The sequence below is a fragment of the Mucilaginibacter sp. L3T2-6 genome, assembly GCF_030519355.1.
Classification (GTDB): Bacteria; Bacteroidota; Bacteroidia; order Sphingobacteriales; family Sphingobacteriaceae; genus Mucilaginibacter.
Genome location: NZ_JAUMKC010000033.1, coordinates 1 through 46903 on the forward strand (window position 1 = coordinate 1; position 46903 = coordinate 46903).

A 46903-nucleotide genomic window follows, 5' to 3' on the forward strand; every position below is an offset into this window, starting at 1 on the left:
ACGGAGGATTGGGTAAAAGACTGCTGGCTGTGGATGTACAGAGGCGCCTGGCTGGAGTTTGAGACCTGGGAGATCGAAATGGCGGTGCCGTTATCGCCGCAGGAAGTGATCCGCAAGCGCAATGCGATCTTTAAGCACCAAAGCCAAAAAGACCGCCCGGTGTTCCCGGGGGATGATGCCAGGGAGTTCTGGGTGAGGGCCGAAGACCGCACCCGGGAAACCGCCCATGCTTATGATAAGCTGGGTATGGCAGAATATGAGGCCATGGAGGCGTTCGTACGATACCACTATTAAACATAATAAACTTTGTCATTGCAAGGAACGAAGCAATCTCGTCACCATACATCAGCCACGTGCATAGTTCGCCACGTATAACGACGAGGTTGCTTCGTCGTTCCTCCTCGCAATGACAAAACTTTTCTATAATCTTTATTAATTGATGTAATCGTTCCAGAAATAAACCATGGAACCACAAAACAATCAGTGAAATCAAATCTTAAAAAATGTTAAATCCCATAATCTTAGTTGTAAGTGAGATATCCGTTTTGCATCTTAGCGGATTATTCCTGATTAATTGAGATGAGATTAAACTATAAAATTACGGCAGCTGCTTTGGCGCTGCTGATGGTTTCGGGCGGAGCGTTCGCACAAGTAAAGAGAAAGCCGGTTGTATCGCCAAAAAATAAACCGGCAGGCGTTGAGCGAAAACATATATCTCCTGCAGCTGCGAACAATCTTCCTGTCGACCCGGATGTTATTATCGGCAAGCTTCCGAATGGCTTAACTTATTACGTTAGAAAAAATACACAGCCGCAAAAGCGTGCTGAACTATTCCTGGTGAATAAAGTCGGCTCTGTTTTGGAGACCGACGACCAGCAAGGTCTCGCGCATTTTACTGAACACATGGCCTTTAATGGTACACGCGACTTTCCGAAAAATGATTTAGTAAACTTTCTTCAAAAATCAGGCGTGCGGTTTGGAGCCGATTTGAATGCTTATACGTCTTTCGATGAAACAGTTTACCAGTTGCCGTTGCCAACTGACAGTGTAGCGGTATTCGAAAAAGGTTTCAACATACTGGCCAACTGGGCAGCTTACGTTACCTTCGACCCGAAAGAGATTGACGACGAGCGCGGCGTTGTACTTGGCGAAAAGCTGGCCAACGGCAAAAATGCCCAGGAGCGTTTGAGTAACCAAACTTATCCTGTGTTGCTTAATAATTCGCGTTATGCGCAGCGCATCCCGATAGGAAAGGAAGATATATTAAAGAGCTTTAAGCCTGAAACCATTAAAAGCTTTTACCACGATTGGTACCGGCCAGACCTGCAGGCCGTGATTGCCGTCGGTGATTTTGATCCGGGCCGTGTTGTAGAGCTTATCAAAAGAAATTTTTCGTCCTTACAAAATCCTGCTAATGAAAAACCGCGTACGGTTTACTCAGTGCCGCCAACGCCTGGAACCGTTGTTAAAATAGCTACCGATAAAGAGTTTCCGTATACACTTGCGGAAATTATTGTAAAACACCCGGAGACTACCGTAAGAACCTCAAGTGATTTACTGCAGAGCATCCGCGTGCAGCTGTTCAATCAAATGCTGAATGACCGCATGAGTGAACTGACGCAAAAGCCAACCCCGCCGTTCATTTTTGGTCAAAGCACTTACGCGCCCTTCATCGGCCGGCAGGACGCGTTTACAACCATTGCTGTGGCTAAAACGGGAGGCCTGGAAACAGCCATAAAGGCTGCCGTGGCCGAAACTGAACGTGTACGAAAGTTCGGCTTTACACTTACCGAATTGGAACGGGCTAAGCAAACCGCCCTGGCCGGCATCGACAATGCTTTTCGCGAGCGCGATAAAACCCCCTCATCAAATTTTGTTGGCCAATACCAGCAAAACTTTATCAATGGCGAAGCCGTCCCTGCAATATCCTTTGAATATAATTTCTATCTGAACAATATCAATAAAATTACCCTGGCCGAGCTAAATGCTATGGCCGGCAAGTTTGTAAGCGATCAGAACCGGGTAGTTATTGTTGAAGGCCCTGAAAGCGAAAAGGACAAGCTGCCAAATGAAAAGACGATACTGGACTGGATAAGCAATGCCGGCAAGGATGTAACCGCCTATGTTGACAATACAACCGATAAACCGCTACTGGCAGAATTGCCGAAAGCTGGAAAGATTACCGATGTTAAAGCTGACAGCCTGATAGGTACCACAACATTCACATTGAGCAATGGTATAAAGGTTATCCTGAAGCCTACTAAATTTAAGAATGACCAGGTGCTGATAAACGGTTATAGCTTTGGCGGTACATCGCTGGCCAGCGATGAGGACTATACATCGGCAGAAATGGCGGGCGGAATTATCGGCAGCAGCGGTATAGCTGATTTTACCCAGATACAACTGAACAAAATACTAAGCGCTAAAAATCTGAGCGTGTCGCCGTATATAAGTGATGTTGCGCAGGGCATAACAGCCAGCACAACACCAAAGGATTTTGAAACTGCCATGCAGCTGATCTATCTTTATTTTACCAATCCGCGCAAGGATGCCGATGTATGGGAAGCAAATATAAACCAGACAAGCGCCCTGATCGCCAACCGGGGACTCAATCCCGGCAGCGTGTTCCAGGACACGATTTCGGCAACCCTGAACAACCATAACTTCAGGGAAATGGTAGTTACGCCCGAAAGACTGAAGAAAGCAACACTGGACAAAGCCTATTCATTTTATAAAGACCGGTTTGCCGATGCCAGCGGCTTTACTTTTACATTTATAGGCAACTTTGATGTTGAGGTGCTAAAACCTTATATTGAAGCTTATTTAGCCAGCCTGCCATCAACCAATAAAAAAGAAACCTATAAAAACTTAAACATAGTTCCGCCTGCAGGGCAGATTACCAAAACGGTAAATAAGGGTATTGGCGACAAGGCCACCGTTCAGATGGTACTGAGCGGCCCATATGAATACAATGACGCCAATAATATGCAGATTGATGCCCTTGAAGAGATATTACAGATACGGTTGCTGGAGCGCCTGCGCGAAAAAGATGGGGGCACCTACGCGCCCGGCGTAAGGGCAAGCTATAAAAAGATACCAAACAGCCGTTACAGCTTTAACATATCATTTACCTGTGCGCCTGCTGATGTGGACAGACTTATAGCAGATGCGCTTGATGGAATAAACAAGCTGAAGCAAAACGGCGCAGCACAGGCCGATATAGATAAGTTTGTAGCTGAAGATGCGCGTTCGACCCAGGTTCAGATGAAAGAAAATATATTCTGGGCGGGTTACCTGGGTGCTGCTGCACAAAACCAGGAAAACCCGGATAATATACTCAAACACGTAAGCAACCTGGGTAATGTAACACCGCAAAGCACCAAAGAAGCAGCTAACAAATATTTAAGCGGTAACAATTTGATTAAGTTCATCCTGCTGCCTGAAAAGGCTGCGGAGCCGGAGAAGAAATAAGAAGTGCACTTTTGACACAGGACAGGCTTACGAAGTTCCACAAACTTCGTAAGCCTTGCTTAGATCTCATTCTTAAGCCTTCCGGCAAATTCCCTTACGTCCTCAAACGTATTATTAAACGAGAACATTAACCTGGTCTCGCTTTTTTCGTCATTCCAAAAATAAAAGTTGGCATACTGCTGCATTTTGTCGTATAGCTCTCGCGGCATATTTAAAAAAACTGCATTGGTTTCAACAGGGTAGGCTATCGTAACAGATGGAATTGTCGCAACCAGTTTTTCAAATTCCTTAGCCAGGCTGTTTGTGTGCGCCGCTATTTCGTGCCACAAATTGTCCTGCAGCAGCCGTTTAAACTGCGCTGCAATAAACCTGTTTTTTGAGGCCAGCTGCATGCTTCTTTTTAAATTGAATTTGTAAGGATTATTGACGGCCGGATTAAAAAACACTACCGCCTCGCCAAACATCAGGCCGGTTTTGGTGCCGCCTAATGTAAGTACGTCAAGGCCGACCTCGCGACTTAACCCTGGCAGGGAAATATCCAGGCTTACCGCAGCATTAAAAAAGCGGGCCCCGTCTACGTGCAGCACCATGTTATGTTCCGAACAAAGCTGTTTAATTGCTTTTAGTTCACCAACCGTGTAAACCGTGCCATATTCTGTAGGCTGGGTAATTGACACCACTTTTGGCTGCGGATGATGCACATCGCCTATCCGTTTGATGGCTTTTTTTAGTTCAGCCACGATAATTTTTCCATCGGCCGATTTTACCGGGTACAACCTGCATCCGAGCATTGTTTCCGGCGCATTTCCTTCGTCAACATACAGGTGAGCGACATCTGAGCATAAAACAGAATGATGCCTTTCGACCATACAACTCAATCCGAAATTGTTGGCGCCGGTTCCGTTAAAAACAAAGAAAACTTCAAGGTCGTTACCAAAAATCCTTTTAAATAGCTGAGAGGCTTCAAGGGTAATTTCATCATTTCCATAGGACGGCTGGTTGCCGGTATTTACATCAGTAAGCGCTTCCATTATCCGGGGATGTACCGGGGCATAATTCTCGCTCGCGAAGTTGATTTTATCTGGCATCTGTTAACGGATTTTAATCTTCAAAAATAAGATAGCTTTATTTAAAATCACATCCCCGCCTGGCCCCGGCTTTTGGTTGGTTACGTCAACCCCGATAGCAGGTTTAAAAAATTCACGCGGCTGGCCATTGATATGATATAACTTTTCAGCGGTGATATTAAAGCCAATTTTTGTATTTGGCATTTCAAAGCTGTAAACGGCGCCATTTAACCGGGCCATTTCTGTGCCGATTACCGTAGCGCGCTTCATGCCATCGAATGCAATGGTAATACCTTCTGCAATGCTGCCTGTCCAATGGTCGGCAAGAATAACAAGCGGGCGCGTATAAGCAACGCCGCGTGGCGAAACAATTTCTATCCAGCTTCTTTTAATACCGGTTTCCAGTTCTTCGCCCGGCAATTCGTGTTTTTGGTAGATGTGTTCTTTGGTGATGAACCTGCCCAGGATAGCCCTTGCTACGGAGGTATTGCCGCCGCTGGGCGTTTCCCGTAAATCGATGATCATCGCCCTGGTTTTCAATAAGGTATTCAGTACGCTGTCGAATTTTGCGATAAGGCTGTTATCGAACAGGAAGTTATTGATCTTTATATAGCCAATACCGCCAATCTGCTGCGACTCGATCATGGCGTTGTAATGCACATCTTCCAGCGCCAGCCCATCTTCATCGGGGAAATAATCTTTTATAGCATTACCGGCTTTAAGCGTTATTTTTCTTTTGGTGAAGTGGTCGCCGGCCAGCACCAGCCGCAAAGCAAAGCTTTTTGCTTCGTTGCTGGTGTTGTGACCCATAAAGGGCTTAACAGCCTCTTCAACAGGTACATCATTTACTGCAATTACCTGCATTCCCGCTTTAACGCCAGCCTTTTCTGCACCAAACCCTTTTCGCACTTCCCTGATCACAGGCTTACCATTTAAATAATCCGCCCACATATCGGCTGATGTCGGTACCAACCGCCTTGAAAATTTGGTATTTGTGCGCAGCGAGCAATGGTGGTCGTACAATTCGTATATGGCATCCTCGAGCAAGGTAACGAATGAATTACGGGAGGTGACGGTATCTGCCCGCTGACGGTAAGAGTTTTTAAGGTACTTCCAGTTGATTTGCTTTTTAGCGAAGTAGGCGTAATTACTGTCGATGGTATTCCAGAAATAATTAAAGTCTTGTTTGAACTGTTTGGAAGTGTAAGACTGGGCAATGGCATTCGCCGAAGTGAGCGCCAGGATGAGGGTGATGAGCTTTTTCATTTTACCAATATTTTGATAAGCTACCTTATGGTAACCAGGACAAAATTACCCGGGAGGCTTAGGCTTCTATTGTAAAATATTGCAGGATTTATTGGCCTGTTTTATAAGCAACCGGCGATATGCCTGTGAATTTTTTAAATTGATTACAGAAATGCGCCACGTCGTAAAAGCCCAGGTCGATAGCTACGGCAAGCAGATCGTGGCCAGTGGCCAGCATTTGTTTACTTTTTTCGATGCGTTTCAGGTTGAAATAATTGTTGGGCGACATACCGGTTTGAGATTTGAATATCCGCAGGAATTTAAATTTATCGATACCAAATTTTTTGGCCGCTTCGGTAAGTGAGAATTTCAGGTGATCTTCAGCCAGGTATTCTTCGAATAGCTGATAATCGGCATCATCTTCGCCGGGCTTGTCAGCGCCATAACTGGCCGACAACAGGTGCAGCGTTTCACCAAACTTTTGTTCACAATTTGCTGCATCGGCGCCGGATTTAATCTGCTGTGCAAGGATGTTTAATTGATTAAATAATCTGTTATCGTCAATTACATTATCATTAAATACAACTCCTTTCCTGCCATCACCATGACTTAAAAAATCAGGCGAGAGGTAAAAGGTAAAAAAGGATACGCTGTTGCCGCTTTCAAACGGATTGGCATGTATCTCCAGCGGGTTGGTTATCAATATGCTGCCCGGAGCAGCGCTTATATCTTTGTCCTTCAGCCTGCTTTGAAAAACACCGTCGTACACCAGGGTAATGTTAAATGTAGGATGAAAATGCGCCGGGAACGACACCTTGTGATTGGTGGCATCCAGGGCTTCCAGGCCATCAAATAAAGGTGTTTTGTAGAATTTAGAGCCGGTGGGTTTCATGCGGATACATGGGGAATAAGGTAATGCAAATCTTCATATTGTTTGATGAGCAACAATGCAGTTTGCAATTGTTTTCCCTCTTCGCTGTCAGGTTCTAAATTTAGATCGAATTGGTTGTCTATCCAATTTAGCATTTGCTCGTATTCGCTTTCCGTATTCATGATTTGTAAATCCATGCTTTTTTGCCGTCGTTTGCTTTACGAATATAAGCATAGATTTTCTTTGCCGGCAATGCCCCCATTAGGGGGCAAATATTGGTAGAAAAAAGCAAAATAGGATTAATCGCTCCGTAGGTGCGTAACCTGCATGCCGTGTTACGCACCTACGGAGCGCATGTATTGTTGGTTATCATTTCTACCAATATTTTGCTCCTAACGGAGCAACGGGAAAATTGCGGCGGGCGGATACCATTGACTAAATATTACTGGAAATTTATGTATTATATATTCACCGCCATCAAAATTAAGTGCATCACCATGTGGGTTAAAACGGCCGCCTCGAAACCTTTCTTAACGAATAGATAGCCTGTTACCACGGCCGCGCCAAAATTTAAAGCGCCTAAATAAATCTCCATTGCAGGGCTAAACGCTGAATTAAAATGAAATAATACCACAAAGAAAAGCCCGCTGATGATGATGGATAACCAGTTGTTTTTTATCAGCAGGAACAGCCCTGAAAGGAGGAATAAATGCGATATCGTCTCGGTAACCAGCGGTGCCCACACAGAGGTATCCACCCGGACAAGAATAGAGCCTTTGTTGATTGGCGGGTGCATAAAATAATTGCCAAGCAAGGTTGCCCCGGCAACCACCACGCCAATAAAAACCGAAGTACCCACGATGCCTTTTACTTTATTATTGCTGATGTTTTCGCCAAGTTCCCAGTTTCTTAATATGGGCATGGGTATATCAAGCTTGTCGCTAAAAACCAGGCCCGCCCAGCCGGTTAAGGCCACAACAACCATCGATCCCAGTGTGAAAATAACCGTAGTGCGTAAAATCAGGCCGCTCCTGATCGTTTCATCGCCGGCAACTATGAAGGGAATAAATAAAAAGGAGCCAATAAGTGTAAGCAGCAGTAGCAGTAAAAGCCTTTTTTTAATTTTCATGGTGGGGCGAGCCTTTTTTCTCTATAAATTTAAGTTGTTCCGGCGTTAGTTGCAGTTTCTCAGACTTCCCGACTAATTTACAACTTAAACCGTGCCGCCAGCATTTCTTTAATTTTTTCCCGGTTCAGCTTTGATATCGGGATTTTAATTCCATCATTCAGCAATAAGCTGCCGCCGTCTTCACGAAGCCAGCTTTTTATGTACGCCGTGTTAACCAGATGCGACTGGTGCGTGCGCAAAAAGTTATTTTGAAGAGATCCGGATTTGTAATTATTTTATAATTTAAAAGCCCCGAAAGGGCGCCCCACCATCAGCGATGGGCATCGCCCATCGACACATAAACAATCAAGCAACCAAATCACAATATGGGACAATCTCTCGTAAAAAATTATATGCACATTATATTTAGCACAAAAAATCGTGAACCATTGATTTCGGAATCTTTTGAAACTGAACTGCATAATGTTTTAGGAAATATTTGTAAAAAACAGGATTGCCAGCCGGTTAAAATAGGCGGTTATACCGATCATGTGCATATCCTATGCATGATGTCGAAGAAAATTACGCTAATTACGCTGCTTGAAAAAGTAAAAGGACAATCATCAAAATGGATGAAAACCCAGGATGAATCATTGGCCAATTTTTATTGGCAAGATGGGTATGGGGCATTTTCAGTTTCCCCGCGAGACGTTGAAAAAGTTAAGGCATATATTGCGAATCAGCATGAACATCATAGTAAGCAATCTTTCCAGGATGAATATCGCAGGATACTTAAACGGTATGATGCGGAATATGATGAACGATATATTTGGGACTGATGTATTAGAATGTCGTCGTTAAGCGATGGGCGATGCCCATCGCTGATGGTGCGGCACCCTTTCAGGGCTTTTGAATCGCAAAAGCATTATCCCGTTACCTTCGCTTGCCAATGCAGCGCATCGCCCTGCGCCATCAGGACAGGTTTTGAATGTAATATTTATCATCAAAACCCCTCTGTAACGGTTTTGCTATCCTTTCCGCTTTTACCTTTTAGCTTTCGCCTCAAACCCATACCTTTGCAGCTGCAAAAATACAAATACCATGAGTTTCAGAATTGAACACGATACCATGGGCGAGGTACAGGTACCTGCCGACAAATACTGGGGCGCGCAAACCGAGCGTTCGCGTAATAACTTTAAAATTGGCCCGGAAGCATCAATGCCGAAGGAAATCATCGCCGCCTTTGCTTATCTGAAAAAGGCAGCTGCCTATACCAACACCGACTGCGGCGTATTACCAGCGGAAAAACGCGACCTGATTGCACAGGTATGCGACGAGATACTGTCAGGTTCGCTGGCCGGAGAATTTCCATTGGTGATCTGGCAAACAGGATCGGGGACACAATCGAATATGAATGTGAACGAAGTTGTAGCCAATCGGGCGCATGTTTTGGCAGGTAATAAACTGGGTGAAGGAAAAACCTTTATTCATCCGAACGATGATGTGAACAAATCGCAGTCATCAAATGATACTTATCCAACCGCTATGCACATCGCTGCCTATAAAATGGTAATAGATGTTACCATACCCGGCATCGAAAAGCTGCGCGACACGCTGAAAGCAAAATCTGAGGCATTTAAAAGCGTGGTGAAAATTGGCCGTACACACCTGATGGACGCCACCCCGCTCACCCTGGGCCAGGAATTTTCGGGCTATGTATCGCAGTTGGAGCATGGTTTGAAAGCATTGCGCAATACGCTCGACCATCTTTCTGAACTGGCCCTTGGCGGTACTGCCGTAGGTACCGGCATCAATACGCCAAAAGGATATGATGTTAAGGTTGCTGAATATATCGCCAAGTTTACTGGCTTGCCCTTCCGCACTGCCGAGAATAAATTTGAGGCGCTGGCTGCGCATGACGCTATTGTGGAAAGCCATGGCGCATTGAAGCAGATCGCCGTATCTTTAATGAAAATTGCTAACGATATCCGCATGCTGGCTTCGGGCCCGCGCTCGGGTATCGGCGAAATACATATCCCGGATAACGAACCGGGTTCATCCATTATGCCGGGCAAGGTTAACCCAACCCAAAATGAGGCGGTTACCATGGTGGCTGCCCAGGTTATGGGTAACGACGTTGCTATATCTGTAGGCGGTGCTAACGGTCACTATGAGCTGAATGTATTCAAGCCGGTAATGGCGGCTAACTTTTTGCAGTCGGCAAGGTTAATTGGCGATGCCTGCGTGTCGTTTAACGACCATTGCGCGGTTGGCATAGAACCGAATTACGATGGTATCAAAAAGCATCTGGAAAACTCACTGATGCTGGTTACCGCGCTTAATCCGCATATCGGCTATGAAAATGCCGCTAAAATCGCCAAAAAAGCATTAAAGGAAAACCTGTCGCTGCGTGAGTCGGCTTTGGCGTTAAACCTGCTGACCAACGAACAATTTGACCAATGGGTACGCCCTGAAGATATGATTGGCAGCTTGAAATAATTTAAACGAGAGCCGGGAAATTTCGCATGCCGCAGGTACGCCACATAACTGTTATGCATAATTGCGATGTTCCGTACCTGCGGCCAATGTCATCAAGTTTAGGGAAATAATATCGAATAATGAATTTCGAATATCCAAACGACGAAGTATTGTTCCTTCATTATTCGATATTCAAAATTCGATGTCCGATATTTTTATTCCTTAAAAGCCTAACTTAATGACATTGACTATTGCACGGCAGAGGTTTTGATTCTTTTTTACCAATATTCGACCCTTGCGGGTTCATGATATAGTTAATTATTAGCGCTCTAAAGGAAGTAATTCATACTCATGCAAAGCACCTTTCGCCTTTCGGCTTTTACCTTTTGCCTCCTTACGTCAGGCTTGTTGCTTTCTGCTTTCTTTTCCTCCTGCGGCTTTAATCCAGATAAACAAACAACCGGACAAAGCTGGCTGCAAGGTGAGTGGCGGCAGGACTCGGTCCCCGCACAAAAGCAGTTGCTTACTTATTCATTGTATGACCTTAAGTTTAGCTGCGACTCGTTTTTTGTAAAAATACATACCTATAGCAAGGTAAATACGAGCGGCGACAGCTGCATGGCATCTGGCAAATGGACGGAGTACTGGAAAGGCACCTACCAGCAGCGTCATGATACCCTGCGCATGAAAGGCGAATTTTGTAATGCTGATAAGAGCATTAAGGATGAGCACTCCTGTTTGCGCTTCGGTACTTATGAAGAGTATTTCAAAATCACCCAAAAAAGCGATTCGCTGCTGCAATTAGCAAGTATATCAAACGTAATACCGATTAAAGCGCATTTGATCAAAAGGACATCATGCGTTCCAAAACCGTTGTAATATGAAAGCAAGATTTTTTAAAATTATCGCATTGGGACTAGCCCTTTTTTACGTGCCGCTGCAATCAATGGCATGGGGCACACAAGGCCACCGCATTTGCGGACAAATTGCCAGCAGCTACTTAACCCCGCAGGCCCGAAAAGCTATTAAGGAAATTTTAGGCAATGAGTCTATCGCCATGGCCAGCAACTGGGCCGATTTCATCAAGTCGGATGATAATTACAGGTATCTGTCGTCATGGCATTATATCGACTTTGATAAGTCTTATTCACTGGCCGAAATGCAGGCGTTTCTGGCGCACGACGACAAGGTTGATGCCTATACCAAAATGAATTTCCTGATAAGCGAACTGAAGAAGAAGGATTTAAGCAAGGAAAATAAACTGCTTTACCTGCGTATGCTGATCCATATTGTTGAAGACGTGCACCAGCCTATGCATACAGCCCACACTGAAGACAAAGGAGGCAATGATGTTAAGGTAAAATGGTTTAATAATGATACCAACCTGCATTCCATCTGGGATTCGCAGCTGATAGATTTTCAGCAATTAAGCTATACAGAATACGCAACCGCTATCAATCATACTTCTGCCGCTCAGCGCGCCGAATGGCAGAAAGCGCCGGTATCGCAATGGCTGTACGAATCGAACCAGTTAGCCGAAAAAATCTACGCAGATCCGCTGCTTAAGGCTCCTCTGGGCTATAAATATAATTTTGCTTACCTCGAAACCCTTAACAACCAACTGCTGAAAGGCGGTGTGCGATTGGCCGGCGTTTTGAATGATATTTTTCGTTAATTTTTAAGGCGAAAGGTTAAAGGTAAAAGCCGGAAGGTTATATGTCGTCTTAATTGCCTTTAACCTTTTACCTTTCAGCTTTAACATACTTAACAGATGAAAATCCTCATGGTTTGCCTTGGCAATATCTGCCGTTCGCCGCTGGCACATGGCATAATGGAATATATGGCCCGGGAACAGGGCCTCGACTTGGAAATCGATTCTGCCGGTACCGGTGACTGGCACGTAGGTGAGGGCCCTGACCGGCGGTCGACCCGCACTGCCCGCGAACATGGCATCGACATCACTAACCAGGTTTGCCGTTTATTCCGGGTAAGCGACTTTGATTACTATGACCATATCTTCGTAATGGATAACAATAACCTGCGGGATGTATTGTCGCTGGCCCGTAATGAGGACGACCGCATAAAAGTAAAGTTGCTGCTTCGCGATAAAATTGTGCCCGACCCTTATTTTGACGATGCCCAGTTCGAGCCGGTGTTTCATATGATTGAAAAAGGGTGCAGGGAGATAATAGAGGAGCTGGTTTGATTTGCCAATCACGATATTTGAGATGCCTCACCCAATCCTCTGCAAATCAGCGGGCTCATTATTCCTGCGGCATATACATCAACCGCTTCTTAAAATAAGCGTCCCAGCTTTGCTGCTGCGTGCGGTTCTGCATGTGCTGTGTGTCGGCGTCGTAATCTAAATTAAGCTGCTTGTATTTGGCGTCGATGCGGTCGAAGATAGCCTGTGCCGCCGATTGGTAATTGGCATAGAAAACGGTTTTATGAAATTCCCGCAGTAGCTCCTGCTGCTCCATATAAGCAATAGTGTAATGCCCCTGTTCATGTTTCAGCACCTCGGCCAATAATGACGGAGATGTTACGCGCGACCTGTCCAGCCACGACTTATAGTTATTAAGCGTAAGCCCCACATTAAAATCAAGCAGGTAATAATTTCTTTCGCGGCGGGCCTGGTAATTAAAGCTTATCGAACAGTTGGTATAAGCTACGGTAAACTGGTCGCTGCGCGGCATGCCTTTAAAATCATCAGCTGTTAGCTGGTGAAACTGTTGTGTTTGGGCTGATGCATAGCTAATTCCAAACAGGCCTAGCAGGGTAAAGTAAATCAATCTCACAAATCTTTCTTTTTTAAAGTCAGCAATCAAGAGCCGCGAATCAAGAGTTTTAAAAACAAAAACTATAAGAAGATGTGGTTAGCTACACCTGCCTAAGCAATAGTGCCATGTTCAATCTTGGTCACTGGTTTTTGTATCCTGGTTCTGCTCTTAAATTATTTACCTTTCGACGCAGTAGCGTTCATTTGGTTTAATGCCATCATCTGTTTCATGGTTTGCTGCATGGCATCGGTCGAGCCGTCGAGGAATATAACGTTGCCTTTTGAGTTTTCGGCGAAGTGTTTGATCGATTCTGTCCACATGGTGAATAGAATAACGGAAGTATCCATGTTTGCTTCCTTCATCTCTTTTGCTGCTACCGACATACCCTTGGCCACTTCCTCGCGGAATAAAGCCACGCCTTGTCCGCGCAGCTGCGATGCCTGGCGCTCAGCCTCTGCTGAAATTTTGATAGCGTTACCTTCTGCTTCAGCAGCTTTGGTTTTGGTGATCAACAGGGCCTGGCCTTCATTCTCGGCGGCGGCCTTCAGGTTGTTAGAAGCCACAACCTGGCTCATGGATTTCATTACTACATCGTCGAACGTAATATCATTCAGCTGCAGATCCTGCAGGTGATAGCCCCAGCCTTCCAGTATCACATCCAGCTGCTCTTTTACATGCTCGGTGATCTCGCGTCGCAATATCAATACTTCCGACTGCCGTTTGGTGGCTACAAATGCGCGGATAGAGCCTTCAACGGTACGGATAAGCGCCTGCATCAGGTTACGCTCGTCCACAAATTTAAAGGCCACATTTTTAATGGTTTCTTCCTGCTGGTCCAGTACCGAATATAACAGCATCGCCTTAAAGTAAACATTGGCCTGATCGAAGGTTACGGCCTGAAACTCCAGTTCAACAGAGCGGTTCTGGATAGATATTTTTGAATAGATGTTTTCGATGAAGGGGAGCTTAAAGTTAAGGCCCGGTGTAAGTATGCGGCGGTACTTGCCGAACACAGTAATCACTACGATAGTGCCTTGTTTTACAGACACAAATGAAGAAAATACAATCACCAGTAAAATAAAAATAACGATCAAAAAAGTGTATTCTGCGGCCATATCGGTTAATATTTAGATATTATAAATGTAGAATAAATTATTGGTGTGCTATTTGTTTTTGGAAAAAAGCTTAATAAAAAAGCACATCAGCTATGAACTTAAAACGAACCTTTGGGGCTATCCTTAGTATACTGGGGATTGCCGGATTGATTTACACCGGGGCGGAAATTATTAACCGCGGCGCCGGTATTACAACACTTTGTGTGATTGGAGTTATATCCATCCTGTTTTTTTTAACGGGGATTAGTTTGGTAAGGACTACCAAAGATGAAGCAAACTAATACCGGAACCGGGACTAAACGGATTTTATTGATTAAAACTGATTTAGATTAACCGGCCATGAAGGTGGGTTCCCCTCCTTTGAGAGGGGCGGGGGTGTGTTCGTCGCCATGCATTAAAGTCCAACCTTGCGTGCTGTAAAGCATGGGGGCCGGACTGCTCCCGCCACTTCAACTGCATACTTTCCCCCAGGGGTGAGTTGTTCGCAGCCTTTTATTCAGCCTTCGCAATCCTCCCATCATCACTAATAGACAGTCCTGACTGCGGGAAATCGGTTTCCGTAAGGAATTTGATGCGCCTGGCTGCGGTATTCAGGCTATCGAGCTGCAGGCCGTTATAGTGCGTTTGCTGTGCCGAAATGATCCTGCCGTTTAAAAATTCTCCTTTTTTATTCACGTTTACTTTTAGTATGGGCGCCAGGCCGCAAATGCCGGCAACGCTTACGTTGGTATAAGTGCAAAAATTCCCCAGGCTATAGGCTATCAGCCGGCCTTTATACAATTCCATGGCGCGGCATACGTGGGGGCCATTGCCAAAAACCAGGTCGGCGCCGGCATCGATGGCTGCGTGGGCGAAGGCGTGGACGTCGCCCCGTTTTTCGGTAAAGAAACTCTCCATCCGGAAAGGGACGTGCTCGAAATTTATACCCTCGCCGCCGCCGTGGAAGGATACGATCACCACATCGCAGTGCTGTTTAAGTTCCTGTATCAGTTCACGGGCGCTGGGCAGGTCGAGAATAGATTCGGTATTGGCATTGGGGGCAAAGGCGCAAAAGCCGTAGGTAACACCGTTTATTTTGAATACCGAGGATGGACGGCTGGCCTGTCCGCCATAGGCAATGCCCATACTATCCAGCACCTTCATGGTATTTACGCGGCCGGTATCGCCAAAATCGCCGATGTGGTTATTGGCCAAACTAAGCACCTTAAATCCGGCTGCCTTTATAACCGATGCGTATTTCTCCGGGCTGCGGAACAGATAGCCTTTACTTCGGAAGTGCAACTTATAATTCGCAGGCTCGCCCTTATCAAGCAGGGTGCCTTCCAGGTTGCCAAAAGTTACATCGGCGCTTTGCAGGTGGCCGAGCACGTTTTTAAAACTGTTGCGTGCGCTGTCGGCGGGGAGGGTGCGGCTGTCCGGGTACGAGGTGCCCAGCATAATATCGCCCACGGCGGCTATGCAAAACGAGTCGCGCTGTATGGTATCGTGTTTAACAGGTGGCGGTGCTTTTTTAACGGGAGCAGGTTTGGCCTGGGCCTGGTAATTATCGATGCCGGTGTTTTGCAATTGGCTGCAGGAAGAAAATAGGAGTACTGTTGCTGTAACAAACAACAGGCAAGTTTTTATCAAATCCACTTTTCTTTTCTGCGCGGTATTCAAGCGATGATGGGGCCATTACATCGAAGCGAAAATAGGGATTTTTGTTGGGATGAAGAACTGGGTTTTTGCACAGACCGAGGGGGCTCCGGCCTGCGACATGTGCCTGACCTTGAACCTCGGGATAACACCACTGCATATCGTGGTTGTCATCCCAAACCTCGCTATATCGTGCCGAAAAAGAGTTAGATTGAATAGTAAGATATTGATTTTCAGTGTTGTGTATTATTGGTATTTAAGTTGGATAGGCTGATCAACTTATTTTTTCACCATTAAAACACACCTTTATGCTTCGCAAACTTATTTTCGTTGTGCCCGTGCTGTTATTCGCAGGCGCGGTCAACGCTCAAATCTCTAACAACGGACAGCTTCGCCTGAGCCCGCAGGAGATCAAAGCCCTTAAAAGCAGCGGCGGGACTAACGCCCCCGGGTCATCCAATTATTCGGCTGTTAAGGAAATAGTGCTTATGGGTAATCCTGCCAAACGGGGTTTGTACACCATTCTGCTGGAGGTGGCGCCCAATACCAGGATCGCCGCCCACCTGCACCCGGATCAACGGATGGCTACCGTATTGTCGGGCACCTGGCACTTTGGCTATGGCAATAAATTTGACGAAACCAGGCTCAAAACCTTACCCGCGGGCAGCGTTTACTCCGAGGTTGCCGGGCAAAACCATTTCGCCATGACAGGCAATGAACCCGTTATCGTTCAGGTCACCGGTTATGGCCCGTCGGGAGTGGTTTATGCTGACCCGAAAAATGATCCATCACATAAATAATTTCAGCCCCTTAAATCTCCACCTGTTGGGGAGACTTTAGCTGCACCGCTTCTAAAGCCCCTTTCAATGCACACTATTACCCATATTGATTTCGTAAACAACTTCTAAAAAATTAAACACATGAGTAGTTACCCGATGCGTGATCCGAAAACGGATCACCTGCTTACCCCGCAAAATGCTGCATTTGTGCTGATTGATTACCAGCCCATACAGGTCAGCTCTATCGAATCTATGAACAAAACGCGGTTGGTTTCCAATATTACTGTTTTATCAAAGATGGTAAAGGCTTACGGTTTGCCCATTGTCGTCTCAACTGTTAACGTAGAAACCGGCCTCAACAAGCCCATGCTGCGCCCGTTACGCGAGGTGTTTGGCGGCATAGAACCCCTCGATCGCACCACCATCAATGCCTGGGAAGACAAAGAAGTGCGCGAGGCCATCGTCGCCACCGGTCGGAAAAAACTGATTATTTGTGCGCTGTGGACAGAAGCATGCCTCACCTATCCCGCCCTTGACGCCATAAAAGAAGGTTACGAGGTGTACACCATCGTAGATGCCATAGGCGGCACCTCGGTGCTTGCTCACGAAATGGCCCTCAGAAGGATTGAGCAAGCCGGCGCAAAATTGTGCAGCATCGGCCAGCTGGGCTGCGAACTGCAAAGGGACTGGAACCGGCCCGAGACGGCGCAGATTATGGTTGATGCTTTTTTGGCTACGGGGATTTTTCCGCAGGGGGAGTAGATTTATTAATGCCGGAATGGTAGTATCGAAAGGTTGGAGCAGGGCTGCTCCAACCCTTTTTTGTAACGGCGTCGGTCTGTATCTGCAAGATCTTATCCTTCCTTACAATCCGGGCATATTAACTCAACAAGACGGTTCAGGCTATGCTTTCCAACGTTTTTAATTTAAATTCGCACAAAAAGGAATAATTGTGTTCGAAGTTTTTAAAGCTTATGTATTAAAGCATGCCCTAATAAGCGATGATGAATTCGCCTTGATTGAAGCTGCCTCACGGATTAAAAAGTTGCGAAAAAAACAATACCTTCTGCAGGAGGGCGATGTATGCCGCGATCATAGTTTTATTTTAAGCGGCCTGTTGCGCACCTATTCGGTAGATGATAAGGGTAACGAACATATCATCCGTTTTGCCACTAAAGACTGGTGGATCAGCGACCGGGAAAGCCTGCTGACCGGCCTGCCGAGCAAATTCAATATCGATGCCATAGAGGATTCCACCGTACTGCTCTGGAGCGCCGCCCAAATGGAAGACCTGATGGACAAGCTGCCGGGCTTCAGTAAAATGATAAACGGCATCCTGAATAAAAGCTTTATCACTTCGCAAAACCGCATTCACGAAGCCATCAGCAGCACGGCCGAAGAAAAATACCATAATTTCATAACCCGGTACCCTGATTTCGCGTTACGCGTTCCGCAATCCATGATCGCGTCATACCTGGGCATCGCGCCGGAGACCCTGAGCCGCCTGCGTGGTAAAAAGCATTGACATTTGTCAATTGCTTTCTTAACAAATGTCATCGTCCTGGCTGCCCGGTCATTGCCACCTTTGCTTTATAACAAAAGCAAAATATCATGTCACGCAAATTAGAAAACAAAGTAGCTGTAATAACCGGCGCAACCAGCGGAATGGCTTTAGCCACTGCAAAATTATTTGTACAGGAAGGCGCCTACGTATTCATCACCGGCCGCAGGCAGGAGTTGCTGGATGCAGCAGTAAAACAGATAGGCGGCAATGTGACCGGCGTACGCGCCGATTCGGCCAACCCGGATGACCTGGACCGTTTATACGAAATTGTTAAAAAAGAAAAAGGCCGTATCGATGTATTGTACGCGAGTGCCGGGGTTGGTGATTTCGGCGTGCCGATAGGGGAGGTAACTGAGTCCGTTTATGAAAAAACCTTCGGCGTGAATGTTAAAGGCACCATTTTTACAGTGCAAAAAGCGCTGCCTTTATTGTCAGAAGGTGCATCAATTATCATGACCGGGTCCATCGCCGGTGTTAAAGGCATGCCGGGCATGGGTGTTTACAACGCCAGCAAAGCGGCTGTCCGTTCATTGGCCCGTACCTGGACACTGGAGTTGAAAGAACGCAAGATCCGCATCAATGTGTTAAGCCCCGGCCCTATCGATACAGCCACTTTTGACGGTGTGCCCCAGGAAGCAAAAGACGGTTTAAGCTCGCAAGTACCTATGGGCCGTTTTGGCACTGCCGAAGAAATTGCTGCTCCCGCATTGTTCCTGGCCTCGGACGATTCCTCATTCATTACCGGTATCGACTTGTTTGTAGATGGCGGCATGGCCCAAATCTAATGCCGGACATTCATCTTATCGTAATGCTGTATAGCGAAAATCCCGCGGAGCAGGTAAGCAGCCTGCTCTGTGGGATTTTTCCTGCTTGTACGGCCTGCAACGAACCCCGCCGGTTCAAGCGTCCCGCTTGAACCAAAACCACTGTAAGCGTCCCGCTTACGTCCGCTATTTTGTATATTAAAAATTAGCTGCATATTTATTATATGCAACGCAACGCCTCAACCGATGAACTTTACTTTGTAACCTTAACTATAGTAGACTGGATTGACGTATTTACACGTCGTTATTACAATGATTTCATCATCGAAAACCTTGCATGGTGTCAGCGGAATGCCAACCTGAATATTTATGCTTATGTAATCATGACTAATCATATACACATGGTGGCGAATGTCAGCGACGGCTCATTAGGTGATGTACTGGGACGCTTTAAAAGCTACACGTCAAAAGAGCTCTATAAGATGATTGCAGGCAACTCACAGGAAAGCAGGCGCGAGTGGATGCTGGAAGCTTTCGGCAACGCCGGCAAGCAAAATCCTTTAAATGAAAAACACCAGTTTTGGCAAAAAGGCAATTACCCGGTATTTCTTTATTCGCCGGCGGTTATTGAACAAAAAATCGATTACACGCATGAAAATCCCGTAAGAGCCGGGTTTGTGGGTTCGGCTTGTGAGTATTGGTATAGCAGTGCCAATCCGGAAAGTCTATTGAAGATTGTTTGGTAAGGTCAGCGAGACGCTGATTTGTTTTGGGGTTCAAGCGGAACGCTTGAACCGGCGGATCTTATTAAGTGATAATCCACAAGCACTTAACCAACAGCTAAGAGCGGGGCAGGAAGTGAATAAATTATATTATGATATGGAAACAGAAACTTATTTTAACATAACCAGCAGAAATGTTACTAAAGACAGACGAGGAAACGTTATTTCCACCAAGGTTACTTATGATCAGTATATGGATTACGATTACGATCAGAAATCAGGGAAGTATATTGGTGAGGCAAGATTAATACCTATGAAGCAACAAAAAATGAAAAAACAGGTCAGTTTACTCAAAGCCTGGTGATAATGCAATAATATGAAAGCAGATGAATTTGTAGATAAATTGAAGGATATGGCACCTTCAATTGAAGATTATTTAAAAATAGGCTACAGTGAAAAGTTGGCAAATGATGTGATAAAGTCTTTCTTAATTGAAGAAAAAGAACAAAATTCCAATTATAAAGATGAATTATTGAAGTTAGTTGATATGTATAAGGCTAATGTGTTTGAAGTAGCCATTGTAAAGTTTAATGAGGCAGTAATTGAAAAAAGTAATTATTATTTAGTGGGGGAAGTAGAAGCAGATTGGCTTATTTTAGACAAAATAACAGGTGGAATAAATATTATTGAGCTATATAGTGAGGAATTTTTATGGAAGTGCGCATCAAACGGTAAAAACTTTTTAGATGCATTGTTTGAAGTAAATAAATTTATTACCAAAACCAGTTTGGACGCAAATTATAAAGAAGATCAAGAAGATGTTTGTTTAATGGCCGAAGAATGTGCGGAGCAAGCCGGTGGAAATGCTTATCTTGACTTCTACAAGATGTTACTTGGTTGCTTTGAGTAAGTTGTAATATTAAGCTATTATGCCAACAGCCCCATCAGATATGGCAAGCTGATGTCCGGCTGACTAAGCCACACGCGGTACGCGTGCGCCAGCATAGGATAATTTGGCAAGGACATTTGAAGCACAAATGGAGGAGCATCGAGGATTTGCTCCTGCATTATAATTGGTAACAACTTCAGATGTAAGATACTCTCCAAGCATTGCTGCTTATGCGTTAGAGAAAAATGTGAACTATGGGCAAATAATTTCAGAATTTAGACTTATTAATCATGTTTGGAAATTTAGATTTAACTAAATACTTAATATTAATTAGACAGATTCTTATAATAAACCTTTTACCAGGGCCAAAAATGGAAGACGAAACTATACGACATGTCACTTCTAGGGAAGGTTATCTGTATGCTAAAAAGCATAATGGGGAACTCAAAACCTTCGATGATAAATATATGCTTAAAAGTCAAGCCGATTTGGTTTTCGCGTTACCCAATGGCGAAGTCGTATTAATAGGACTAAGCAAGGGGGATAATTATCCAGGCTTTATTTTTGGTAATTATCTAGCTTTCGATAAATGTCGCACGGAAGACTATTTTCCAATTCCTTTAAATGATCAAACATGGAGAGAAGTACATGCTGCTGATATGCAAGACTTTTCCCCTGAAAGCCAATTTTTTTTATCACCATTAACAAGTGAATTAAAAATCAGTGTACCATTTCGAAATACTGAAGAGTGTAAAAGTGGATATGAACAACTTACGAAAGTCATACATAGCAATAAAGCTAGCCGATTTGAAAAGGACGAACTATTGAATTGCTACGCGTTAGCTTTTACACAATTTCTAGTCGCCACGGGACAGTATCGATTGCATATCAAAAAAGGGTATGAATACTATAACCCATATTATTATGTTACCATAATTAATTCTGATAAAGATGAGGCAGATGTATTTAGTCAACTATTAATTAGTTTGGGCGACAAATCAGGCAATGCATTTAATTTCTTTTATTGGGCGGTAACAAATAAACCATTGAAATGATAATTATAAAATAAAACATCTCATTCAGGCGCGAATGACGAGGCGATCTACAGCGCAAAAGCTTCCCGTGCCACGCAAGATAGGTAGGGAACATGCATAACGACAACGCAGCCCGATTGCAAAACAAGCGGGCTGCTTTATTTTAGAAGCATCCCCGTTGCTGGCGCATGCGTGCCGCGTGTGATTATGCCAACAGCCCCATCAGATATGGCAAGCTGACGTCCGGTTGACTAAGGCACACGCGGCACGCGTGCGCCAGCATAGGGATGCTCTAATTATTATGCTCGTTTCTTTTTTACCCACTCGAATAAAGTAGAATAACAATAACCATTCAAATCTTTAGTAGTCAACGGTGAGTTTTTAACGTCGCTATTATTGGGATTATATAATTGATTCCTAACCCACTCAAGTTCTAAGTTGTCCTTAATTTGTGGTTTAAGTATTACGCTCCATAGTTGCTTTGGTTCTTCTCCTGGGAAATACAATGGCCTGTCTTTAAAATATAATGATTTATCCCATATAGATATAACTAACTCATTTTGTTCAAATTCCCGATCATAGCTATAGTTATATACCAATTTCATTCCTATGCCGTTAATATTTAAAATGCATTTATTTTCATTAACCTCGGAATTAATAAACAAAGTCGTAGCCTTCTTGTATTCTTCTGCTTTACTTTCTATCTCTGCAAAAAGGTTAACAAGTTCGTTGGCTAACTTTTGCGGTGCTTCGAAGGACTTGGAATAAGCTAAGCGGCTATTGCGAACTTCTATTCTGGCAGCCAAATTTTTAGCTTGTTCCAAAATAGGATCAACGGCAATGTTAAAATTGGGTTTTTCACCTTTGACTGGCTTGGAAATACTTGGTTCGTCGTATAGTATTCTAGACAAAGTAAAAGCATCAGATTCAAATCTGTCATTAACGGACATGTCATAATAAACCAGTGATTTAATAAACACAGGGCTGCTTTCTTTACTGGAGCCGCTTCTAAGCACAGGAATAAACTTTGTGTTATCCTTTTGGGTCTCAAAAAGATTGGATGAAATAATGGAATGTTCAAAGCCAACGCCTGAACTTCTCGAATCCGCTTTCATTTTATAAACAGGCGTTAGTATTATCAGTACTTTATTTGCTCGCTCGATAGCAGATTCCATGAAATAAGTCATGTTATTACCTACAGCTAAATCATACTGATCTAAAATGACATTTATACCGCCATATTTTATCAAATAGTCAGCAAGTTTTCTAACCCACTCTTTGTGTTCTTGTGAATCCCAAGAATATGAAATAAATACTGTTAAATCTCGCATAATGACAATAGGGTTAAATGTTGAACGTCGTGAATTTATAAGAATTAGCAGGTCTTTTATTCAAAATATTAAATAAGGTTTTAAAACAAAAATCACTAAGATCCCGTTGCCCGTTGCTAGCGCACGCGTGCCGCGTGTGATTATGCCAACGGCCCCATCAGATATGGCAAGCTGACGTCCGGCTGACTAAGGCACACGCGGCACGCGTGCGTCAGCATAGGAAGGTTTTGCTGAGCTTTAATTGGTCGTTATACTGTTCAAGCAGGATACCTTCAACTTTGTACGAAAACATTTTGGCGTTCATCGGCGGTTTCTTTTACTGGTGTCGCTAAAATTAGGAAAATAATTGGTGGCGGTAGTGGCGATGGGGTAGTTTGCTATATGCAATCCCTTCAAAAAAGTATTGGGATAAATCCGGCAATAAAATGCGTACCGAAGGGGTTTACAGTGTAAACCCATAAGAAAGATGCTGTTTATCAGTTTTTGTATAAGTACACAAAAGGTAAAGTCTTGACAATCATCGTGTTTTATATTATTCTGAGTGTTCCGTGCAGAAAAACGGAACACTTATACATCGGGAGGGCGGTCTCGAAGGGTTTACACTGTAAACCCGGCATGTAAACCCTTGTATAAATTGCTGACTATCAGTGTGTTCCAAAGTTATAAAAATGCATAAGCCTGATAGTCAGTATTTTCCATTTTATTCCAGGTGTTCCGTGCAAAAACGGAACACCTGGGGACAACTAAATCTCCTCCGGGTGAAGTCAACGGACGGAAGTTAAATCCCATAGTTGACCTGCGCTCAGCAATAACAGTTAAGCCCCCTAAGCGTTCTGGTTATAACCACTCCGGGGGCTTTCTTAATTTCAGCCTGGCAGCATTTATACGACGGGGCAATTTACTGCCGGTTTTGCCCGGATAGTTACCCGCGAAAGCGAATGATTGGTTTACCTGCGCCCCGGCTGGCCGGGTTGAACGCAGCAGCGGCATCGTCAAGCGTGATGATTTTGCTGATGTTGGTCCGTAAACGTCCCTCGCGGTATCGCTGAACGATCTCACCCAGTTGAGAGCGATCGGCTTCGACAACAAAATCAATAGCCAGGACACCGGCGGGGGCTGCCTCTATCGGACCGGCTGCAGTAACGAAGGTTCCGCCTGCGCGGATCATGCCGGCAGACCGCTTTGCGATGTCGCCGCCAAGGACATCAAAAACCAGGTCAACCTTACCTGCATTTTCCAGGACATCGTTTTCGAGGTCGGCGAACTCGTGTGCGCCGAAGCCGAGCGCAGCCTGGCGGTGTGCAGCTCGCCCCGTGCCGATGACGTATGCACCGGCCTCGCGCGCAAGCTGGACTGCCATTGAACCGACGATACCGGCTGAACCGTGCACAAGGACAGTTTGCCCGGCCTGAAGCCGGCCATGCGTGAACAGCCCCTGCCATGCAGTAAGGCCCGGCATCACCAGCGATGCGCCCACTGTAAAGTCAACGTCTCCCGGTAAGGGCGCGAGGTTACGTGCCTCCACGGCTACATATTCAGCCAGGGCGCCGTCGCGATACCAGTCTGTAAGACCGAACACACGTTGCCCTACCGATAGCCCTGTTGTGCCATAACCGAGGGCCGTTACCACTCCTGCCACTTCATGACCGGGGATGGATGGCGTACGGTCACGACTGGCGCGATCGGTCCATGTCGACGGCCACGACAATTCATCCCCTGTGAAACTTGAGGCGTGAACCTGAACGACCACGTCGTTTATTCCAGCCTGCGGCTCGGGCCGCTCCGCCAGTTTTGCCCCGGCTGCCCCTGCAGCCTGCTCTGTTACTATTAAAGCTTTCATAACGTACCTCCGTTTTTACTTATCAGCATGCACCCCCGATAAAGGAGTAACAATGCTGTCTGTCATTGTTTTAAATCGTATTTTAATTATGCCCGGCATATTTAATTTATGTATGATTTTACTGAACCTCAAGGCAAAATTAGTTGCTAATTTGGTTACCTTAGTGGGCCAATTTTGAAATATACAGGGGGCCAGGTATGATCAACAAATTTCGTGACATTTCGTTAAAAAAAGACGGAGAACGCGGGGCTTTATACCGGCAACTAGAATCGGAAATTATTCAGTTGATTTGCCGGGGCATACTGAAGCCTGGACAGGCCCTTCCGCCATCGCGTGAGCTGGCACAAGTTCTGCAGCTCAATCGTAAAACCGTAGTAGCCGCATATGAGGAATTAGATGCGCAGGGCTGGGTGGAAACCAAAGAAAGAAGCGGCGTGTATGTCGCGGGTAACTTGCCTGAAACTCCGGCTCGTTCAATCGACCAAAATAACAAACAACTGACGAGTAACCGGCAACCTGCGTATTCGTTGGTAAATAAGCGGACTTTTGATACTGCAACTCAAGCAAATTCAGATTCAGACACCAACAGCCGGGGAGCATTGCCGCCATTATATAAAATTGATGACGGTTTTCCTGATCCAAGGATTGCCCCTATTGATGAACTGGTGAGGGAATACAGGAGATTAGGAAAGAACCACTTTGCAGAGCGGTTCCTGATGTACGGCCCGGAACAGGGCTCTTATCGTCTCCGGGTTGAACTGGCCAATTTCTTAAACCGGACGAGGGGAATGCAGGTAACCGAAAATGAAATATTGATAACTAAAGGGACGCAGATGGCGATCTATTTAACGACGCAGCTGCTTATCAGCCCCGGGGATACGGTATTTGTTCCGGAACCAGGGTACAGGGATGCAAATCAGGCTTTTGAACTGGCGGGGGCTAAGCTGGTATATATTCCGGTAGATAAAGATGGGATGGATGTGGACAGGATTGAGCAGCTCTGCAAAAAGAAGGTCCCTAAGATGATCTATGTTATTCCACATCATCACCGGCCCACAACGGTTACCCTGTGTGCAGAGCGACGCATGCGGCTTATGAACCTGGCGACCATGTATGGATTTGCTTTGCTTGAAGATGACTATGATTTTGACTATCACTTTACAAGCGATCCGCTTTTGCCATTGGCGAGCCTGGATATGGGACGGCATATTATTTATGTCGGTTCTTTTTGCAAAAGTATTGCTCCCGGCATCCGGATAGGGTTTATGGTAGCTCCTGAACCGGTGATAAACGAAGCTGCCGCTATTCGCAAATTGATAGACCGGCAGGGCGAACAGTTACTTGAGGAGGCCACTGCCGAACTTTTGAACACTGGCGAAATATCCCGGCATTTAAAAAAGTCGCACAAGATTTACAAAGAGCGGTTGGAAAATACCTGCCGATTGCTTCGGACGCGGTTGGAGGAATATTTAACGTTTGAGCGTCCGGATGGTGGTTTGGCAATATGGGCAGCCTACAGAAAGGATATAAGCGCCAGGGAAGTTGCAGCTAATGCGGGAAGGTTGGGACTAAAGATCAGTGACGGCAGCAACTATTTTTTTCAACCCGGTAATAGTACGCCCAACAACTTTATACGCGTTGGTTACTGTTCTTTAGATGAAAAAGAAATGGCCGGAGCAATAGAAATATGGAAACAGGCCCTCAGGTCATTTGCTGCAAAATAATTGGTAAAAATTTATAGCTCTTTAATCAGTCCGGACGTAGGACTTGTTTTTAATCAAACTGTTGATCATCGGTATTTTACAAATTAAAATCAATGTTTTGTAGTGTTCGGGGTTATTCGTGTGTGCAAAAACCGAACCCTTTGAGTTGTCCAATCCATCAAAACAAAAAATCCCTCCGGGTTAGGAAGGGATTCAAATCAATTAGGTTTATAATAAGTTTAGTTGCTATTCGCTGAACTGCTGTTGTCTGAACTTTGTTTTTCCAGCTCGGCCTTAAACGACTCGAGCATACGGCCGCCGCGGTAAAAATAACGCTTATAATAGGCATCGTCGAGGCTGCTGATGGCTACGCCGCGCGATGATGCATGTGCAAATTTATCGTTGCCCAGGTATATGCCTACGTGCGATATCCTGCGGCTGTGTATTTTAAAGAAAACCAAATCGCCTTCTTTCAGCTCGTCGCGTTTAACCGGGCTAACCATGCTGAAGATGTCGCGCGAGTTGCGCTCGATATCCATGTTAAAAACGCTGCTGTATAATTCTTTGGTAAATGCCGAACAATCTATCCCTTTGCGCGAGTCGCCGCCGAAACGGTACGGGGTGCCGATCCAGTCGTAAACAAAGTGAAAAAGTTTCATGTTAGATGTTGCCGACATCGCAACCCCCATGATCTGGGATAAATAATCTTTCGCGAGTGATTCCTGTTCGTCAGAATTTTTGTCGTCTGTAGTGGCTGGACTGGTTTTTGTTTGAGCCTGGGCAGCTAAAGTGCTGACAAATAATGCAATAACGATAGTAATTTTCTTCATTTAATCAATTAGTTTGTTGTATTAGGCCAACAAATTGTTTATTAAATTGGACACCCTGTCTATTGTTGGCTACAAAACTATTTAAATTTTTTAAAATTGCAACTAAGTGAACGTTTTTTTTCAACATTTGCAGGCAAGTGTTAATTAGCTGCGTATTTATTTAGACAAATGTAAAAATTGCATGCATTGTCGCATTTCATTGGTTATCAACATTTTAACATTTGGTTAATTTTTTAATTCTGCAGCGATAATTTTTGCCTGAAAATTAGTTATCGCGGACCTGGTTTTACAGGGTTATTGTAAAGATTACACGTGTTTTTAAAAAATCAGCCTTTTACACCCCTTTTCCGGTTTCTATATTTCAAGGATATAATTAGATTTGCGCATTGTAATTAAATTGATTCTTTAATAATACATGAGTTCAATCGAAATAAATAAGGATACATACCTGATGTGGTATGAGGCCATGCTTTTGATGAGACGGTTTGAAGAAAAAGCCGGACAACTATACGGTCAGCAAAAAATAAGGGGCTTTTGCCACTTATATATAGGCCAGGAAGCTGTATTGGCAGGCGCCATGTCGGTACTGAAACCTGAGGACAGCATGATCACCGCTTACCGAGACCATGCGCATGCAATGGCAAAAGGTGTATCATCGAACGCGATAATGGCCGAGCTGTATGGCAAGGCTACCGGCTGCTCGAAAGGTAAGGGCGGCTCGATGCACATGTTCGACAAAGAAAAACATTTTTACGGCGGTCACGGTATCGTAGGCGGCCAGGTTCCGCTGGGTGCAGGTATAGCCTTTGCCGAGAAATATAAAGGAACCGGTTTTGTAAACGTTGCCTATATGGGCGACGGCGCCGTTCGCCAGGGCGCATTAACTGAAACCTTTAACATGGCTGCCCTGTGGAAGCTGCCGGTAATTTTTGTTTGCGAGAACAATGGTTACGCCATGGGTACTTCGGTAGCCCGCACCACTGCTGATACCGACATCTATAAAATAGGTATTCCTTATGGCATCCCTTCGTCGCCTGTTGACGGTATGGATCCTGCTGCGGTACATAAAGCCATGGACGAAGCCGTTCAGCGTGCCCGTGCCGGTGAAGGCCCGACCTTCCTGGAGATGCGTACTTACCGCTATAAAGGCCACTCGATGTCCGATCCGCAAAAATACCGCACCAAGGAAGAGCTGGAGTCCTACAAAGCAAAGGATCCTATCGAATTAACCAAACATACCATCCTTTCTGAAGGTTATGCTGACGAGAAATGGTTCGAGGAGATAGAGGCTAAAGTAAAGGCAGAGGTGGATGAATCGGTAAGGTTTGCTGAAGAGTCGCCATGGCCTGATGCATCAGAACTTTATACTGACGTTTACGTTCAGCAGGATTATCCTTACATCAGGAGCTAGTAGTTATATTAAACTGGATTTTATTAAGACCTATTGAATTAAGATAATATATGGCCGAAGTAGTTAAAATGCCAAAAATGAGCGATACCATGACCGAAGGGGTATTGGCTAAATGGCATAAAAAAGTTGGTGATAAGGTAAAACCCGGCGACGTATTGGCCGAGATAGAAACCGACAAAGCCACTATGGATTTTGAGTCGTACCAGGAAGGCACCCTGCTTTACGTTGGCGTAGAGGAAGGCCAGGCTGTTCCGGTTGATGCCGTTATTGCTGTTTTAGGCAAAGAAGGCGAAGATTATAAGTCTGCACTTGGCGAAGGCGGCGCTGCTCCTGCTGCAGAGGCCCCAAAGGAAGAAGCGAAAGCCGAACCGGCAAAAAAAGACAAAGCGCCTAAAGCTGCCGAAGATAAAAAACCCGCCGATGCAACCCCGGCAAAACCGAAAGTTGATAAAAGCAGCATCCCTGCAACCGTTATCCGCATGCCCGCCCTCAGCGATACCATGACCGAGGGCGTTATCAACAAATGGAATTTTAAAGTTGGCGATACTGTAAAAAGCGACGATTCGCTTGCCGATGTAGAAACCGACAAAGCCACCATGGAGGTTGTTGGTTACGAAAACGGTACCTTATTATATATAGGCCCTAAAGAAGGCGAAGCCGCGCCTGTTAATGGCATTATCGCTATTGTAGGTAAAGCGGGCACGGATATTACACCGTTGCTGAGTGATGATGAAGGAGAAGAAGTAGCAGGTGAAAGCAGCAGCAGTGAAGAAGCGCCGAAAGGAGCTGAGGCAGCTGCCACTACAGAAACTGCCGCTGCCTCTTCTTCGGCTGACGACAGCCGCGTAAAGGCTTCACCGCTGGCCCGTAAAATTGCAAAGGAAAGAGGCATTAATCTTAATGATGTAAAAGGCAGCGCAGAAGGCGGCCGCATTATCAAGAAAGATGTTGAAGAATATGTTCCGGCTGCTAAACCAGCAGTAGTAGCGGCGGAAAGTAGCAGTAAAGGACCTCAGGCAGCTGCACCAGCGACTGCTATTCCAACTACTGCCACTGCTCCCCAATTGCCAACGTTTACCGGCGAAGAGAAGTTCACCGAAAAGAATGTTACGCAAATGCGCAAGGCTATCAGCCGCCGCCTGAGCGAAAGCTTGTTCACCGCGCCGCATTTCTACGTAACGATGACCATCGATATGGACCAGGCTGTTGCAGCCCGCACCCGTATCAATGAGATCGCACCGGTTAAAATATCATTTAACGACTTTGTGGTTAAAGCGTGTGCGGTGGCATTGAAACAGCACCCTGCCATTAACTCATCGTTCCTGGGTGATAAGATCCGAACCAATGAGCATGTGCACATCGGCGTAGCCGTAGCGGTTGACGAGGGTCTGCTGGTGCCGGTTATCAAATTTGCCGACGGTAAATCGTTAAGCCATATCAGTGCCGAAGTAAAAGAGTTTGCAGGCAAGGCAAAGTCTAAGAAACTGCAGCCAAACGAAATGGAAGGCTCTACCTTTACCATCTCTAACTTAGGTATGTTCGGCGTTGACGAGTTTACCGCTATCATTAATACGCCAAACGCTTGTATCCTTGCCGTTGCAGGAATACAGCAGGTGCCGGTTGTTAAAAACGGCGCCGTAGTACCTGGCAACGTAATGAAAGTAACCCTGAGCTGCGACCATCGCGTGGTTGACGGCGCAACAGGCGCCGCGTTCCTGCAAACGCTTAAGGCATTGCTGGAAGAACCGGTGAGGCTGTTGATTTAATTTGATTTCGGAACCCGGATTTTCGATTTCGGATTTAGAATATAGAAAGCGATAGGCCGGAAGGTTTATCGCTTTTTTAATACCCTGATGCGTTAGCCATGATATTTTTCGCCATTCTTATCGCCATCGTTATTAGTTATAGCCTGTTTCAATGGCGGCGTAAACGTGAAGGACTTACACAGCATATTTTAAACGATGCACAAAAAGCATTGCTGGCTAAGCATGTAAATTACTACAAAAACCTTTCGGATACAGACAAGCTTTACTTTGAGGACAAGATAGAGCAATTTTTAGATGACGTGAACATTGAAGCCGTTGGTTTTGAGCTGACTGACACCGACAGACTAATGGTGGCGTCCAGTGCCGTAATACCAATTTTCAGGTTTAAGGATTGGAGCTACAGGAATGTCACCAATGTTTTGCTGTATCCCGACACTTTTGATAAGGATTTTCAATACGAGGAGGCCGGCGGTCGCAATATTATGGGGATGGTGGGTACGGGATATATGAACGGCCAGATGCTGCTATCGCGCAGTGCGCTGGTAAAGGGATTTTCGGGCCAGGCCGGTAAATCGAATACCGCTGTTCATGAGTTTGTTCATTTATTAGATAAGGCCGATGGCGAAACAGATGGTATTCCAGAACAATTCCTCGCGCATCAGTATATCAAGCCGTGGATAAGCATGATGCACAAAGAGGTAAACAAAATCGAAAAGGGACATTCAGATATCGACCCCTATGCCACCACCAATGAAGCCGAATTTTTTGCCGTGGTGTCTGAATACTTTTTTGAGAAGCCTGAACAGTTTGAATCACGGCACCCGGAATTATACAGTATGCTGAGCAGGATATTCGGGCAAAGCCCTGCAAATTAATTCCTCCCGGAGACAGTAATCTCCATTGCAGTATCTCGTACTCAGGCTTGTTTAATTAAAAATAAATTTTTAATTGTAGATAAAATTGCCTTAACTTTAAACCAGCTTTTCAGACCATCCTACTTGCGACCCGGAGGCTGAAAACGACCGGCCTTTTTACAAGACTAACCTAACGCCTTATGATAACATTCAACCGTTTTTTGGACAGTCAGCTCTTTATTGTTGAGGCAAATACAGATGCCGGTTTTTTTGCTTATTTCACATCTGCCATACTTGATCCTTCCATAACTTCTATCGATATTAATCCGTCATGGGATGACCACCTGGGCTTTTATGTGTTTTTGAAAACCGCACCGGCCGAAGCTGATCTCGGCAAACTCTCGGCCGCCCTAACCACATATTTTGGCACAAATTACCCCAGTCCTGAACATACCGGCTTTGCGTGGATTGATTATATTTTGGAAACATCTACTATCCGTAGCGGAACAGTACTTAATACCTTAGCGCCAGAAGCGACTGTTACTATAGCGGAAGACGTTTCATTTAATTTCGCTAATTATTCCATGCCGCTCCGGCAATCAGCGCCGGTAATGCCGGTAAAAGACAACAGTGATAATATTATAGCCTTCACCTGCGAATACCCACCCTATGATGGCGCCCCGCCGCCAAGGCAGCCATACAATATTCAGATTCCACTTCAGGGAACAAAAAGAGGGGCATTAACCGGACAAGTAAGCCTGGGCGATTTTTCAACTAACGCTGATACCGGATGGAATGCATCGCTGTATTACATTATTAATTACAACAGCCAGAAAGTAGCGCAAAATTATCCCTTGTTTGAAACCTCGGCAAAAGACGGGCTGCAGGTGCTGTTTGACTACGTGCTTGACCCGGTTGCTCCGCTCGATCCGGACCGTTCATACCTTGCGTTTACGGGAACTATGTTTTTGCTGAAACAGAACAACGAAGGCAGCTGGTATATCGAACTTGCAGGACAGAACGCACTTCCGAGCTATTTCAGAACCGTTTACGGAAAAAAGGTAAGCCTGGCGCCAATGACAGACAGTGACCATCCGCCTAAGCTGGTTTTCGAGGAGTTGCCGCCTGCAGATGGTAAACCGCGCTATTACCTGGCCCCGTCAGGCGATTTCGAGCTGGTTTTAGAAGACAGCTCCGCTTCAGAAGAATTGGTATCAGATTACCTGCTTTGCGGACTTTCCGGGGCAGAGTCGGTGCAATTTATTTCTAAATCTGCCGCATTCAATGGCAGTGTGTTAAGATTTGTGCCGAAACAGAACGCTTATGCGCCGGTATTCCCGATAGTAAACGCAACGGTGTCAAAACCTGCAAACGCATGGTCTGCCGCCAATGCTATAGAGCTGTTTACAAGGCATGCCGACGCCTATATGCGCGCCAAAGCCAGCGGCAATAAGGAATTGCTCGGTGCGATGCAGGGCACACAGGCACTGCTTGACAGTACTTACAAAACCTCGTGGATAAACATAAGGCCCAACCCAAACCCGGTTAACACGGCATTTGACGGCGGTGTGGTTGGGTTGCCAAATGATACCCCGGTGTATTATTCGCAGCCAAATGATGCCGCTTTGTACAGTCACGATGGTATTGTAGCCGACGTGAGCAATGAAATGCTCCAGCTTAAAAATATCGTTGCGGCATTGTTTCCGGCTGAAGTGACACAGTCTATGCCGGTAGCGCCGTATTCTGGTGTAACCGCAGGCCCCTCATTTCCCTATAGTGATATTCAGAAATTTGAAAAACAGGTATTGATAGCAGCAAGGCGCGAAGCGGTTTCATCGATCGATATAAGCCTGCAAATGCCGGCCAGCCTTAAGGCCGGTGAAAGTGATAACCTGGTAACCACTACACCGCAGGGCCTGCTGGCTACGGTCCCAAATTTCGGCCTCAACTGGCAATCTGTGTTACTGGCTAAAAGCGTAGGTAAAGGCATACCCTACAGCCTGGAGTTTGCAGGAGGCGTTACCAAAGAGCTGCGTGACGTAATGCAATCCAACCAGATGTTCCTTGTTGCCTCAGAAGCAGCGCCGCTGGGTAACTTCTTAAACAAGATCACCATATCCGACTGGCCGTTCACCATCAATGTGGGAAAAGGGAGCGATCAGGGCCTTTTCAGCAACGTCCTGATATTTAAGTTTGCCGAGGGCAGCCTCGAGAACCGGGTAAAAGACCCGCAGTCATGGGCCAGCCCTTCCGTTTTTAATCAAAATGCTATACTTGTTTCCAAGTGGATCACCGCTTACATCGAGACAGCCAAGCTGAATGTTAAAACCGATGTGCGCTACGCAAATTTTTTAAACATAGTCCAGAATCCCCTCTGGAATGGCATCATAGCACTTAAGGTAGACATTGGTGTCGAAAATTTCCCGGATGATCTGAAGGGCTTGCTTGCCGGTATTAACCGCGATGAATTTTACGCACATCATTTCGGGCTCGAAATTAATTTCATTGAACCCGACGCCGACGGGCAATTGTCGCTGCCGAAAAGTTCGTTGTTCGGGCTAATCGACTACGTTGACAAAGATTACCGTACCAGCCAGGATATCAGCGCACATCTCAGCGGCGATCCGATGATTTTCTCGGTGCAGGAGGCGCCATCCCCGGTAACCGACTCGAACGGTACCCGCGAATTATACGATTTTAAAGTGCTTACCCTGCAGGTGGTTTTTGAGAACTCCGAAATAAAGGATTTCGTCAGTAAAATACAGTTGACCACCACAGCCTGGTTTGATGAGCCCGGCAGGTTCCAAAACAGTAATATGGGCGATTCTCTTGGCACACAAACCATTGAATTTGACGGCAGCTACGAAAAACATAACGGGGTAAATACCTATACCTTCTTAACGCAGCCCAATCAAACTTATAAATTCGTTCCTGAAAGCCAGACTTTCAATTACATTGAAATTGTTAAGGCGCAGTTTTATACCATAACCGACCAGTCAGAGATGAACGGGACATCTGATACTGGCGATACCGAAATCATCACATCGCGTTTTGTTTTCTGGGGCTATATGAATTTTAAGGAGATTGACTCTTTCGACATGTTCTCTTTCGGCGATGCCGCTGGTCAGATAGATACACACAACATAGGGCTGTATTTCGCAAATCTGTACGTCGGCATGTCTTTCGTGCTTGACAATGTTTCGGGCGAGGCGACGGACAGGACATTTTTATTTGACCCGAGCCGTATGTCGTTTGATATCAGCCAGAGCAACCCGCGAAAAAACAGTCTGTTCACTAAATTCCCGATCAACCTGTCCGGTTTGATTTACGCCAAAACCGGCGAAGAGTCGAAACCGTCGGATTTAGGCTATCTGAAAATCGGTATCCGCTCGCCCACAACCATCCCGGGGCAGACACTCATCAACAGGTGGTATTCTTTGCTTTATAACCTGAACATGGGCAGCATGGGCGCCCTGGCAGCCAAAGCCGGTTTTGTGTCCCAGATATCAACTGCATGGAGCCCTGATACCGCTATTAAACGCCTTGAAGCCGGGATAAAATTACCTGGTGTGGGCGGACAAAAAACACTCAGCCTGCAAAGTGTGCTAAGCATTAATATACAGAGTTTTACGTTTATCTCGGATTATAACGACGCCGAAAAGACTAATCTGGCTTACCTGCTCAAATTTAATAATGTTAAGCTAAGCCTGCTTGGCAAAAAGCTGCCGGGCTCGGCAGACACGCAGTTCATCTTATTTGGTGATGCAACTGGTGTGGATAAAACAACATTGGCGTGGTATGCCGCTTATTACGCCAAGCCGAAGAAGACCACAGCGGCTATTGAAGAAACGTCCGATACCGGAATACAAAATATATAATTCCACATGGCTAACATCACCTTATTACATTGGAATATTGAGACGTTTGGGATTAGAAACGTCAATAAGCCCGGCCACCGGGGTAAGTATGACGGCACTAACGGCCCGCATTACGTAACCTACTTTGCGCAATTGGTGCAAAATACAAATGCAAGCATTTTTTGCATGATCGAAATAAAAAATAACCTTTCAGGTATTTTGCCCGGAGCAATTATTATACAGCTGAATGCGCTACAGGGCTTTAATGCGGGCAATACGCCCTGGCGATCTATCACAATTGACAGCGGTAAAAACAGTGAAGCTTACATTATGCTCTACAGAACGGACCGAAATTTCCTTCCGGTCCAGGTTGACGCCGCGGGAACTTACACTACCGGCCAAAATACAATACCGATAAATGGCCTCGGACACCAGGATACAGCCGGCAATACAGTGCAATTCCCTTCAAGCTGGGGTAAAACCGGCGGAAGAAGGCCATTTGTGGTCACTTTCCGCACAACCGATACAAACAACAATTTTTCGGTTATTTCTTATCATGCTATGTTTGGCGCCGCGACTGCCAATGGTATTTTACGGCTTCCTTCATTAAATTATATTACCCAGTTTAACAATAATCCGACGTACACTGCGATCAACGGCAGCTTGATATCGGGTGATTTTAACGTTGACTTTATTGGGACAAGTAACATATATTATAATAATCTTACCAACCTGCCATCCACAAATGCAGTGAATGCTAAAACCGTGGTAAAAAACAACCCTCAAAGCAGCAATGATCCGGCCACATTCCTGGACAGTTCATATGATAACATTTTTCAGAAGGTACCGGGAGGAGGAGTAGCAAACGCAGGTTCTGTTATTAACCTGATGGTTCAGTCTGCAAATGTGCCATTGCCGGCTTTACCGCCACCAGCGGCGCAACCCGGGGTTGGCAACCTATCGGCAGCTGCCGGTAATTTTGACATTCCAACAGCGAATTTTGTAGGAGTAAGCATTGCAAATCCAATCGCGGCACTGCCGCCTACCAATATGGATCAGGCCTGGGGGTTTGTAAGAAAAGTGATTAGCAACCATTATCCGGTAGTGGTAACAACAACTATTTAAAAAAATTGAACTTATAATGCAGGCAATATGATGACACTTGAGGAAATATTCGAATTGCTGAATGCCAATATTCATGACGGAGTATTAACGCTCTCGCCAGGGTTGATCTCATCGCCTGAAATCGACAAAATATTTGAAGAATATCTGCTTGATAAGGATTTGATTATTAAGGAGGCGAAAACTCAACTCAATGCGGCCAACGTTACTGTAACAGGTAAGGGCGATTCGATTATCTTCTTCAACACTATAATAAATGCACTCACATTTACAGTGAGTTTGGGTGTACCGTCGATGTCCGTTACTGCCTATGCCATCATAAAAGATAAGGATGGGTGGTCTTTTGGACGGAGCTTTCCTGCTATTAAAAACAGTAATTGGAGCGGCTTTTTCAACCCTGCGAAACCGGATGAATGGATACAATACATGTTCTTTTACGGAAACGAGGCCGGTACGCTTGATAACCCGATGTTCACCCTGGACGAAAACGGGCTAATGTTTACCGGATACTTGATGCTAACCGGTATGTTGGAGTCGCTGGCTTTTCTGTTTAACACTGCCGACAGGGTGCAGGTAACAGGTAGTATATCCCTAAATACAGGTAAAGATGGTTACGTTGCGGATGTAGATACAGCGGTGCCTGTGATGAAGCTCGTTGCTGCTATTGGCACGGTCAGCCTGCCATTAGGCTCGCTGCCGACCTTTACTCTTGAATTTTCACTGAATTCATTAGCTACAAATTTAGATAAAGGAAATGAAAAAGGTCGCCCCGTAGCCACGCTGGAGATTTTGATAGAATCGACCATGCCTATAGAAACGATTGATGGTGAAACCGAAACCATAGGCGTTGCAATTGTTGTAGCGACACAGTCATCTTCACTTACTATGCGTGCCATCATGCCGGAAACGATTGATGTGGGAATATCTGAAATGATAGCCTTGGCCAATAATGAAAACCTGCTCGCTATAATGCCGTCAAATATTCCTTTTATTAGCGATTTTGTACTTGCAGACTGGCAGTTGATTTTTGACACCAAAGCTAAAGCAATTACCCAAATAGCCATAACTACCGGAACCCGGGATAGCTTTAGCTGGCAGCTTATTCCGAATTTTTTAAGGCTAACATCGGTAGAGATTAACTTTGCAATGTTATATCTTAACGGGAGGTTCGATCCGTCGGTCGCTATTGAAGGCACTATCACCATTGGCACCGGCGACAGCGCGGTAAACTTTATTATTTCGGCATCGTTCCCCAGCTATGTGTTTATGGGGGCGCTAGACCCTGAGACGCCTGTCGACTTACGCGGCATATTAATTTACCTGATGGGCGAAGGAATTGCCAACAGCTTGCCAGATACCCTAAAGCTTGGCATACTTAACATCGTTATCGACCCGAAAAACACTACCTATTCGCTCGAAACCTCCTTAACTACTGATCTTGAAATTCCGGTTGTTATCACGACGATCACGGTTACGACGGTGTCATTCAATATCAACTATGTGGCAGGCGTACCTACCGGCAATATAATAGGCGAATTTAAAGTAGGAAAGAAAGACGACGAACAAGCGCCCGAAATGTTTGTGTCTGCCGCATACAACGGGCCCGAAGAAGGCTGGGTATTTAGCGGCGGATTGAGCGAAGGCAGCAACATCAGTTTAAAGTATCTGATAGAGACCTATCTGCCCGAAGCTTATCACGGTTTTGATGTGGTCGATATTACTATCACCTCATTATTGGTAACGTTTAACCTCGGGCAGCCAAATTCTTACAGCTTTAAGCTGGGCGCTAAGTGGCAGCTTGACCTTGGACTGGACGAACTTTTGGTTATCAGCGGTCTTACCGAGATTGACTATACGCCAACTTCGCTTCAGCCATACAAGGGCTATATCCAGGGAGAAATTAGTTTCGGAAACATTCTTGTAAAGGCACGGGTTGATTTTAAAGGCGCTTATAACGACTATCTTTTTATACTTAACAATGTATTTGAAGCGAAGCTGACCCACAATACCGAGGGTGACAGTATTATTTGTTTCCAGTTCACTACCGAGACTTCTCTGGGCGATATGATAGCCTGGCTGGTTGGCGCGGCTACCGGCGAAGACATTACATTAACATCGCCGTGGAATGTAATGAACAATATCAAGCTGAAGGACTTTGGCTTCTCCTTCAATATCACCAAAAACAAGATCGGCCTAAGCTATCGTCCAAGCATCAATTTGGGCTTTATAGATATTAAGGAAATTACACTGTATTACACTTATTATCCAAACGATCCTAATAAAAAGCCGCTGGTTGAAATAGCGATCACCGAAGGTTCATTCCTGGGTGGGGCAATGCCGCTGCCGCAGCCATGGAATGTGCTCGAACCTGAGAAAGCCCCCGCTGTTCCGGGCCAGGGCGAAAACCTGTTCCGGCTCGAGTTCCTGGGCCTGGGACAGCACGTGTCGCTTAAAGACGATCAAAAGACCCCAGATTCTGTAGCGAAAGCTGTTGATCTGCTTAAGGCTGCGTTTGAAACTACCACCGCTAAGCCCACTAACCCGATTGCCGGTACCGGCCTGAAATTTAACAGCTCCAGCAACTGGCTGATAGGTACCCAATTCGTAATAGTAGATTCTTTTGCCATCGGCATTGTATTCTTCGATCCGGACCTGTACGGCCTGTCGCTGTACGCCAATGGACCGAAAGCTAAGGTGTTCCAGGGCCTTAAATTTGAGATATTGTATAAAAAGGTTTCGGATACCGTGGGCGTTTACCAGGTTTACCTGAAGTTACCCGATGCGATAAGGCAGATAGACTTCGGCGCAGTGTCTGTTACGCTGCCCAGCATCAAAATATACATCTACACCAACGGCGACTTTAAGATCGATCTCGGCTTTCCTGCTAATGATAATTTCTCTGAATCATTCAGTCTGCAAATGCTGCCGTTCATCGGGTCCGGCGGTTTTTATTTCGGTATGCTTAGTGCAGAGACAGCCGGGAATGTACCGGCCGCTACCAATGGTAACTTTAGCCCGGTAATTGTATTTGGCCTTGGCTTACGCGTTGGGGTTGGTAAAGAGATTAACAAGGGTATACTTAAGGCAGGTATCAGCATTGTTGTCCAGGGTATCTTGGAAGGCACTTTTGCCCAGTTTAATTATTACGATACCACGATAAAAGATAACCCTTCCTACTATTATATCCTCGGCAAGCTATCCATTGTCGGCCATGTTTATGGTGCAGTTAATTTCCTGATCATTTCCGCGGAGGTTGACCTTAAGGTATTCGTTGCCGCGCGCATCGTTTTCCAAAGCTATGAACCTATCCTGATTAATCTGTCGGCAGGAGTGAGCGTGTCGCTAAAAGTGCGGATCAACCTGGGTATATTCAGCATCAGTATTAGTTTGTCGTTCTCAACCACAATCGAGTTTTCGTTTACTATCGGCTCAAAACAACCAACGCCATGGATTAACAGCAGCATGTATGCTACCCATTTCAGGCAGCTTAGCTTAACAGCGCTGGATGATGACACCCAATGCCCTGTTATTCCGCCGATGAATTTTCAGCCGGTTATTCCGCCAACCAAAGTGGAGCTGCAGATTACCTATATACCACAGTTTACTGCGGCCACTGATGACACCAACGGACAAAAGGCCCGCGCTGTAGCTATGTTGTATCTCGAAAGCTCGGTTGATCAGCCATCGGCTAAAAAATCGGTAGTACGAAACGGCGTAGCTGTGGAGGAAGACTATCCGTTTAACAAATTTGCCAAAGGCGCCTTCCTTTGGGTGTTGGGCGCATACTTTAGCCAGCCAGGCGATGGAGTGCCTGTTCAAACCATACTCGATAAGGAAATCAGTACAGCAGACCTGAACAAAATTATATGCTATTTCTCGCAGGACGACCTGGTGGAACCATTTACACTGGATGACGTGTACAAATTCATGGCCGGTTACCTGGATGCAACCGTTATTATCCCGCCGCGCACAACAGAAGTTGTAGAGGAAACCAGCGTCAGCGTCCTGCCGATGCTGCCGAACCTGATTTTTGAAACGCCCGGGGGAGATATTTATTTCAGCAACGAGAAGGCGCAATATACGTATGACCAGGAACAGCTAAGGCTGATACATCAATATTTTAATGAGCTGGCTGTTCGGAACGGGGGAGACGACGATGCTGAACAGCAACTGCGCGGCTTTAATGCAGACGATGAAGAACAATCGCTGGCTACTTTTATGCTGATAGACTACATGTCGCTGTTGGCTAAGGAGTCCTGCCAGAAGGGAATTGACCGGCTTACTGCTTTAGGATACACCGTTGAAGAGGGCGAGAGCATAGATGACATTGTAAACAACAACGCTAATTTTGGGATATCTGCCATAGAATTAGCCCACTCCAACCGTACACGTGCCCTGCGAGGGGGTACACAACTCAGCATCAGCCAGTTGAATTATACAGTTAAGCATCACGATACGCTGGAATTGCTGAGCAGCCGGTTTAATGTTGAGCAGAACGAAATTCTGCGGGCAAATACTTACCTGCGGCAGCAGGCGGCAAACCCCTGCAGTGCCACACCGATGCTGCACCAGGTTGAAATGCGGCCGGCTTTTGGAGAAAATAATACCTTGATACCAGGAGCTACTGTAGTTATACCACGCTTTACGCACGTTACGTCTGCCGGGAACGGCAGTGAAGAAAGCCTGCTTTCAGTGGCACGCCTATACGGAATAGATGTGCTCAGCCTTATTGCCGAAAACACATCGGTTGCCGGGCTGTTCCCCGCCGGTAAGAAAATACTGGTTCCGTTCGCCGAATCGATGACTGTTGCAGATCTGATCGCTGCGATGGACGAAAATAATGATTTCGAGCAGCTTTCGGGGCTGTCGGCAAATATTATGCTGCAAGGATTAAGGGTGCCGGTACCTGAAGAAAACTCGGAAATCGGCGAACCGAAAGCGATGTATGAAATATCAGGTCAGCAAATAGACGCATCGGCTTTAGCCATCGGCCAACAACTCACCTTAAAGCTTGAAAAAAGTTTAGACTGGCTCGGCCTTGGCGCAAAAGGCGGAACAGAGCTGCCATTCACCTTGCTTCAGGAGGATATAGACGCGCTTGCCGGCCTGGCAGATGCGTCGCTTAAGCCAGATATACTGGAGCTGGCGGCAAACCCGCTTTTTGATGTGCAGCCGCGCAAATTCAGCCTGCCCAACAATATTACCTGGCAATCGCCGGCTCCGCTTACCCTTGCGAATGGCGCCAACGGGTTACAGGACACCGTAGACCCATCTATTTGGGCCTTCCCGGATGATCTTAACGCATTATTAAACGGCTATGATGCTATAGCGCCCAAGGTGCAGCTATTGAAGCAGGTGCAGGAAACGAAGACGAAAGCCGGAAAACCGGAGCCGATTGCCGACTATAGCTGGTCGACTACAATAGACGTGCGTTTAACACAGGTTAGGTCGGCTGAAGATCCAACGCAGCTGATGCCAAATGTGTATGAACTGCAGGGCATCGACCAGGCATCTATGGGCTTATTGAGAAACCTTTTGGAGTACTATGGCCAAAATCCGGGTACGAATATCATTAAGCAGATAGATGTTTTATACAGCAAAGAGCCTGCAAAAGAAGGGCAGACCGAGCCACCATCCGGATTAATGTCAAACGCGCCGGCCAATACCAGCATGTACCTGCTGCAAACCAATTTGTCGACGCTATCCAATCCGCCGCAGTCAGTATCAGCGCTTAAAACGACGACAGCCCCCGGTGTCCAGGAGAACCTATTGGGCATGACGCAGATAGATTTCTTGAAATATGCCTGGGAAGCGGCAGTAGTTGGCACCGGGGGCTATTATTTTTATTACCTGATAAAAGACAGCAAAAACGGCTTGCCGGAATACTTGTTTAATGGCAATACCGATAACATTATTACGCTGGTGGTTACATACAATATTACCAATGATGTATTGTTGAACTTCCTCAACAGCGCCGTAATCCGTGACCCGATTAATATACAGGATGAAATATTGTACGTGGAGACGCTTGAGCAGACAGTAGGGGGAATAACTCCGGGAGAAAAAGACACACTGCAGCAGATAGCTAAACGTTACAGCACATCAGTCAGCAAAATAGCCGTTCAAAATGTGAAGGCTGTTTTCAGGCAAGGAGCACGATTAAACATCCCGGCACCGGCTTTAAACGCCAATCAGTTGAAGTATACCGCAGGAGCAGCAGAAACCCTGGAGTCGGTTGCAGAGAAGCACAGTATCAGCATTATTGCGCTGGCCCATGCGAATAAAAACGTTGGCGGACTGTTCACCGGACCACTGACATTTAATACCAGGATTGAGGTTAAGGTAGCCACCGTTCCGCCGGGTAATATTGGCTTTGCAATGAAGCGGAAAAACCCTGCAAAAGTTGACAAGATAGAGCCGGCCGAGCTGAATTTGCAGCAATTATATAACCTGTTAGGTTACAATATTGGTGATAACGACGACTTTAATGCAAGCGTACCGGGACTGCCGGTAGCTCCGGGAGACCATAGCTATGTGCCGCCGTCAGACCTCGATAACGTTGAACGGCCTTCGGCAGCGGACGATGAGGATTATTTGTACGACAGGATTGTCCCTGTATATCCTTTCGTAAAAACAATGTCGACGCAACCTGTCGGGGATGTGCCGCCGGAGCAGGAGAACCCATACCGTGCAGTTAGTAAAACCGTGCAGATTGATATGAGATGGCAGGATATTTTTGGAAACCTTACATCGTTTACCAATGTGGGCGAAACTACTGTACTGCCGCCGCAAAAAATAGGTTATATCGATCCGGTTATTGGTATTAGTTTGTACCCAAGTGTTTCTGCATCGTACATAGTTGAAAAGAATTCAGAAGACACACCAGCCTTATCCATTACGCTGGCCTTTAATCCAACCAGCTATGTGCCGGTTGAAGCAGGCGACCTAAGCTGGCGGCAGCGGGCTACCACCGATCGTGAAGCCTATAAACAGATCTACTATCAGCTGATACAGGAAGACATGAAAGTATCGATCAGTAATTCGCTTGAAGGAACTGAAAGTATATCAGCTGTTGAATCAACTGCAAAAGAGACCTTAATTAATATGGTGCTGGCCATTTACCAGTACCTGGGAGAGATACTTGCAGCGGAGCCAGATGCGTATGTGTTTTATATTGTAGCGGGTGATGATGAAACATTAGACGAATTAGCGCAGGAGTATGGAACCACGCCGCAGAATATCCGCAGGATAAACCCTTCAATTCCGCTTGATGGCAAGCTGGTAAATGGCGAAACCATTATTGTGCCTCTTAAACTCATACCGGCAGACCAGATTATTGATACACCGGTAAGCGACAAAAACCCGGAAAGCCTGTTTGCCCTGGTAACGAGCATCACGCTGTCGCGGGACCTTAACCTGGTCGATGACAACTTTAAAGATGAACCATCGGTACTCTTTTCAACATCGGTGCTTGGTCCTAACCTTAAGAAAAATTCGCCGGCCGACAACAGCAATTCTATCACCATACAGCAATTTGCCGAAAAGCTGCAGGACGCGTTTCCTGAGCTGAAAGCTGCTTCGGGCACGCCACAGATCGGCGTTCAGGACGACGGCGCAATTGAAATTTGGGTAGTTCGTTTCAACGATTCAGCCACCGGCATACAGTTCTCTGTCACCAATAGCGGCAATCCTTTTTATTTCGCGCTGCTGCCATTGTCAACACACCTGATGTCGAGGGATAAAGTGAAAATATACCCTTATGTATCCGGTACGCCGATTTGGGAAATGACACCGGGTGAGGCCGCCTTCAACGGCATCGATATCGAAAAGCTTGCGCAAACCTGCCTGGCTGCCATCGATACCTTTCTGCAAGCTGATTTTGCCATACCGGCCTGGCAGGTTGAAAACGGGATAAGCGAAAAGGGCGACAAAGTTCCATATCCTTATCAGTCGGTTATCGATACCAAGAAAACACTGGCGGATAATATTGTGAAGCATATGGCAACGGTTCTGGAAGATGGCAACGTACCTGGCGCTCAAAACCTGCAAAACGCACAGGAAAGGCTAAAACAGGAATTGCTTATCAGCCTGTCGAACGCTTACGCTATCGATACGGTGCTGCAGTTTAATGTGGACGTGACCTCGCAATATAAAGATCCTGAGGCTTTTGCACCAAACCTTTTCGGTAAGGTAGTTGATCCTAACAACACTACGCAAACAGACCAGCAGGCTTATGCATTTTCCACCACGCGATTCTCGCTGGAAAACTCTGACGGATCTGCAGGCGACCAATCATATCTGACAATCCTGTTCAATTCAAAGAAAGAAAATAACCTGCACCTGGAAAGCGGTTTCTTCCCGATAGACCTGCAATATCAGATCAATTCTGTAGAGCATAATATTCAGGAGGTAACCAGTATTGACGGTTATAAATCTTCGTCATGGCTAACTTTCATTCTGCCATTCAATGGCGTAGACACTGAATTGGGGAGCCTTAAAATACCGGTGCCGTTAAGGGCTTATCCTACTTCGCCGTCACTTACAGCACAAACATTTTCGACGATAGGGCAGGACGCCTTGCAGGCTGTAGCCGTAGAAAATAAACTGGAGAAGGCAAAACAATGGGATTATAGCTATACTTATGATTACCTGAGGGCAGATCAGGATACCATTAATACCGACGTTATTCTGAATGTTCCGCTTGAAACTTTTAGAGCGGCGCGGTTTACTGATGAGGAAGATCCTGATCTGTTTGCCGCATTGCTTCAGTTTTCTTCAGCTTATACTGGCATACAACGGGATTTTGCGCAGTACCTGCTTGACCAGTCGAACCCGGAATATGCGTACACGGCCATGCAGTCGTTTGCGTGGCTGGCAGGGCGCGTAGCGGGAGCATGGGGGAAATGGCAGGAAAACCAAAGCTTGTATGGCGATATGGCTGCTGCACAAGCTGAATGTAAATACGAAATAGTTGAAGGCGAAACCACAATTAAAGGCGAAACTGAAGAAGAAGACCAGCTTGCGTTACTGATAAAAGTCACTTCTGTAACCGGGACAGGTTTCCAGATACCAGAAATCAGTATTTCAGGGTTTAAGACCGATACACTTGTGGATGAGCCTGGCAAGAAGCATTTTGCCTATTACACTGAAAATAATGGAGAAAGGACTTATCTGAGTCCGGCAGACGGCAAGTCGATAGCCCAGCGGAATGTTGGCTTTAGTAAGTTTAATATTATCAACCAGGAAAATGTATGGTCGGGGATATCAGTTATCCGGAATAAGATACTTGTTCCTGGAATTGAAACCAATACCGATTTTATTTATACTACGCCGACCATCCGTTTTGTAAGCGTACTGACGCCTTTACTGGATCCTGACATTATAATAAATATTGCTGATTACACAACCGGTGAGGGCAAGCAGCCATTACAGCTGTACCTGAGCAATTTCCTGCAACAATTGTTTATTGAGCTGGCCGGTCAAATCACTACACGGCAAATCAAATTTGGTATCAATTATAGCTACAATATACAGGAAGGCATAGATGGATTGAGGACCGAGATCCCCGTCAGCATAACCACGCCGCTCACTTTTGATATCCCCGCGGATTGGGATACAAGTTTATGCCCGGTTGACCCGGATAAGATAACCCCGGACAGCGCAATTGTTTGCCAGCTGACCGCACTGATTGAAAAATGGTTCTCAGTTAATAACCCGGTTACCACCAACGCGCAGTTGAATCTGGATATTTCGTTGTTTGCCAGTCTGTCTGCTACACAGCTGCCCGTATTGCGGTTACGCAATTTATACCTTAATGAAAAAGATATTCAATGGAATTAGCAATCCTGTTTTGTTAAAATAAAAAAAGGGAAAATGGAAAATCAAAAAGACGATCCTAAAAAAGCAAAGGCGGAAAACCCGCAGGTTGGCGGGAGCCAGGATGAAACCGGTCCGACCGGCCCAACAGGTCCGACAGGGCCAACCGGACCTACCGGCGATGCCGGCCCTACTGGTGAAACAGGAATTACCGGCGTAACCGGTGATACAGGCCCGACAGGCGATATCGGTCCGACTGGCGACACTGGTCCCACCGGAGGCACCGGTCCTACAGGATATCCCGGCTCTACCTGGAGCTACATGATATTGAATGGAATTACCGGGGAAACCGGCCCGACTGGTCCGACAGGACCCACGGGCGATACCGGCGCTACCGGTGATACAGGCCCAACCGGCCCGACAGGTAACGATGGCAATCCGGGCGCTACCGGTGATACAGGCCCAACCGGCCCAACGGGTAATGACGGCAATCCGGGCGCCACAGGTGATACCGGTCCCACCGGCCCGACAGGCAACGATGGCAATCCGGGCGCTACCGGTGATACGGGCCCAACCGGCCCAACAGGTAACGATGGCAATCCGGGCGCTACCGGTGATACAGGCCCAACCGGCCCGACAGGCAACGACGGCAACCCGGGCGCTACCGGTGATACGGGCCCAACCGGCCCAACAGGCAATGATGGTAACCCCGGCGCAACCGGCCCTACAGGCCCAACCGGCAATGATGGTAACCCCGGCGCAACCGGCCCTACAGGCCCAACCGGCAATGATGGTAATCCCGGCGGAACCGGTCCAACCGGCCCAACCGGCAATGATGGTAATCCCGGCGG

The 46903-nt window shown here is 46.0% G+C and carries 34 protein-coding genes and 3 pseudogenes; 24 read left to right on the forward strand and 13 right to left on the reverse strand.

What is annotated here, in order from left to right; genetic code table 11:
• A pseudogene (locus Q3W13_RS24050) lies at nt 1–294 on the forward strand (glucosamine-6-phosphate deaminase); the annotation flags it as partial.
• A gap of 285 nt (nt 295–579) precedes the next feature.
• On the forward strand, nt 580–3471 hold the full coding sequence (locus Q3W13_RS24055) for a pitrilysin family protein (RefSeq protein WP_302868411.1): 2892 nt from the start codon (nt 580–582) through the stop codon (nt 3469–3471).
• 59 nt (nt 3472–3530) lie between these two features.
• Here the strand turns inward: Q3W13_RS24055 and Q3W13_RS24060 are convergent, their stop codons facing one another.
• From Q3W13_RS24060 to Q3W13_RS24085, 6 genes and pseudogenes are all read right to left on the reverse strand, one after another.
• Nucleotides 3531–4559, reverse strand: a complete 1029-nt coding sequence (locus Q3W13_RS24060; RefSeq protein ID WP_302868413.1) for a low specificity L-threonine aldolase — start codon at nt 4557–4559, stop codon at nt 3531–3533.
• Nucleotides 4560–4562: 3 nt separating this feature from the next.
• Nucleotides 4563–5804, reverse strand: a complete 1242-nt coding sequence (locus tag Q3W13_RS24065; RefSeq protein ID WP_302868414.1) for a S41 family peptidase — start codon at nt 5802–5804, stop codon at nt 4563–4565.
• Nucleotides 5805–5892: 88 nt separating this feature from the next.
• On the reverse strand, nt 5893–6675 hold the full coding sequence (locus Q3W13_RS24070) for an AraC family transcriptional regulator (RefSeq protein WP_302868416.1): 783 nt from the start codon (nt 6673–6675) through the stop codon (nt 5893–5895).
• Nucleotides 6672–6851: a hypothetical protein gene (locus tag Q3W13_RS24075; protein WP_302868418.1), complete on the reverse strand. Its 180-nt coding sequence runs from the start codon at nt 6849–6851 to the stop codon at nt 6672–6674. Before Q3W13_RS24075 ends, Q3W13_RS24070 begins: the two co-directional genes overlap by 4 nt.
• A 263-nt stretch (nt 6852–7114) precedes the next feature.
• Nucleotides 7115–7783, reverse strand: coding sequence for a hypothetical protein (locus Q3W13_RS24080; protein WP_302868420.1), 669 nt, complete (start codon nt 7781–7783; stop codon nt 7115–7117).
• A 77-nt stretch (nt 7784–7860) separates the two neighbouring features.
• Nucleotides 7861–8025: pseudogene (locus tag Q3W13_RS24085) on the reverse strand (LytTR family transcriptional regulator DNA-binding domain-containing protein); the annotation flags it as partial.
• Nucleotides 8026–8148: 123 nt separating this feature from the next.
• Here Q3W13_RS24085 and tnpA point away from each other — a divergent pair.
• From tnpA to Q3W13_RS24110, 5 genes are all read left to right on the forward strand, one after another.
• The gene (gene tnpA / locus Q3W13_RS24090) at nt 8149–8601 is read left to right on the forward strand and encodes an IS200/IS605 family transposase (protein WP_302868422.1); all 453 of its coding nucleotides are present in this window, start codon (nt 8149–8151) and stop codon (nt 8599–8601) included.
• A gap of 262 nt (nt 8602–8863) precedes the next feature.
• Complete coding sequence (fumC, locus tag Q3W13_RS24095; protein ID WP_302868423.1) at nt 8864–10261, forward strand: class II fumarate hydratase; 1398 nt, start codon at nt 8864–8866, stop codon at nt 10259–10261.
• A 330-nt stretch (nt 10262–10591) separates the two neighbouring features.
• Complete coding sequence (locus tag Q3W13_RS24100; protein WP_302868424.1) at nt 10592–11119, forward strand: fumarate hydratase; 528 nt, start codon at nt 10592–10594, stop codon at nt 11117–11119.
• A 1-nt stretch (nt 11120) separates the two neighbouring features.
• Nucleotides 11121–11915, forward strand: coding sequence for a S1/P1 nuclease (locus tag Q3W13_RS24105; protein ID WP_302868426.1), 795 nt, complete (start codon nt 11121–11123; stop codon nt 11913–11915).
• 96 nt (nt 11916–12011) lie between these two features.
• The gene (locus Q3W13_RS24110; protein WP_302868428.1) at nt 12012–12446 is read left to right on the forward strand and encodes a low molecular weight protein-tyrosine-phosphatase; all 435 of its coding nucleotides are present in this window, start codon (nt 12012–12014) and stop codon (nt 12444–12446) included.
• Nucleotides 12447–12504: 58 nt separating this feature from the next.
• Here Q3W13_RS24110 and Q3W13_RS24115 read toward each other — a convergent pair whose 3' ends face one another.
• Together Q3W13_RS24115 and Q3W13_RS24120 are read right to left on the reverse strand one after the other, a co-directional pair.
• Complete coding sequence (locus Q3W13_RS24115; protein ID WP_302868429.1) at nt 12505–13038, reverse strand: hypothetical protein; 534 nt, start codon at nt 13036–13038, stop codon at nt 12505–12507.
• Between the two features lie 155 nt (nt 13039–13193).
• Nucleotides 13194–14135: an SPFH domain-containing protein gene (locus Q3W13_RS24120; protein WP_302868431.1), complete on the reverse strand. Its 942-nt coding sequence runs from the start codon at nt 14133–14135 to the stop codon at nt 13194–13196.
• 92 nt (nt 14136–14227) lie between these two features.
• On the opposite strand from Q3W13_RS24120, the gene Q3W13_RS24125 reads away from it, so the two are divergent.
• On the forward strand, nt 14228–14416 hold the full coding sequence (locus Q3W13_RS24125) for a hypothetical protein (protein WP_302868433.1): 189 nt from the start codon (nt 14228–14230) through the stop codon (nt 14414–14416).
• Nucleotides 14417–14627: 211 nt separating this feature from the next.
• Here the strand turns inward: Q3W13_RS24125 and Q3W13_RS24130 are convergent, their stop codons facing one another.
• Entirely contained in the window at nt 14628–15746 is a 1119-nt protein-coding gene (locus tag Q3W13_RS24130; RefSeq protein ID WP_302868434.1) for a CapA family protein, read from the reverse strand.
• 332 nt (nt 15747–16078) lie between these two features.
• Here Q3W13_RS24130 and Q3W13_RS24135 point away from each other — a divergent pair, with 332 nt between their 5' ends.
• The 4 genes from Q3W13_RS24135 (at nt 16079) to Q3W13_RS24150 (ending at nt 18898) form a co-directional block, all read left to right on the forward strand.
• Nucleotides 16079–16570, forward strand: a complete 492-nt coding sequence (locus Q3W13_RS24135; protein ID WP_302868436.1) for a cupin domain-containing protein — start codon at nt 16079–16081, stop codon at nt 16568–16570.
• Between the two features lie 120 nt (nt 16571–16690).
• Nucleotides 16691–17311 carry a hydrolase gene (locus tag Q3W13_RS24140; RefSeq protein WP_302868439.1) on the forward strand — a complete coding sequence of 207 codons (621 nt, stop codon included), beginning with the start codon at nt 16691–16693 and terminating at the stop codon, nt 17309–17311.
• A 190-nt stretch (nt 17312–17501) separates the two neighbouring features.
• A complete protein-coding gene (locus Q3W13_RS24145) occupies nt 17502–18074 on the forward strand; it encodes a Crp/Fnr family transcriptional regulator (protein ID WP_302868440.1) in 573 nt (190 codons plus the stop codon).
• An 86-nt stretch (nt 18075–18160) separates the two neighbouring features.
• Nucleotides 18161–18898: an SDR family oxidoreductase gene (locus Q3W13_RS24150; protein WP_302868442.1), complete on the forward strand. Its 738-nt coding sequence runs from the start codon at nt 18161–18163 to the stop codon at nt 18896–18898.
• Here Q3W13_RS24150 and Q3W13_RS24155 read toward each other — a convergent pair.
• Nucleotides 18895–19092, reverse strand: a complete 198-nt coding sequence (locus Q3W13_RS24155) for a hypothetical protein (RefSeq protein WP_302868444.1) — start codon at nt 19090–19092, stop codon at nt 18895–18897. The genes Q3W13_RS24150 and Q3W13_RS24155 overlap by 4 nt on opposite strands.
• 9 nt (nt 19093–19101) lie before the next feature.
• Here Q3W13_RS24155 and Q3W13_RS24160 point away from each other — a divergent pair, with 9 nt between their 5' ends.
• The 4 genes from Q3W13_RS24160 (at nt 19102) to Q3W13_RS24175 (ending at nt 21543) form a co-directional block, all read left to right on the forward strand.
• Nucleotides 19102–19623, forward strand: a complete 522-nt coding sequence (locus Q3W13_RS24160) for a transposase (RefSeq protein ID WP_302868446.1) — start codon at nt 19102–19104, stop codon at nt 19621–19623.
• 133 nt (nt 19624–19756) lie between these two features.
• On the forward strand, nt 19757–19963 hold the full coding sequence (locus Q3W13_RS24165) for a hypothetical protein (protein WP_302868448.1): 207 nt from the start codon (nt 19757–19759) through the stop codon (nt 19961–19963).
• Between the two features lie 12 nt (nt 19964–19975).
• On the forward strand, nt 19976–20509 hold the full coding sequence (locus Q3W13_RS24170; RefSeq protein ID WP_302868449.1) for a hypothetical protein: 534 nt from the start codon (nt 19976–19978) through the stop codon (nt 20507–20509).
• A 350-nt stretch (nt 20510–20859) separates the two neighbouring features.
• Nucleotides 20860–21543, forward strand: a complete 684-nt coding sequence (locus Q3W13_RS24175) for a hypothetical protein (RefSeq protein ID WP_302868451.1) — start codon at nt 20860–20862, stop codon at nt 21541–21543.
• 278 nt (nt 21544–21821) lie between these two features.
• Here Q3W13_RS24175 and Q3W13_RS24180 read toward each other — a convergent pair whose 3' ends face one another.
• Together Q3W13_RS24180 and Q3W13_RS24185 are read right to left on the reverse strand one after the other, a co-directional pair.
• Nucleotides 21822–22853 carry a toll/interleukin-1 receptor domain-containing protein gene (locus Q3W13_RS24180; RefSeq protein WP_302868453.1) on the reverse strand — a complete coding sequence of 344 codons (1032 nt, stop codon included), beginning with the start codon at nt 22851–22853 and terminating at the stop codon, nt 21822–21824.
• Between the two features lie 922 nt (nt 22854–23775).
• Nucleotides 23776–24693 (reverse strand): NADP-dependent oxidoreductase, encoded by a 918-nt coding sequence (locus Q3W13_RS24185; RefSeq protein WP_302868454.1) that lies wholly within the window; start codon nt 24691–24693, stop codon nt 23776–23778.
• Nucleotides 24694–24890: 197 nt separating this feature from the next.
• Between Q3W13_RS24185 and Q3W13_RS24190 the strand changes: the two genes are divergently transcribed.
• Complete coding sequence (locus Q3W13_RS24190; RefSeq protein ID WP_302868455.1) at nt 24891–26417, forward strand: PLP-dependent aminotransferase family protein; 1527 nt, start codon at nt 24891–24893, stop codon at nt 26415–26417.
• Nucleotides 26418–26635: 218 nt separating this feature from the next.
• On the opposite strand, the gene Q3W13_RS24195 is transcribed toward Q3W13_RS24190, so the two are convergent.
• Nucleotides 26636–27226 carry a C40 family peptidase gene (locus tag Q3W13_RS24195; protein WP_302868457.1) on the reverse strand — a complete coding sequence of 197 codons (591 nt, stop codon included), beginning with the start codon at nt 27224–27226 and terminating at the stop codon, nt 26636–26638.
• A 415-nt stretch (nt 27227–27641) separates the two neighbouring features.
• On the opposite strand from Q3W13_RS24195, the gene pdhA reads away from it, so the two are divergent.
• From pdhA to Q3W13_RS24230, 7 genes and pseudogenes are all read left to right on the forward strand, one after another.
• Nucleotides 27642–28637, forward strand: coding sequence for a pyruvate dehydrogenase (acetyl-transferring) E1 component subunit alpha (gene pdhA, locus Q3W13_RS24200; protein ID WP_302868459.1), 996 nt, complete (start codon nt 27642–27644; stop codon nt 28635–28637).
• 50 nt (nt 28638–28687) lie between these two features.
• Nucleotides 28688–30403 carry a pyruvate dehydrogenase complex dihydrolipoamide acetyltransferase gene (locus Q3W13_RS24205; RefSeq protein ID WP_302868461.1) on the forward strand — a complete coding sequence of 572 codons (1716 nt, stop codon included), beginning with the start codon at nt 28688–28690 and terminating at the stop codon, nt 30401–30403.
• Between the two features lie 98 nt (nt 30404–30501).
• Entirely contained in the window at nt 30502–31278 is a 777-nt protein-coding gene (locus Q3W13_RS24210) for a zinc-dependent peptidase (RefSeq protein ID WP_302868463.1), read from the forward strand.
• 179 nt (nt 31279–31457) lie between these two features.
• Nucleotides 31458–35135 (forward strand): hypothetical protein, encoded by a 3678-nt coding sequence (locus Q3W13_RS24215; RefSeq protein WP_302868465.1) that lies wholly within the window; start codon nt 31458–31460, stop codon nt 35133–35135.
• A gap of 6 nt (nt 35136–35141) precedes the next feature.
• On the forward strand, nt 35142–36239 hold the full coding sequence (locus Q3W13_RS24220; RefSeq protein ID WP_302868466.1) for a hypothetical protein: 1098 nt from the start codon (nt 35142–35144) through the stop codon (nt 36237–36239).
• 27 nt (nt 36240–36266) lie between these two features.
• Nucleotides 36267–46076 (forward strand): LysM peptidoglycan-binding domain-containing protein, encoded by a 9810-nt coding sequence (locus tag Q3W13_RS24225; protein WP_302868468.1) that lies wholly within the window; start codon nt 36267–36269, stop codon nt 46074–46076.
• Between the two features lie 33 nt (nt 46077–46109).
• A pseudogene (locus Q3W13_RS24230) lies at nt 46110–46903 on the forward strand (collagen-like protein); the annotation flags it as partial.

Coding starts and splice junctions, on each gene's coding strand:
- Q3W13_RS24055 (WP_302868411.1), top strand. CDS start 580: ATGAGATTAAACTATAAAATTACGGCAGCTGCTTTGGCGCTGCTGATG.
- Q3W13_RS24060 (WP_302868413.1), bottom strand. CDS start 4,559: ATGCCAGATAAAATCAACTTCGCGAGCGAGAATTATGCCCCGGTACAT.
- Q3W13_RS24065 (WP_302868414.1), bottom strand. CDS start 5,804: ATGAAAAAGCTCATCACCCTCATCCTGGCGCTCACTTCGGCGAATGCC.
- Q3W13_RS24070 (WP_302868416.1), bottom strand. CDS start 6,675: ATGAAACCCACCGGCTCTAAATTCTACAAAACACCTTTATTTGATGGC.
- Q3W13_RS24075 (WP_302868418.1), bottom strand. CDS start 6,851: ATGGATTTACAAATCATGAATACGGAAAGCGAATACGAGCAAATGCTA.
- Q3W13_RS24080 (WP_302868420.1), bottom strand. CDS start 7,783: ATGAAAATTAAAAAAAGGCTTTTACTGCTACTGCTGCTTACACTTATT.
- tnpA (WP_302868422.1), top strand. CDS start 8,149: ATGGGACAATCTCTCGTAAAAAATTATATGCACATTATATTTAGCACA.
- fumC (WP_302868423.1), top strand. CDS start 8,864: ATGAGTTTCAGAATTGAACACGATACCATGGGCGAGGTACAGGTACCT.
- Q3W13_RS24100 (WP_302868424.1), top strand. CDS start 10,592: ATGCAAAGCACCTTTCGCCTTTCGGCTTTTACCTTTTGCCTCCTTACG.
- Q3W13_RS24105 (WP_302868426.1), top strand. CDS start 11,121: ATGAAAGCAAGATTTTTTAAAATTATCGCATTGGGACTAGCCCTTTTT.
- Q3W13_RS24110 (WP_302868428.1), top strand. CDS start 12,012: ATGAAAATCCTCATGGTTTGCCTTGGCAATATCTGCCGTTCGCCGCTG.
- Q3W13_RS24120 (WP_302868431.1), bottom strand. CDS start 14,135: ATGGCCGCAGAATACACTTTTTTGATCGTTATTTTTATTTTACTGGTG.
- Q3W13_RS24125 (WP_302868433.1), top strand. CDS start 14,228: ATGAACTTAAAACGAACCTTTGGGGCTATCCTTAGTATACTGGGGATT.
- Q3W13_RS24135 (WP_302868436.1), top strand. CDS start 16,079: ATGCTTCGCAAACTTATTTTCGTTGTGCCCGTGCTGTTATTCGCAGGC.
- Q3W13_RS24140 (WP_302868439.1), top strand. CDS start 16,691: ATGAGTAGTTACCCGATGCGTGATCCGAAAACGGATCACCTGCTTACC.
- Q3W13_RS24150 (WP_302868442.1), top strand. CDS start 18,161: ATGTCACGCAAATTAGAAAACAAAGTAGCTGTAATAACCGGCGCAACC.
- Q3W13_RS24155 (WP_302868444.1), bottom strand. CDS start 19,092: ATGCAGCTAATTTTTAATATACAAAATAGCGGACGTAAGCGGGACGCT.
- Q3W13_RS24160 (WP_302868446.1), top strand. CDS start 19,102: ATGCAACGCAACGCCTCAACCGATGAACTTTACTTTGTAACCTTAACT.
- Q3W13_RS24165 (WP_302868448.1), top strand. CDS start 19,757: ATGGAAACAGAAACTTATTTTAACATAACCAGCAGAAATGTTACTAAA.
- Q3W13_RS24170 (WP_302868449.1), top strand. CDS start 19,976: ATGAAAGCAGATGAATTTGTAGATAAATTGAAGGATATGGCACCTTCA.
- Q3W13_RS24175 (WP_302868451.1), top strand. CDS start 20,860: ATGGAAGACGAAACTATACGACATGTCACTTCTAGGGAAGGTTATCTG.
- Q3W13_RS24180 (WP_302868453.1), bottom strand. CDS start 22,853: ATGCGAGATTTAACAGTATTTATTTCATATTCTTGGGATTCACAAGAA.
- Q3W13_RS24185 (WP_302868454.1), bottom strand. CDS start 24,693: ATGAAAGCTTTAATAGTAACAGAGCAGGCTGCAGGGGCAGCCGGGGCA.
- Q3W13_RS24190 (WP_302868455.1), top strand. CDS start 24,891: ATGATCAACAAATTTCGTGACATTTCGTTAAAAAAAGACGGAGAACGC.
- Q3W13_RS24195 (WP_302868457.1), bottom strand. CDS start 27,226: ATGAAGAAAATTACTATCGTTATTGCATTATTTGTCAGCACTTTAGCT.
- pdhA (WP_302868459.1), top strand. CDS start 27,642: ATGAGTTCAATCGAAATAAATAAGGATACATACCTGATGTGGTATGAG.
- Q3W13_RS24205 (WP_302868461.1), top strand. CDS start 28,688: ATGGCCGAAGTAGTTAAAATGCCAAAAATGAGCGATACCATGACCGAA.
- Q3W13_RS24210 (WP_302868463.1), top strand. CDS start 30,502: ATGATATTTTTCGCCATTCTTATCGCCATCGTTATTAGTTATAGCCTG.
- Q3W13_RS24215 (WP_302868465.1), top strand. CDS start 31,458: ATGATAACATTCAACCGTTTTTTGGACAGTCAGCTCTTTATTGTTGAG.
- Q3W13_RS24220 (WP_302868466.1), top strand. CDS start 35,142: ATGGCTAACATCACCTTATTACATTGGAATATTGAGACGTTTGGGATT.
- Q3W13_RS24225 (WP_302868468.1), top strand. CDS start 36,267: ATGATGACACTTGAGGAAATATTCGAATTGCTGAATGCCAATATTCAT.